Source organism: Polaromonas sp., assembly GCF_039930745.1.
GTDB lineage: Bacteria > Pseudomonadota > Gammaproteobacteria > Burkholderiales > Burkholderiaceae_C > Polaromonas.
In genome coordinates, this window is the sequence record NZ_JBDTTH010000026.1 from 1 (window position 1) to 50,572 (window position 50,572).

A 50,572-nucleotide genomic window follows, 5' to 3' on the forward strand; every position below is an offset into this window, starting at 1 on the left:
CCACAACAGTCTGACTTAACCCAACGGGCCTCCACGAAACCCGGGGCGATTCAGTGAACCCTACGATTGCCTTTCTCTGCGTTCACTCGTCGAACCCACTTGCGTCCCTTGCAACTCAAGGGCCTTTCGACTACTGCCTACTAAAGCGTGGGAATGGAGGAACCGAGTCCGTGCCGCGCTGGGTGCAGGCGGAAGATGGCCAGCTCGTTGACAACATCACCGACTGGGCACTCAAGCAATTCGCTGCCCAGTACGCAGACGAAATCGGCAAGGGCAAGGGTGCACGCAAGATCACCAAGGAAGCCATCTTTCACTACTGCTACGCCGTGCTGCACGACCCGCTGTATCGAGAGAAGTACGCGCAGAACCTCAAACGCGAGTTCCCACGCATTCCCTTCTACGCCGACTTCTGGCAGTGGGCCGCCTGGGGCGAGGCGCTGATGCAACTCCACATCGGCTATGAGCAGGTCGCGCTGTCCCCGCTCACCCGCACCGACACACCCGACGAGAAAGTCCGCGCCGCGGGCTTGTCCCCCAAAGCCATCCTGCGCGCCGATCCCGCCGCGGGCAGCATCATGCTCGACAGCGAAACCACGCTGCGTGGCGTACCACCTGAGGCTTGGATCTACAAACTCGGCAATCGCAGCGCCATTGACTGGGTACTGGATCAGTACAAGGAAAAGAAACCGAAGGACCCCACCATTCGCGAGAAGTTCGACACCTACCGCTTTGCCGACTACAAGGAAAAAGTCATTGACTTGCTCTCGCGGGTGATGACGGTGAGCGTGGAGACAATGAAGGTGGTGGAAGCGATGAAGGCGGCCCGCCGGTAGCTGAATCGTGGCTGAGATCGAAACCAAGCAGGCCTTGGTCAATGCAACCGTGAACTGCTCTGTGCGCGAAAGCCAAGGTCAGGGCTCGATCGACCGGGTGGGGTAAAGCGATTACCCATGGTTAAATATACAGGTATCTTTAAGAAATAACCCCTAAAACAGCTCTAAAATTACCACGATGGTAAATTTTTACGTCATTTCGGAGTACATTTCAACTTCGCCGTCCAAAGGCGGGGGTGAAAAGATTCCGGGCGGTCCGCTATATGACTTGGGGCGAATTCAGGCGATTGCTCGGGACGAAACCGGTGTGAAGTTGTTTACCCGGGACTGCGTTGCAGATGTCGGTAAATATTTTGGCGGTGATGTAGAACAGGTAGCTGGCCTTATTCAGCTCGTCCGTAAGACGGATTACATTGATTCCGAGTGGTGTGACAACGGCAAAGGCGCATGGGCCGCCTGTGACGCTTACTCAGTATGTAGAAAAGAATGGGTGCCAACAGCCCAAAAAGAAATGCTGATGGAGTATTTCCTTAAGTTTGCAATCAACAAGCTTGGCACGCTGGTGTTGACATTTTCTTGTCACGCCTAATATGGAATTGAACATGAACGACAAAGAGCTCTGCCCGATTTGTGGCGAAGGTCACGTGACTGATCACGTGGACCAGGTTGAGAGCGAATACAGGGGCAAAACAGCAATGCTGCCCATGCACTACCAAATATGCGACACCTGCCATTCGGACTTTGCGGGTGCGGCAGAAGGCAAGAAGAACAAGCGGGCCATCATGGCGTTTCGCAAGTCGGTGGATGGTCTGCTGACCGGCACCGAGATTGTTGCCCTGCGCAAAAAATACAAGCTGACGCAAGACCAGGCTGCCAAACTCTTTGGTGGCGGGCCGGTTGCGTTCAGCAAGTACGAGAACGACGATGTTTCCCAATCTGAGTCTATGGACTCGCTGTTACGTCTGGTTCGCCGTAGTGAAGCCGCGTTTTGGGAACTGGTTGATGAAAAAGGCTTGTCGGCTGACTTTACGCAAGACAAGCAAGTGGCGTCTACGACGCGGACGGCGCAAATTCTCGTCATGGCGAACTATCGTGGCGGCACGCCACGTGGACCGGACAAGACAACACTCCGCCCCTATTTGAGCGAGACGAAAAAATGGAACTCGTAGAGAAGCGTCCAAAGCTTGTTTCATTCAGGGCTCTTGCTTTCCACGGTGAAAATAAAGGCCCCGCCAATGGTTCTGAAAGTTGGACGATCCAGCTGACCCAGAATATTGAGGTCGGTTTGGCCGTACCTACGGTGGCAGGCGGCACCCTGCAAGCTGTTGTGAAAATCTCCTTGATTGCCGAAGCCACCAATGACGGCAAGCAGGACAAAAAAGCTACCTTCAGCGCGGAGTACGAGGCTAAGTTTGACTACCCTGCCGAAGTCAAAGAGGCTGAAGCGGTTTCACTGATTGAACCAGAGCCTTATCAATATGTTCTCGTCGCTCAGGCTTTTCCTTTGGCCATGACTCATTTCCGGCGCGAGATGCAGGCGATGGGATTTGACGCACGGCAACTTCCGTTGGGCATTTAAAGGGTGGCGGTTCATACAGCCCTGTGGAAAGTCTCGGCGCAGCCTGAGCAATTGAGGGAAGCAGTCCTGCCCAGCGAAAGGTTGCTGGAAGAGATGATCGTCGCTCAGCCCCAGCTGCTTTCAGACGCATGGATGCTGATTGGGCGCCAGGAACGAACTGGGTTTGGGGGAATCATTGACCTCCTGGCCATCGCGCCGGATGGGTCGCTCATATTGATTGAGCTGAAGCGCGCACGCACGCCTCGTGATGTCGTGGCGCAGGCCGTCGATTACGCGAGTTGGGTTGAGGGTTTGCACGCTGAAGACATTTCCGCGATTTATCGCCGCTTCAAGCCCAACCAAAGTCTGTCGGATGATTTTCGTGCCCGGTTTGGCCAAACGCTGGACGAGGAGACGCTTAACGACTCGCACCAGATCGTCATCGTCGCCTCTCAACTGGATGACAGCACCGAGCGCATCGTTGCCTACCTGAATAAGCGCGACATCTCCATCAATGTGTTGTGCTTTCAGGTATTCGCTCATGGCGTCGATCAACTGCTAAGCCGATCCTGGCTGCTGGACCCGATACACACGCAGGTCAACGTCACTCCGCCTTCCAGTGAGCCTGCTGAACCGTGGAACGGTGAGTTTTATGTATCTTTCGGCGACCCCGGTAGTCGTTCGTGGGAGGAGGCGAGGCAGTACGGATTTGTCAGCGCGGGCGGTGGGGCGTGGTACAGCCGTACTCTGCAATTGCTCAATATTGGTGACCGCATCTGGGTCAATATTCCCCGAACTGGCTACGTTGGTGTGGGGAGTGTGATTGGGCGAGCGCAGCAGGCTGCTGATTTCAAGCTAATCACCCCAAACGGAGAGGCTCCCGCTCTGGACGTGTTGATACTGGGAAATTACCACCGTGAATTGGTCGGCGACCCTGAGCGCTGCGAATGGTTTGTACCGGTGGAGTGGTTGCATACGGTGCCGCTTGAGAAGGCAGTGCAGGAGATTGGTTTCTTCGGCAACCAGAACAGTGTTTGCAAGCCGACCACCCCCAAGTGGCGCACGACGGTCGAGCGATTGAAAGAGCGATTCGGTGTGTCGTTTTCTTGAACGGCCCCATCGAACGCGTTCAAGAAGGAAGTCTGGATGAGCCAACGCGCGCTGTTTGCAATTGCTTATACCCTAGCTTGCCTGGGCCTGTTTTGGTGGCTTTATCCACAAGCCCCTTATTCCGACTTGAAAGTTGTCGAAGGCATACCCTTCGAGTTCAAGAGCTGCGGTCGACACTGCGATACAGGCGTTCAAATTGGAGACGTGATTCTGGCATGTAGTGTCAGCCCTCTCGCTTCAAGCTATGCCTGCGGGAAGTGGTATGTGCCTGATGCACCGGCAAAAGCAACCTATTTTCGGATGCGAACGATGATGTCTCTCGTTTTCGGTGGTCCAGGCACCGCTGTGTTGCTGCGCCTTGAGCAAAATGGAAAAGTTATACCGAACTACACACGGGAGAGCTTCGCGGTGGCATACACGCTAGGTAGCATTCTTGTGATCTTGGTATTTGCGACTCCTTGTTTTCTGTTGATGCAACTCGCCTTATTCATAAAGAAGGTTGCAAGTAAGAGAGGCGCGACAGGCACCCGAGCCAAATAATTGCTGATGGGAAATCCGGCGACGACTTTCATTCGGTGGGGCCAGATGTTGAAAGTTTCATTTTTTGGAGGAGCCAACATGCAACGCAGAACCGTGGTCCTCGCCGCAGCCGCCCTCGCAGCAGGCGCCACCCGCTCCCAACCCCACTCTGGCGCACAGCACACCCTGCCCGTCGCCCCTTCTTCCACCGACCCCCACGCAAACTGCAGGGCGAGTCAGTCATGAGGCGCATGCAATGATCAAACCGAAACCCCAACCCGCCGCACAACCCGCCAAACCCGTCCTCCTCTCCGGCGGCAACCCGCAAATTCCCAAAGGCGAAGGCGAAGCACCGGTGCAGGCCTACATCGCGGCCATGCCGGGCTGGAAGCAGGATATTGGGCGGCGGCTGGACGCGCTCATCGTTGCTGCCGTGCCCGGTGTGCGCAAGGCGGTCAAATGGAACTCGCCCTTTTATCGGGCGCCGGGGCAGGAGGGCTGGTTTATCAGCTTCCATTGCTTCAACAAGTACGTGAAGGTGACCTTCTTCCGCGGCTTATCGCTGTCGCCCGTGCCGCCGGGTGAATCCAAAAGCCAGGACACGCGTTACCTCGACGTCCGTGAAGACGCCGCGTTCGATGAAGCGCAGTTCGTCGCCTGGGTGAAGCAGGCCAGCCGCTTGCCTGGCGAGAAAATGTGATGTCCGCCATCAGCACCGCTTAGGCGTGCATTGATTGAAAGGAAGCAGCCATGGCCAGACTCGTCTTCGGAATGAACCAGTCACTGGACGGCTACATCGACCACACGGCGTTTGCGCCAGGCCCCACGCTCTTCCGCCACTTCATCGAAGAGGTTCAGGGGCAGGCGGGCTGTGTGTACGGCCGCGTCATGTATGAGGTCATGCGTTACTGGGACGACGAGCATCCTGACTGGGGTGCCGATGAACGCGCCTTCGCGGCGGCGTGGCGCAGGCAGCACAAATGGGTGGTCTCGCGCACCTTGAAGTCGGTCGGCCCCAATGCCACGCTGGTTGGCGATGATCTGGAGGGCGCGATCCGCCAGATCAAGGCTGAGCGCGAGGGCGAGATTGAAGTGGCCGGCCCGACGCTGGCGCACAGCCTGACGGCGCTGGGCCTGATCGACGAGTACCGCATCTACCTGCACCCCGTGGTGGTGGGCCAGGGCAAGCGCTATTTCGCCGGGCCCCGGCCGCCGCTGCGCCTTGTGGGCAGCGACCGGATGGCCGAGGACGTGATCAGGTTGACCTATGTGCCTGCTTGATCAACCCGGGGCTGTCACCTCATTTTGGCGGCAACCCGCAAATCCCTGAAGGCGATGGCGACGCATCGGTGCAGGCTTACATCGCGGCCATGTCGGGCTGGAAGCAGGACGTTGGCCGCCGCGTTGACAGGCTCATCGTTGCTGCCGTGCCCGGTGTGCGCAAGGCAGTCAAATGGAACTCGCCGTTTTATGGGGCGCCGGGGCAGGAGGGCTGGTTTATCAGATTCCACTGTTTCAACAAGTACGTAAAGGTGACCTTCTTCCGCGGGTTGTCGCTGTCGCCGGTGCCGCCGGGCGAATCCAAAAGCCAGGACACGCGTTACCTGGATATCCGTGAAGACGCCGAACTCGACGAAGCCCAGCTCATGGCCTGGATCAAGCAGGCCAGCCAGTTGCCCGGTGAGAAGATGTGATGGCTGTCACCACATTCGCGGGCCTAGTCGGGCAAGGAAAGGGATAAGCTGAGCCCATAAGCGTGCCGCACGAAGAAGCGTAACGGTGCCGCCATTTCCATTCAACGTTTACCGGTCCATTACAAACCCTTGAGGAGGTATTTTTGATGGCAAATGTAAAAGGAGTACTCACGCCCGCTGTGGCGATCGTGCACAGGGGGAAAGGGCGCTATGGCGTGGGCGAAGTGATCCAGTTGAGCGTAACGGTGACGCCGCTTGGCGCTCTCGCAGCGGTGTTGGCGGACGGCGTCAAATGGAAACTCAAGTCGGGCGTGGCCGGCAGGTTGAGTCTCGTGAACACTGCGGCAGGTACGGCGACCCTCACGTTGGGAAGCACAGGGGGTGATATGGGTTTGGAGGTCTGGAGTGAAGCCGCACTTCCCGCGAAACTTACGACTGTCAATATCAAGGTAGTGGCACCCAATGGGGTGATTTTCCGAAAGGTTCCAGGGTCAACCATTGCCCATGTCCAATACGCCGCGCATGCAGGATTTATTGCCGAAGCGGACATCGAGCCGATCGGTGTGTCTTTTGCCAACGTGGAGGTGCGCGAAGGCAAATTCAAGGCGGTGGCCGCTGGGGCTTTCGCCCATGAAAACGGTGTGGAGCATCCTTTTGGTCCCTGGCTCGGCATCGCATGCGTGCCGTTGACCGGTGTCAACCATTGGTTGGCCAATGACAGAGTGGAGTCGAGCCACGGTGTTGCCCGTACGGATGCGATGGGAGCGGCGGTGCTTGATGAGCAGGGCCGGCCCATGTTTGGGCCATCATCTTTCGAATGGAATATCCCCTGGCACTACCGCGTCGTAGGCGAAATAGACAACGGCACAATCTTTGTATACATGGTGCACAAACAAACGGTTGAGGTGACCGGTCGTGTGACGATCAAAAAGCATACCTCCGAAAGCTGCGCAGCGAACTACAGTGACCCCACCACTGGCTTTGGACTTCCGCCTAACTACCCCTGATCTTTGCTTGACCTGTTGCTTGCTGTAGCCCTGCGCAGGTGGGTGGCGGCATCGTGGTGGGGGGGGCCGGCCCCGGCGCGCAGCCTCACCGAACTGGGCCTGATCGATGTGTACCGCATCTACCTTCACCCCGTTGTGCTGGGTAGCGGCAAGCCATATTTCGCCGGGCCGCGGGCGCCACTGCGCCTGGTGTCCAGTGACGGGATGGCGCGGAGGTGATCCGGCCTGCCTGATCCTGCGACCGTCTTGCGGCTCGGGGATGGGTGGGCGAGGCAAGCAGGTCCATTGCCGTGACCTCGGAATGTGAATGGAAATCGGCGAGCGCTGTAACGATTGAAAAAGAACGGAGCAACAGCATGACCAAGGGCCCCAGCAAACCGAAGGAAGGCGTGGCGGCTGAGTCTGCCTCCGCGCTGATCGACGACAAGATCGACAGCCTGGACGACTGGCGGGGCAAGACGCTGGCGCATGTCCGGGCGCTGATCAAGCAGGCGGAGCCGGCGGTGGTCGAGGAGTGGAAGTGGAGCCTGCCGGTCTGGTCGCACGACGGCATCATTTGCACCGGCGAAACCTACAAGGCCAAGGTGAAGCTGACCTTTCCCAAAGGCGCTGCGCTCAGGGACCCGGCAGGCCTGTTCAATTCCAGCCAGGACGGCAACACCCGGCGTGCCATTGATCTGGGTGAGGGTGATGTCATCGACGAGGCGGCCTTCAAAGCGCTGATTCACGCGGCGGTGGCGCAGAACAAGCCGCTGGCCCGGTAGGCGGACGCGGCGCCGCACAAGTGGCTGCCTTCTCTCGGGCTGTCAGTTCAGTGCCTTGTCAAAAAACGCAGGAAGCTCACGTTGCAGCCGGCCCAGAAACGCAGCGCGGTCAAAGCCCGGCGGGTTGGCGCCAATGTCGCCGTCTTCGGACGGGATGGGCATGGTGGGCGCGTCTGAAAACGCGAAGTGCCAGGCATTGGGCACCCGGTGCATGTCAACACCGGGCATATTCGCGGCAACCCATTCGGCATGAAAGCGTGGCACCAGAAAACGGTCTTGCTGCGCTTCGTACAGCGCCACGGGGATGCGGATTTGCGCCAGCGAAGCGGCGTTGAACAAGGCCCCCATGGGCGCCATGGCCACAACAGCCCGCACGCGTGGATCGGTCAAAGGTGGAATGGACGGCGCCGTGGCGCCATCGTTCGTTACGGGCGCGAGCGCTTTTCCTGTGCTGCAAAAAATGGGGTCTTCGGCCCGCTTGGCGCTGCAGTGCGTGTCGAAGCGTGCGGGCTCGGCCCGCCCACCCGCCAGGGCCAGCACGGTGTAGCCACCTGCCGAATGCCCCACGGCGCCGACGCGTGGCCCCCTGGCGTCACTGGCGATGCGGTCTTTCCATTCAGGGTCGTTCAGCAAGGCGTCGATCACGCGCGAAGCCTGCCGCGGCCGCTCTGTGACATAACGCGCCAGGCTGCCCTGGCGCAAAGAGAGGTCCTGCCAGTTGTCGCCGGGGTGGCGCAGTGCGGCCACCAGATAGCCGCGCTGCGCCAGCGCCTCGGCCAGGCTGCTGTGTCCGAGTTCACTGCCACCGGTGCCGTGGCTCAGGAGGATCAGGCCCTTGAGCCTGGCCTCTGGCGCGGCGCGCATGGCCACGTTCACATTGAACGGCCCCATGGCGATGGTGCGCGCGGCCGACTGCGTGGGGTAATACAGGGCCGCCACGATGGGCGCGGGATCTGCCGTGGTGCCTGGAATGGTGATCTGGCGCAAGCCGGCTTGCGCAGCCATGGCTTGGGCCGCCGTCAGCAGCAGACTGCAAAAAACGAGAGTGATTCTGCGCGGTGTGAGGTACATGGTGAGCTCCGTGGGTGTTGACGGGGTTGAAACTGGACGCCATGGTAGGAGCGCGCGGGGCGGCGCCGGAGCGCATTGCGACGGAACGGCCGGGCGGCGGCGCGAGATGCTGTTTCAGGCGGATGAAAGGGATGCCGGCAACCCCAACCAACCAGCCAGCCAGGCAGCAAATTAGCCGACTGGTTTTACCGCAGGCTTGCTGGCGAAGTCTGCCGTTTGCTCGTGTTTTGATAGCTGCAGGCGTAATCCCCGCAAGGGCCTGGCCGGTGCCTCATGGTCGCCCGAAGTGGCCGGCTCAGACGAGCCTGGCCCACCACAGGCGCAGCCGCATGCTCAGCTCGGTGGTGTCGGAAGCCCATGCCCTCTAGTACCTGCCCCAGCGCCTGGGGCCGCAGCGTGGCGTATTCGATGAACTCGATGCCGTCCACAGTGTGCTGGGCGCCCGATACCCATCAAATAGGCCTCCAGCCCATATGGAACGGGTGCAAGCAGCTATGAAAACTGTAGCGGAAACGCCCCTGATCTAGGCGTCTGTTTCGTGGCAGGCGTGCCGTGCCAGGAACTCAAGCACGATGCGGTTGAATGCGCCGGGGTTGTCCCGGTGGACGCCGTGGCTGCTGTCGGCAACCTCGGTGAGCTGTGCGTGCGGCAGCAAGCCGGCCAGCCCGGCCGTGGTGGCCCGATGCACATCGAGCGTCCGGTCGCCGTGCAGCAGCAGGATGGGGATGCGCAATGCTTTCAGCGCCAGCTCGTCGAGCGCGGGATACGCATTCGAAGACAGCGAAAGAGCACGCATGGCCTGGGCATTGCGCAGCCGCCGCTCCTGGCCCGCCGGTGTTGCTGCTTCACCGGGGCCGGTGCCGTTGATGCCCTGCGTGAGAAGCCGGACCGCGGCATCGGGCCTGCCTTCGGCGAAGGCCTGGTCGGCCGGGCGGAGCACGTCGCGCTCGAAGCGCAGCCGTGCATCCTTGCCCCCGGGCATGCGGTCCGCGAACGAGAGGATGGGCGGCTCGGTCAGCGCCAGGGCACGCACTTTCTCCGGCCATTGCAAAGCCAGCTGGAGTGCCGTGTAAGCCCCGTAAGAAGTCCCTACCAGAATCGCCGGTTCGGCCTTCCAGTGGGCCAGCAAGTGGGACAAGTCCCGTGCCTCCGCCACCACAGAGTGGTCGGTGTCGGTGATCGCGTTCCGGTTGGGGCTGCTGTAGCGGCGGCTGTAGGTGAAGCAGTCGAAATGGGGAGTGAACGCATCCCACTGCGGCGCCCACGAAGACCAGTCGCCCATGCCGCCATGGATGAACACCAGGGGCAGCCCCTGGCCGGCCCTGGCGTAGTGGATCTCGATGCCTTCAGGGGTGACGGTGCGTTGCAGCGACGCAGGGTCCACCGTCATTCTGTTTTGACTTTGATCAGCAGGGGATGCAAGCGCTTTTCTTCCTGGCGCAGGTACTGCTCGAAGACTTGCGGCCTGGTCCACTCGGCAACGATGCTGCCTGTCTTGAATTCGCCCTCGCGGTAGACCGCATCCGCGAGCACTTCGCGCAGGGCCGAAGAGAGCTTGGTGGTGATGTGCTCGGGGAGGTTGGCGGGCCCGAAGAGGCCGGTCCACAAGTCGGCCGATGCACCCTTGACCAATTTGCCCTCGTTGACCGTGGGGATCTGCGGAGCGGTCGGGTCGCGCTGACCCGAAATCACGCCAATGGCCTTGAGCTTGTCGTCACGGATCATCGGCAGGGCCGAGAGCAGCGCAATGGTGCCCAGCTTCACCTGGCCAGCGGCCAGGTCGTTCAACAGCGGAGCGCCGCCCTTGTACACGACGTGTTCGAGCTTGAAGCCGCCCGCGTCCGCGACCATGCTTCCGCCTATGGTCTGCATCATGGCGACGCCGGTGGCGCCGGCCAGCAGCGGCTCTTTGTCGCGCTTGGCCAGGGCCGCTACCTCGTCCATGGTGTTGGCCGGAAAGCTGGGGTGCGCAACCAGCACGGTGCTGTTGGTCGACAACCTGACGATCGGCGTGAAGTCCTTGAGCGAGTAGCCCGCCTTCATCACCACGGGCGCCACCATCATGTCGTTCACGGTCCCCAGCAGCAGGGTGTAGCCGTCTGCCGGTGCGCGCTGAACCTTCTTCGCGCCTATCGAACCGGAGGCGCCGCTCACGTTCTCGACCAGGACCGGCTTGCCCAGCCGTTTGCCGAGTTCCAGCGCGAGCGTGCGGGCCACCCGGTCTACCGCGGCGCCTGCGGGATAGGGCACCACCACCGTGATCGGTTTGTCCGGATACGCCTGGCTCCAGGCGGGCGGTGCCAACAGGGCAGCCACGGCCAATGCGAGGGCGACGCGGCGAGAGATGTGAGGACGGGGCATGGCTGTCTCCTTTTTGGAATTGCTGCCGAGTTTGATGCACAGGCCTATAGCCGTCTAATAGAAAATACGGGCACCCTATTGAAAAAGCCGATTGAAGCCTTGGGCGCACACACCATGGAAATAACCGCGACAACCCTGCGAAACCGACTGCTCAACCGTGTACGCCTGCGACATCTGCATTTGTTCGTCAAGGTCGCGGACTTGCACACGGTCAAGCGGGCCGCCGAGGCCGTGGGCATCAGCCAGCCCACCGCGACCCAGACCCTGGCGGACCTGGAGCATTTGCTGGAGGTGCCGCTGTTTCTGCGGCATGCGCACGGCATGCGCCTGACAGCCGCAGGTGACCTGTTGCTGCCACTGGCGCGCCGGTCATTGCAATTGATCGACGAAACGGCAACCTATGCCGCGGCGATGGCGCAGGGCTCCAGGACGGTGGTGCGCGTCGCAGCAATTTCGGCGGCGATGGGTGGCGCTTTGGGACGCGCGATCCCGGACTTTGCCCGCGCCTACCCCGATGTGCTGGTGCAGCTCCAGGAGGCCGACGCCGCCAGGCAAGCAGCCCTGGTTGCCAATGGGGACGTGGACTGCGCGATCTGCCGGGCGCCGGCGGTGCTGCCGGAGGGCTGGTCTTTCACGCCGGTCTGGGACGACCGTTTTGTCGTCGTTGCCGGGCCCGCCCACCCGCTGGCCCGCAAGCGTTCGACCAGCATGGCCGAACTCTTGGAAGCGACGTGGCTGGTGACGCCGGCCTCCGTCGCCGCCCGGGAGGCATTCGACGCACTGACGGCGCAGGCTAGTGGAAAGGTGAATACCTGCAACGTCGTCACCGCCTCGGCGACCATGGTCTGGCGCCTGTTGTCCCAACAGCCCCTGGTGGCCTTGGTGCCCCGCAGCATGGTTGAGCGCCTGATCGAGGTCGGACAGCTCGTTGAGTTGCCTTGGCCCCTGCAATTGCCTCTGGGCCCGATTGGAATCCTGGCTCCGGTTGGGGAGGCAGGGCAGGCGCTGAACCTCTTCATCGGCTTCATCACTGGGCCGGGAACGCCGCCCACATAAAAGAAGAAGGGAAGAAAAATGGCCGTCCGAGAGTGCGCAGTGCTGCCTGGCCACTGATGATGGCTGGCTCAGAAGAGCTTGGCCGACCACAGGCGCAAACGCATGCCCGGCTCGGTGGTGTAGCCGGCGCTGGCTTTGCAGCTGGCCTTGCCCGTCGATCACCACAAAAGACGGCACAGACTGAAAGCCGAAGGTACGCGTCAGCTCACTACGCGTATCAACGGCCGTTTGCCAGGGCAACTGGCGCTGCTGTTGTACCTGTCTGACCTTCGGCGAGGCGCTGCCGGCGCCGCTGTGGAAAGCCCTACGGCCGGGCCGCTGGCGTGGTCGCCAGCCGGTGCTTGGGGCATGATTTGCTATGAAAAATATAGCTGCTTGCGCCCGTGTCTATTGGGCAGAAGCCGGATTCTTATAAGAAAACCCGTAAAACAGGCACCTGGGGGGCTTTATGGGGGTTCCCGTGTTTGCGACGAGTTTGAAAACTTGATATCGCAATCTGTGACATCAAGATGATGCCGGCGGCGCAAACTGCCCTGGCCTTTATCGGGCTGGGCGGATCGAGGGCTGTTTTTAACGTCAACTTGCCAGTGGCAGGTAAAGCAGCTACATTCTATATTCGTAATTCAAGAATGTAGAATTTATGCAATTAAAACCTCAGGATTTTGTGGTCGCCCTGAAGCTGGTGGCTTGGGGTAACCAGCGTTGGACATATGCGCAGCTGGCCCAAGAGCTGGGGTTGAGTGCGTCAGAGGCGCACGCGTGCATCAAGCGCGGCTTGCAGGCGGGGTTGCTGGTGCAAAACTACGAAGCGCTTGCGCCAGAGGTGGCCGCGCTGGCGGTGCAAGAGCCCGCCGCCATCTACCGTGTGGCGCGGCGCAAGCGGGTCAGCCACGACGACGCGCCTGCCGATAACCCAGTGCGTCCTCACGCACATCAGCTGGCTGAGTTTGCGCTGCACGGCGCCAAATATGCCTTCGCAGCCGACAAGACACCTTCAGCTATTGGCGTGCCCACAAGCCATAGTGCCCCGGCATTTGCGGGTGTGTTTGCGCCGGGGTCCGAGGATTACGTATGGCCGCACCCCAATGGCACCATGCGTGGCATTGGCATAGAGCCTTTGCACCACAGTGTGCCCTTCGCTGCCATGCGGGACGCCGGTTTGTATGAAATGCTGGCCCTGTTTGACGCCTTGCGCATAGGGCGCGCACGTGAGCGCGGAATGGCCGCGGAGCGGCTGCAGGCGCTGATTGACCCGTCGGCTCCCAAGCGGCTGAAAGGGCCTGTGCGTGGCTAATCCCAATCTTGGCATGTTGGTGGGCATGGCCCAGGCATTGGGGCCGCTGCGCGAGCGCGTGGTGTTTGTGGGTGGATGTGCCACGGGTCTTTTATTGCCTGTGCCCAGCCTGCTGGATGTGCGGCCAACTGAAGATGTCGATGGCATTGTGGAAGTTGCCACTCTGGCGGGGTACCACGCATTGGCTGACGAACTGCTGCAACTGGGCTTCAGGCAGACGATGGAGGACAACACGCCACCGTTTCGCTGGTTCTGGCAGCGCATGCAGCTGGACCTGGTGCCGCTGGACGAAAAGGTACTTGGCTTTGCCAACCGCTGGTACCGCGCAGGTTTTGACGCTGCCGTGCAAACCGAGGTGGCGCCGGGCTTGGTGCTGCGTCATTTGTCTGCGCCGTACTTTTTGGCAACCAAATTTGAGGCCTTTAATGACAGGGGTCGCAATGATGTGTACACCAGCCACGACCTGGAAGACATCCTCACCGTGATTGAAGGGCGTGAAGATATGGCGCAAGAGCTATCAGCGGCTGCGACGGATGTGCGCCAGCATGTGATGGATTGCGTAGCCCAATTGCTGGCTAACCCTGATTTCAACAATGCGTTGGCTGGTTTGCTCAGTCAGCCCGACAGGGAGCCGTTGGTGCGTGCCCGGTTGCAACAATTCACGGTGCGATCCCGGCTCGCTGGACTCGGCGTCACGCAAGCCGATGTGGCAGACGCCGTCGCGTGGGCACGGAATAAGCCTGAACCCTGAACCCTGAGCCCTGAGCCCTGAGCCCTGAGCCCTGAATTTGCTCTCTAATTCATAGCTGCTTGCGCACGTGCGGTATGGGCCAGAGGCCAATTTGATATAAAAAAACCGCCTTTTAAGGCGGTTTTTCTGCGAATGGGGCCGTGCGGTCAGACCGAACCCCAAACCTCCTGCGCCGTCTCAATCACCAGGCGCAGCTTGGCGCGCTGGGCTTCCACCGCAATGTCGTTGCCGTGCACGGTGCTGCTGAAGCCGCACTGCGGCGACAGGGCCAGTTGCTCCAGTGGTGCGTATTTGGCGGCTTGTTCGATGCGGCGCTTCAGTTCGTCTTTGTCTTCCAGCGCGCCGAACTTGGTGGTGACCAGGCCGAGCACTACGGTTTTGCCTTTGGGCAGGTAGCGCAGGGGTTTGAAGTCGCCGCTGCGAATGTCGTCGTACTCCATGAAGTAGGCGTCGAGGTTCATTTCTTTCAGCAGCGCTTCGGCCACCGGCTCGTAGTTGCCGCTGGCGGCGTGGGTGCTTTTGAAGTTGCCGCGGCACAGGTGCATGGCCAGTGTCATGCCGGCGGGTTTTTGCGCAACCACCAGGTTGATGAACTTGGCGTAGCGGTGCGGCAGCTCGTTGGGGTCGTCGCCGCGCTGGCGGGCGGCTTCGCGCATTTTTTCGTCGCACAGGTAGGCCAGGTTGGTGTCGTCCATCTGCACATAGGTGCAGCCAGCGGCGGCCAGGCTGCGCAGCTCGTCGCCATAGGCATTGGCCACGTCCTGGTAGAAGTCAGGGTCAAGCTCGGGGTAGTGCTGTTTGCTGATGCCGGCGCGGCCACCGCGAAAGTGCAGCATGGTGGGCGAGGGGATGGTGACCTTGGGCGTGTTGCCCTTGCTCACCTGGCTCTTGAGGTACTGAAAGTCGGCGAGCTGGATGTCTTTGACGTGGCGAACCTTGTCAATTACGCGCATCACCGGCGGGGCCAGCTCTTGCGAGCCGTCGGGGCGAATCACGGTGACGGGGATGTCGGTTTTCACGCCACCGATCTGCTCCAGAAAGTCAATGTGAAAGTAGGTGCGGCGGAATTCGCCGTCGGTGATGCTTTTCAGGCCCACGTCTTCCTGGAACTTGACGATCTCGGTGATCGCCTTGTCTTCTACCTTGCGCAGCTGCTCGGGGGTGATCTCGCCCTTGGCTTTTTGCTCGCGCGCTTCCAGCAGGTATTTGGGGCGCAAAAAACTGCCGACATGGTCATAACGGGCGGGGAGTTGGGACATGCTTGTTGTACCTTTGGGTAAGTCTTGGAAATGTGAAAGGTGAAGGTGTTGAGTCTGCTTATCTTATGGCATGGACGGCGCTCCAGGGCCGGCACGGGGTCTTCCCCAGCGGGGCTTCCCGTCCGGACAGGCGTGCCGGCCGGCGCCGCACCCGGTGCCACCTGCTCGAGCACCTGCCCTTGCGTGCCCTCGAGGCCCGTCCCGTCCTGCCGCCTGCTCAGGCCCGAAGTTGTCCGTGCGGATCGATCACAAACTTGACTGGCGCCCCCGCATCAAATTGCGCATAGCCCGCAGGTGCTTCATCCAGCGAGATGACCTTGACGCCAACGATGTCGGCGATCTTGATGCGCTCCCATAGAATGGCCTGCATCAGGGCCCGGTTGTACTGCATCACCGGGGTCTGCCCGGTCATGAAGCTGTGCGACTTGGCCCAGCCCAGACCGAGCCGGATGCTCAGCGAACCCGTCTTGGCGGCCTTGTCCACGCCGCCGGGGTCTTCCGTCACGTAGAGTCCGGGGATGCCGATCTTGCCCGCCGCGCGCGTGATTTCCATCAGCGAATTCAGTACGGTGGCCGGCGCTTCGTGCTGCGCGCCTTCGTGGCCATGGCCGCGGGCTTCAAAGCCGACGGCATCAATGGCGCTGTCAACTTCAGGCACACCGAGGATGGCCTGGATCTGGTCACCCAGCGGAACGTCGGTGGACAGGTCGACAATCTCGAAACCCACGCTTTTTGCGTGCTTCAGGCGTGCGGGGTTGACGTCGCCCACGATGACGACGGCTGCACCCAGCAAGCGTGCAGATGCAGCAGCAGCCAAGCCAACAGGGCCCGCGCCTGCGACATACACCGTGCTGCCTGGGCCTACGCCCGCAGTCACTGCGCCGTGGTAGCCGGTGGGCAGGATGTCTGACAGGCAGGTCAGGTCGCGAATCTTCTCGATTGCCTGAGCGCGATCCGGGAATTTCAGCAAGTTGAAATCGGCATACGGAACCATGACGTATTCGGCCTGGCCACCGACCCAGCCGCCCATGTCGACATACCCGTAGGCGCCGCCGGGGCGGGATTCGTTGACGGTCAGGCAGACGCCGGTTTGGCGTTCTTTGCACAGGCGGCAGCGGCCGCAGGCGACGTTGAAGGGCACGGAGACGATGTCGCCTACCGAGAGGGTTTCGACGTCCTTGCCGGCTTCGATGACTTCACCGGTAATTTCATGGCCGAGCACGAGGCCAGCGGGGGCGGTGGTGCGTCCACGCACCATGTGCTGGTCGGAGCCGCAGATGTTGGTGGTCAGCACCTTGAGGATCACACCGTGATTTGCGGTGCGGCCTTTGGGGTTGAGTAGTTTGGGATAGTCGATGGAACGGACTTCGACTTTTCCCTGCTCGACGTAGACGACGCCTCTGTTATTGGCCATGGGTATATCTCCTTTTTGTTAACACGTGAACGAGAGGGAACCGGGTTTACAAGTCCAGCACCAGTGTTTTGCTTTTGGCACGAGAGCAGCAAGGCGTGAACTGGTCGTTCTTCGCCTTTTCCTCGTCGGTAAAGTACATGTCGCGGTGGTCAGGCTGGCCTTCCAGCACGCGGGTAATGCAGGTGCCGCACACGCCTTGCTCGCAAGAGGTCAAAATTTCAACGCCCTGGTCCATCAGCGCCGCCACCACGCTTTGCTGCGCGCCGACGGCATAGGTTTTGCCGGTGCTGGCAATCTTCACTTCAAAAGCGGTGTCGCCCGAGCTGTCTTGCGGCGCGGCGCCAAAGTACTCCAGGTGAATCTGCTCGCTGCTCCAGCCTGCGGCCTTGGCGCTGCTCACCACATGGTCGATAAAACCTGTGGGCCCGCACACATACAACTGGTGGCCGGGGCCGGCCCCTGCCAGGGTGGCGGCGATGTCCAGCTTTTGTTCGGCCGGCCCGGCGTCAAAGTGAAACTGAGTGCGCCCTGCAAAAGCCGATGCCTTGATTTCGTCCAGAAAAGCGGTGCGGTCTGGCGAGCGGGTGCAATAGTGCAGGGTGAAGTCGGCGTTCAGCGTGGCCAATCGCTGCGCCATGCACAGCAGCGGCGTCACGCCTATGCCGCCAGCAAACAGCAGGGTGCGCGCTGCCTGCTGCAATGGGAAGTGGTTTTTGGGGGGGCTGATGCGGATCACATCGCCTTCTTTCACCGTCTCATGCATGCCGACAGAACCACCGCGCGATGCCGCGTCGCGCAGCACGGCAATGCGGTAGCGGTGCTGTTCGCCGGCGTCGTTGCACAGCGAATATTGCCGCGTCAGCCCGCCAGGCACCTGCACGTCCACGTGTGATCCGGCGCTAAAGGCTGGCAGCGGCAGGCCGTCGACGCGGGCCAGCTCAAAGCTGCATATGTCCAGCGCCTCCTGGCGCTTGCGCACGACCCTGACTTCCAGGCTGTCCATGCTCATGCCGCCTGCGTTTGCGGCTGCGCGGCCGCCAGGACCTGCTCTTCAGCAAGCATCCGGTCAATGATGCGGCGCGACTGTACGCCACCCGCGTCGATGTTGAGCAGCAGCAGCTTGCGCTGGGGGAACAGCGCGAGGTTGCGCTGCTGCGCTTCCAGCACTGCGGTGTCTTCGGCAAACACCTTGCCCTGGCCGTCACGGATCTGTGCCGTGAGCGCCTTGTCCTTGGGATTGAAGTTGCGCGCCATGCCCCAGAAATACCACATCGAGGTTTCGGTTTCGGGCGTGATGAAGTCCACCACGATGCTGCTGACCTTGTCTTTCGGGTCGGCGTGGTAGCCCCCCTTGCCGGCGTGGGCGACGCCGACTTCTATTAGGACGTGGCTGGGCGGCGTGAAGCGGCAGACCTGCCAGCGGTCCACCGGCACATCGTCGGCCAGGTTGTTGCCGCGCAGGTTGGCGCGCCAGAAGGGCGGTGCCATCACGTTTTCCATGAAGCGGCTGGTCACCACGCTTTCGCCCTCGGTTTTGGTGCGCACCGGCGTCTCGTCGATTTCCTTTTGGCCGATGCTGGTGGTGTGGACGTAGGTCTCGTGGGTCAGGTCCATCAGGTTGTCGATCATCAGGCGGTAGTCGCAGTTGATGTGGTACAGGCCGCCGCCATAGGCCCACTCGGGGTTGTTGGCCCAGTCGAGGTGGGGGATACTGCTTTCGTCGGCCAGTTTTTCGTCGCCGGTCCAGATCCAGATGAAGCCGTGGCGTTCCACCACCGGGAAGCTGCGGTTCCGCGGGAAACCCTGCACGCGCTGGCCGGGCATGGACGCGACCTTGCCGTCGCACTCCATCACCAGGCCGTGGTAACCGCAGACCAGCTTGCCTTCGCAGACCGTTCCCAGCGACAGGGCCGCGCCGCGGTGCGGGCAGAAATCTTCCATCGCGACGACCTTGCCTTCGGAGCCGCGGTAAAAAACAATCTTCTCGCCGCAGATCTGCCGGCCTAGCGGCTTGTCGTCGATTTCGGAAGGGGTGCAGGCAACATACCAGGTGTTTTTGGGAAACATGACGCTTGTCCGTGGAGGTGTGGGGGTGGTGGGCGGTTTTGGGCGCTACAGGCCGCCTCGAACGGCCAGCGGCTCAGGCGGCGATTATGCAAAAAAACGAGATTGATGTATACATTAAAGTCATTAATTTATCAAAATATACATTTAATCGGTCAAAATTCAACCTGACCAGGTCTTTTCTGTATACATTGAGAGGTCCAGATGAACGACAAAACCACTTCCCTGGCAGTCGCCGAAACGCAGGAGCCGGGCGCCTCCCAGACCGTCAAGGCGCAGCTGCGTCTGCGCGAAATGATTCTGGCCGGCGAGCTGCCTGGCGGCGGGCGTATTGCCGAGCTGGCGATTGTTGAAAAGCTCGGGGTGTCGCGCACGCCGATTCGCGCGGCGCTGATGCGGCTGGAGCAGGAGGGCCTGCTGGAAGGGCTGGTCAATGGCGGTTATGCGGTCCGCACTTTTTCAGAGCGCGATGTGTCCGAGGCGATCGAACTGCGCGGCACGCTCGAGGGGCTGTCGGCCCGGCTGGCGGCCGAACGCGGGGTGGCTGGCGCGGTGCTGGCCGAGGCGCGCGCCTGTCTCGGGCAGATCGACGGCGTGCTGAGCCAGCCGGCCCTCGACGACGAGTCCTTCCTGCGCTACGTCACCCTGAACCAGCGTTTTCACAACCTGCTCAGCGAGATGGCAGGCAGCACGGTGATCGCGCGTGAACTCGAACGCGTGGTGAACCTGCCGTTTGCCTCCCCCTCGGGCTTTGTCGTGTCGCAGGCCAACTCGCCGCAGGCGCGTGACATGCTGATCGTGGCGCAGGACCAGCACCGCCAGGTGCTGGACGCCATCGAGCGGCGCGAAGGCACGCGCGCCGAGGCCATCATGCGCGAGCACTCGCGCATCGCCCAGCAGAACCTGCGCCACGCGCTGGCGGGCCAGACCGGCTCGCAGATGCCTGAATCCATGCGGGCGATAAAACTCATTCGCCGCCGCGGCTGATTAATTATTGAGACTTCATAAATCAAGGCGGGGCAACTGACTCCCGTTCGCCCTGAGTCTGGGGAAGAGCCCATCGTCAAGCTCAGGAAATCCGGCCGCCTCACATCACTTCCTGCCCATCGACTGGATGGTCGGTCAAGGAGCGATATGGCGCGGTCGGGTATTGAGATATCCGGAGATGGGATATATCAAAATCATATAGCTGATAGAGCCCCACCCAGCGTTCCATTGGTGAATTTGCGGGGCGACAATCCGCAATGACCCCATAGGGGATCTGCCATCGCAGCGGTACCCTTTGTTTTCACCACTACCACCGGAGACTGAAATGAAAAAAAGAGCCCTCTTTAAAACCGCTGTGGCGGTTGCCGCCTTGTGCGCTGCAGGCGCTGGTTTTGCACAGCAGGTCACGCTTCGGCTGCACCAGATGCTGCCGCCGCAGGCGACCATTCCAGCCAAGGCGCTGATTCCCTGGGCGCAGAAGGTGGAGAAAGACTCCGGCGGCAAGATCAAGGTGCAGCTGTTCCACGCCATGCAGCTGGGCGGCGCGCCTCCTCAATTGTTCGACCAGGCCAAGGATGGCGTAGTCGACCTGACCTGGACGGTGCTGGGTTACACCCCGGGCCGCTTCAACAAGGCCGAGGCGTTCGAACTGCCCTTCATGACAACAACGGCCGAAGCCAGCTCCAAGGCTTTCCAGGAGTACGTCGAGAAGTACGACGCCGATGAGTTCAAGGACGTCAAGCTCATCTGCGTGCACACCCACGGCCCCGGCCTGTTCCACACCAAGGAACCAGTGACTGGCCTGGAGTCGTTGCGCGGCATGAAGATTCGCGGCGGTTCGCGCGTCATCAACAACATGCTGACCAAGCTCGGCGCCACCCCGGTGGGCATGCCCGTGCCAGCCGTGACGGAAGCGCTGTCCAAGGGCGTAATCGACGGCACCACCATCCCCTGGGAAGTGACGCCGGCGCTCAAGGTGTCGCAGTTGGTGCACAACCACACGACGTTCGCGGGCAAGTACGGCCTGTACACGCAGACCTTTGCCTTTGCCATGAACAAGGCCTCCTACGAGAAGCTGCCGGCCGACCTCAAGAAGGTGATCGACGACAACTCCGGCATGGTGGCTGCCGCCATGTTCGGCAAGGCCATGGACGACGGCGACAAGGTGGGTCACGAGATTGCCGTCAAGGCCGGCAACAAGATTGTCGCGCTCGACATTGCAGAGACCCAGCGCTGGCGCCGTACCGCCAGTGTTGTCGAGTCTGATTGGGTGGCCGAAATGAAAGGCAAGGGCATTGACGGCGCCAAGCTGGCCGCCGAAGCCCGGGCCCTGGTGGACAAATACTCCAAATAAGACCGGCACGGACAACTTAATGCAGCGGGGCACCTAGGTGCCCCGCGCCACATACAACATACGACATGGTCAAATTTATTTATGGCGCGGCTGAGTGGCTGGCCTATATTGGCGGGCTGCTCCTGTCGGCGCTGGCGCTGATGGTGGTTGTCAGCGTCGTGGGGCGCGCGCTCATCAACGTCGGCCTGGGCCCTGTTCCCGGCGACTTTGAAATGGTGGAGATGGCCACCGCTGTGGTTGTTTTCTTTTTCCTGCCCTGGTGTTACTTGAAAAACGGGCACGCCATGGTGGACCTGGTGTACATGCACCTGCCTCGCTGGGCGCAACGCGGCGTCACCATTGGATGCGACCTGCTGATGCTCCTGACCTGGACGGTACTGACCTGGCGCCTCGGCGTCTCATTGTTTGACAAGTACGGGGAAGGCGAAACCACCTTCATCCTGCAAATACCAGTGTGGTGGGCATTGGCGCTTTGCCTGTTCGGTGCCGTGATGGGCTGCCTGACCTACCTGGCCAAGACGCTGGTCGAGCTTGGTGCGGCCCGCGCTCCCGAGGGCTGGTCTTCCGGACCCGCAGGGGGACATATATGAGCAGCGCCGCGCAACACGATATGGCGAGTGCGGGGGGCAGGGTATGAGCGGCATTGAACTCGCGCTGTGGTCGTTCCCCATCCTGCTGGTGCTGATTTTCCTGCGCGTGCCCATCGGGCTGTCCATGCTGCTGTGCGGCTTTGGCGGGGCCTGGCTGGTGTACGGCAGCGTCGCGCCCATTCTCAACCAGCTCAAGCAGGTGACCTATGGCACTTTTTCCAGCTATTCCCTGTCGGTTATTCCGCTGTTTTTGCTGATGGGGCAGTTCGCCTCGATCGGCGGCATGTCAGCGGCGCTCTTCAAGGCGGCCGAAGCCTGGCTGGGCCACCGCCGCGGTGGCGTGGCGCTGGCCGCCATCGGCGCCTGTGCCGGTTTTGGCGCCATCTGCGGTTCGTCGGTGGCCACGGCGGCCACCATGGGCCAGGTGGCCCTGCCCGAGCTGCGCAAGAGCGGTTACTCGGGCGCGCTGGCGACCGGTTGCCTGGCTGCCGGCGGCACGTTGGGTATCCTGATTCCGCCTTCCATCGTGCTGGTGATTTATGCCATCCTGACGGAGCAGAACATTGCCAAGCTGTTTCTTGCCGCGTTTATTCCCGGCATCCTGGCGGTGGTCTGCTACATGACCGTGGTGACTCTCTATGTGCGCATCAGCCCCGACAGCGCCGGCAAGATGGCGCCCATGCCCATGCCCGAGCGCTGGCGTGCCACGCGCAAGGTCTGGCCGGTGCTGACCATCTTTGTCGTGGTGGTGGGGGGCATTTACGGCGGCCTTTTCACGCCTACCGAAGGCGCGGCCATAGGGGCGGCAAGCACCGGCCTGCTGGCATTGCTCAACGGCTCGCTGGGACGCAAGCAATTGCGCGAAGCGCTGGTGGGCACCGCCATGGCCACCGGCATGATCTTCATGATTGTGCTGGGCGCCGGCGTGTACAACACCTTCCTGGCGCTGTCGCAGTTGCCGCAGGAGGCCGCGTCGATGGTGGTTGCATCCGGTATGAGCCCATGGATGGTCATGGCGGCGATTCTTTTGCTGTACCTCGTGATGGGCTGCTTCATGGACTCGCTGTCCATGATCCTGCTGACCATCCCGATCTTTTTCCCCATCGTCACGGCGCTGGACTACGGCTTGAAACCAGAGGAGTTCGCGATCTGGTTCGGCATCCTGGTGCTGATTGCGGTAGAGGTGGGCATGATCACGCCGCCAGTGGGTATGAACCTGTTTGTGATCAATTCGATTGCGCGTGACATCCCCATGAGCCAGACCTTCAAAGGCGCCTTGCCGTTTGTGGCCAGCGACATGGTGCGCATCGTGATCCTGGCGGCCTTTCCCTCCATCACGCTGTTTGCGTTGAGGCTGTGACGGCGGCACTGCGCGGCTTTTTGCCCGCCGCGCGGTTCTTGGGGCGCTATTGAATCAATAGCTGGCGGCGCCCGACTGTTATGGGCTGGGGCCACTTTTGATTCAATATTTGTATCTACTTCGCAATCCTTGGGCCATCACACGAAAATTGGGGAAACTCTCTCCCTGACCCTCTCGCGCAGGGAGAGGGAAAGAGAGAAGAGGCTCGTCTTCGCTCCCTCTCCTTCTGGGAGAGGGCAGGGGAGAGGGCAAGCGCGACGCCAGGAGCTGAGTAGCTGCCATTGGTTTCTGCAAAGCCTGCAGCGCCTGTCATGCTTGTTTGTTCTGGTTGCCAGAAAATGGGGCAGCTTTCGGTGACGCGCTACATGGGCCAAAATGCCCAGACGTCAACGACACGAAACACGAGACATCCACATGATTTTTCAACGTCTTGCCTCCGGCCTGCTGGCCTCCGTGCTGCTGGCTTCGCTGGCTGCGGCACAAACCTTTCCGAGTAAACCCGTCAGGATCGTGGTGCCCTTCGGCGCCGGCGGCGTGGCCGACCTGACGGCACGCACGGTGGCGCAGAAGCTGGGCGAGTCGCTCGGCCAGCCGGTGGTCATCGAGAACAAACCCGGTGCCGGCGGCGTGGTGGCCGGCGACGCGGTGGCCAAGGCCGAGCCCGATGGCCACACACTGCTGCTGATGTCCAACGGCACGGCGGTCAGCGCGGGCCTGTTCAAGTCGTTGCCCTTCGACACCGCGCGCGATTTCGCACCGATCTCCACCCTGGGTTTCTTTGACATTGCCATCGTCACGCCGGCCGATTCGAAATTCAAGACCCTGGGCGAGCTGCTGGCGTTTGCCAAGGCCAACCCGGGCAAGCTCAACATTGGCACCATCAACGTCGGCAGCACGCAAAACCTGACGGCCGAGCTGTTCAAGATCAGTGCGGGCGCAGACCTGCAGATTGTTCCGTTCAATGGCACGCCGGCGGTGATCACAGCCCTGCGCGGCGGGCAGATTGATGCGGCAGTCGAAATCCTGGGGCCGGTGCTGCCGCAGATCAAGGCCAACGCTCTGCGCGCACTGGCCGTCACCGGCGAGAAACGCGCCGCCGTACTGCCCGACGTGCCAACCGCCAAGGAAAGCGGCCTGCCCGCCTTCGTGGCCTCCAGCTGGAACGCACTGGCCGCGCCGGCCAAAACCCCCAAGGACGTGATTGCCCGGCTGAACAGGGAAATCGCCGCTGCGGTCAATTCGCCGGACGTCAAAAAGAAACTGGCCGACCTGAACGTGGAAGCGCGCGCCAGCTCGCCCGAGCAGGCTGCCGAGTTGCTGGCCAGCGAAACCAAACGCTGGGGCGAGGTGATCACTCGCGCGAAAATTCCAACCCAGTAAACACCCAAATAACTGCAACCGCGTCACTGAAGGAGATTTGTTCGTGAAGTTTGAACACATGGGCATGGTGGGTTACGGCGAGGTCGGAAAAATTTTCACCGCCGGCCTCAAGGACAGGTTTTCAGGCAGCAGCGCCTGGGACCTCAAGTTCGAAGTACCAGCGCTGCGTGAGGAGCAGCTCGCACATGCGGCGCAGGCGGGCGTGGCGGCGTGTATCTCCATGGCCGAGCTGTGCGGATGTTCCGACCTGCTTGTTTCTGCCGTCACCGCGTCCAACACGCTGGCGGTGGCGCAGGCGGCCGCGCCCCACATCCGGCGCGGCGCGGTTTTCCTGGACCTCAACTCCGCGTCGCCTGGCACCAAGCAGCAGGCGGCGGCCCTGATCGATGCCGCGGGTGCGCACTATGTTGAAGCGGGTGTGATGACCTCGGTGCCGCCCTACGGCATTCGGGTGCCCATGCTGCTGGGCGGTGCGCGCGCGGCCGAGCTGGCTGCGGTGCTCGCGGCCTGGGGCATGGATGCGAAAGCGGTCAGCGAAAAACTGGGCGTGGCCAGCGCCATCAAGATGTGCCGCAGCGTGATGATCAAGGGCCTGGAGGCGCTGGTGATCGAGAGCTACACCACCGCCCGTGCCTACGGCGTGGAAGCGCATGTGCTGCCGACCCTGGCCGAAACCTTCCCCAGCATTGACTGGGAAAAGCAGGGCGCCTACTTCTTCAGCCGCGTGGTGCAGCACGGCCAGCGCCGCGCCGAGGAAATGCGCGAAGCCGCCCATACCGTGCACGAAGCCGGGCCGGGGTTTGATCCCTTCATGGCTTCGGCCATTGCCGACAAGCAGCAGTGGGTGGCCGACCAGGCCCGGGCTGGTCTCTTCAAGGGGATCGGCAAGGATGCCCGTTGGCAGGACTACGCGGACCGGCTGCTGGCACCTGCGCGCAAGGAGCCCTGATTCATCCGGTGTGTTGCTGTCAGGCGTAAGGCTTGAGAGCTTCCACCACCACCGCCTTGACGATGTCGATGGCCATTTTTTGCGTGTCGGTGCTGGCGCGGCGTGCAGAGCGCACCAGCATGAGCTCGCTCATGATGCGCGGCGAACGGATGCTGCGCAGGGTGAAGGGCGCCGGGTCTTCCACGTTGCTCAGCGTATAGCTTGGCAACACGGCGTGGCCCATGCCTTCCCTGACCAGGCTCAGGATGGCGTTCAGGCCGTCCACCTCCAGCGTGATTTGCGGCTTGCAGCCGATGCTGATCATTTCGCCCTCGACCAGAATGCGAAAGGCATTCGGCCGGCTGGGCAGGATCAGGGGCAGAGCGGCGACTTCGGCCAGGCTGATAGGCTGGCGCTTGCCCGTGCTGCCTTTTTTGGCAGCTGCGGTTTTGATGCTGCCCTTGCGTGAAATCAGTACCAGCTCTTCCGAATGCAGGCTGATGGTTTCCAGCTCGGGAGAACGGTCGGAGTTGTAGAGCACCGCCATGTCGAGGTTGCCCACACGCAGGCCCTCCAGCATCAGGATCGAAAAGCCCTCAGTCAGGGTCAGCTGGGCGTGCGGCAACTGCTGCCTGAAGGCCTGGGTCAGCGGCACGGTGATGAGTTTGGACAGGCTGGGCGGCAGGCCGATGGACACCCGGCCCGCCAGGCCACCGCGCACGGCGCCCAGCTCTTCGCGTGCTACTTCTACCTGGTGCAAAATGCCGCGCCCATGCTTGAGCAGCAGCTTGCCGGCTTCGGTGGGGATGGCGCCGCGCCCGGTGCGGGTCAGCAGGTTTTGCCGCAGCTCCACCTCCAGCAGCCGAACCTGGCGGCTGAGCGCCGGCTGGGCAATGTCGAGCGCGATGGAGGCGCGCGTGAAGCTGCCCAGTTCGGCCACGCGAACGAAGTATTCGAGTTGTTTGAGGTCCATGCTAGGGCCTGTTCACACTATTTATGCGAGTGCGAACATGGTTAAAACAGCGCCAATCTAGGCGCGCGACGACGCTCAGCCTGGGCGGCTGGGCTAGGAGCGCAACGACGAGTGGCGTTGTTTTAACCATATTCCCTTCGGGTTGCGATCAAAAAGGCCATGCGCAGTGTTGCAAAGCCTTGCCGGGCGTCGGCCCGGCTGCATTTTGCGCCTCGCGCATGACCTTTTTGACTCGCAACGCATCTTGCATAAATAGTGTGAACAGGCCCTAATTGAATAACCTTTGGCCTATTATGCCCAAGTGATATACCTGCTAGTCCGGGCTATGCCTTTCCACTGGACGCGGAAGGAATCAGAATCTCTTCATGCAAAGCGCCATTCCCGCCATCAAAGGCATTTCTTCCATGGCCACCCGCCAGGTGCTAGCCGAGTTGGTGGCCGGGTTCCAGCAGCAGGCTGGTTGTGCCGTCACCCTGGAGGCCGTGGGCGGCGTCGATGCCGCGAAGCGTGTGCAGGCCGGTGAGGTTTTTGACGTGGTGGTGTTGGCCTCTGAAGCGATTGACAAGCTCATTGCCGCTGGCCACCTCCAGGCGGGCAGCAAGGTAGACCTGGTCCGCTCCGGCGTCGCCGCCTGCGTGTGTGCTGGCGCGCCGCTGCCCGACATCAGTTCGGAAGACGCCGTGAAGCGCGCCGTGCTGGCCGCGCGCAGCATCAGTTACTCCACCGGGCCCAGCGGGGTTGCGCTGGCCAAACTGTTCGAACGCTGGGGCATTGCAGACGACATTGCGGGCCGCATGGTGCAGGCGCCGCCGGGTGTGCCCGTCGGCACCTTGGTGGCACGCGGCGAGGTTGAGCTGGGCTTCCAGCAACTGAGCGAGCTGCTGCATGTAGAGGGCATCACCGTGCTGGGCCCGCTGCCGCCGGCCATCCAGATCACCACCATCTTTTCCGCCGGCATTCATGCCAGCGTGCCGGCCGCCTCGCCGCAGTGGGAGCGAGTCCGCGCGATGCTGAACTACATGCACTCGCCACAAGCCGCTGAAGCGAAGCAGCGCCAGGGCATGGAGCCGGCCTGAACCGAACGCGACCACAACACGAACACAGGAGAAAACATGAGCCTCATCATTGACTGCCATGGTCACTACACCACGGCGCCCAAGGCGCTGGAGAACTGGCGCAACCAGCAGATCGCCGGCATCAAGGACCCGGCTGTCATGCCCAGGGTGGCCGATCTGAAGATCAGCGACGACGAACTGCGCGAGAGCATCGAGACCAACCAGCTCAAGCTGATGAAAGAGCGCGGCAGCGACATCACGCTGTTTTCGCCGCGCGCCAGTTTCATGGCACACCACATCGGCGACTTCAATGTCTCCAGCACCTGGGCCGCTATCTGCAATGAACTGTGCTTTCGCGTGAGCCAGCTCTTTCCCGACCACTTCGTGCCCGTCGCGATGTTGCCGCAGTCGCCGGGCGTTGATCCGAAAACCTGCATTCCTGAACTGGAGAAGTGCGTCAAGGAATACGGCAATGTCGGCATCAACCTCAACCCTGACCCGTCCGGCGGCCACTGGACCAGCCCGCCGCTGACCGACAAGCTCTGGTACCCGATCTACGAAAAGATGGTGGAGTACGACCTGCCGGCGATGATCCACGTCTCGACCTCCTGCAACCCGGCCTTTCACACCACCGGCGCGCATTACCTGAACGCCGACACCACGGCCTTCATGCAGCTGATTCAGGGCGATCTGTTCAAGGACTTCCCGACGCTGCGCTTTTTGATCCCGCATGGCGGCGGTGCGGTGCCTTACCACTGGGGCCGGTTTCGCGGCCTGGCGCAGGAGATGAAACGCCCACTGCTGAAAGACCATCTGCTGAACAACGTGTTCTTCGACACCTGCGTCTACCACCAGCCGGGCATCAACCTGCTCAACACGGTCATCCCGGTGAAAAACGTGCTGTTTGCCTCGGAGATGATTGGCGCGGTGCGCGGCATCGATCCGGAGACCGGCAACTACTACGACGACACCAAGCGCTACATCGAGGCTTCCACCATCCTGAGCGCCGACGACAAGCACCAAATTTACGAAGCCAACACGCGCCGCGTGTTCCCGCGCCTTGACGCGCTGCTCACCTCCAAAGGACTCTGACATGTTTGAACTTGGCGTTGTGTATCGCAACATCCAGCGCGCTGAGCGCGCAGCCACCGACCGCATGGCCAGCCTGGGTTCGGCCACCGTGCACGAGGCCATGGGCCGCGTCGGCCTGATGAAAACCTATATGCGGCCGATCTACCCCGGCGCGCAGATTTCCGGCACGGCCGTTACCGTCTTGCTGCAACCCGGCGACAACTGGATGATGCATGTGGCGGCTGAGCAGATTCAGCCCGGCGACATCGTGGTGGCAGCCTGCACCACCGACAACACCGACGGTTTTTTCGGCGACCTGCTGGCCAGCAGCTTCATGGCGCGTGGCGCGCGCGGCCTCATCATCGACGGCGGCTGCCGCGATGTGAAGACGCTGCAGGAGATGGGCTTCCCGGTGTGGAGCCGCGCCATCAGTTCCAAGGGCACGGTCAAGGCCACGCTGGGCTCGGTCAATATCCCGGTGGTTTGCGCGGGCATGAGTGTCAACCCGGGTGATGTCATCGTCGCCGATGACGATGGTGTGGTGGTGGTGCCGGCCGCGCTGGCGGCGAAGACTGCAGATGCCGCCGCTGCCCGCGAAGCCAACGAGGGCGAGAAGCGCGCCAAGCTGGCCTCCGGCATTCTGGGCCTGGACATGTACAACATGCGCGATCCGCTGGCCAAGCTGGGCCTGAAATATATTGACTAACCCCCCGAAGCGCCTTCGGCGCCTCCCCCAAGGGGGCAACACCAGCGGCCCGGCGAAGCCGGTTCCGCGGTGTTCCTGGCCAAGGCACCTCGTTGATAAGGTAATAAAGATGTCTCTTTCCAAGCCGGCAACCGGCGAATTCACCAAGACCCCTGGCTGGCTGGACTGGTACGACGGCCCGGCCAAACCCCGCTTTCAGCTGCCGCCCGGCAGCGTGGACGCGCACTGCCATGTTTTCGGTCCAGGCGCGCAGTTTCCCTATGCGCCCGAACGCAAATACACACCGTGTGATGCCTCCAAAGAGCAGTTGTTCGCACTGCGCGATCATCTGGGTTTTGACAAAAATGTGATCGTTCAGGCTACCTGCCACGGCAGCGACAACCGCGCACTGGTCGATGCCCTCCAACACTCGAACAACAAGGCACGCGGCGTGGCAACCGTCAAGCGCGACGTGTCCGATGCCGAGTTGCAGGACATGCATGCCGCCGGTGTGCGCGGCACGCGTTTCAACTTCGTCAAGCGGCTGGCCGATTTCACGCCGCGCGAGGTGCTGCTTGAAATTGCCAACCGCATTGCGCCGATGGGCTGGCATGTGGTGGTTTATTTCGAGGCGCAGGACCTGCCCGAGCTGTACGACTTTTTCACCGCTTTGCCGACAACGGTGGTGGTGGACCACATGGGCCGCCCGGACGTGAGCAAGCCGGTGGACGGCCCCGAGTTCGGGCTGTTTGTGAAGATGATGCGTGAGCACACCAACATCTGGAGCAAGGTCAGCTGCCCGGAACGCCTGAGCGTGTCCGGCCCGCCGGCCTTGAATGGCGAGCAGAACGCCTATCGCGACGTGGTGCCTTTTGCCCGGCGCCTGGTCGAGACTTTTCCGGACCGTGTGCTCTGGGGCACCGACTGGCCGCACCCCAACCTGAAAGACCACATGCCCGATGACGGCCTGCTGGTGGACTACATTCCGCACATTGCGAGGACCGCCGACTTGCAACGCAAGCTGCTGGTGGATAACCCCACCAGGCTGTACTGGGGCTGAGCCCGGCTATAAAAAACAGGAGACAAACCATGAACGTGTATATGCCTATTTTTCGATGGACACTGGCTGCCGCGGCCACCGCCGCGCTGCTTTCTGCCTGCAGCACCACGGGGCCAATGACCGGGTCAGTGAGCCTGGGAGCAGACCCCGCCGCTGCGTGCGCGCGCCTGGGTACCACCATTCCCGCCAGCGCCATCGGCCTGCCCAGCGGTGCAGCCAGCATCGACTCGGCCAGCCTGGCGCAGCCGGTAGCCCTGAGCGTGGCCGCTCGCGGCGCCACCCCTGCGGGGCGCATCACGCCGGCAACGCCCGCACATTGCCAGGTGCTGGGCCGCATTGCACCGCTGGACCCCAAAGCCCCGCCCATCCTGTTCCAGGTCAATTTGCCGCTGCAGTGGAACGGCCGCAGCGTGCAGTACGGTGGCGGCGGTTTCAACGGCACATTGATCAGCGGCCTGGGATTGATTCCCGCTGCGCGCTTTGACCAGCCCACGCCGCTGGCCCAGGGCTATGTCACTTACGGCACCGACTCCGGCCACCAGAATGCGCCGGGTGTGCTGCCGCAGGCCTTCGCGGCGAATGACGAGGCGCTGGTCAACTTCGCCCATGCCTCCTACAAGAAGGTGCGTGATGTGGCTGTGGCCCTGATGCAGCAGGCCTATGGCCGTGCACCGGCGAAGCTGTACTTCGTCGGCAGCTCGGAGGGTGGGCGCGAAGGCCTGACCATGGCCCAGCGTTATCCCAACGATTTCGACGGTATCTTCAGCCGCGTGCCGGTGATCAACTGGACGGCGCTGCAGTTCGCGGGCACGCGCAACGGCCTGGCCACCTTTGGCGAAGGCTGGATGCGGCCCGCCCAGGTCAAGCTGGTGCACGATGCTGTGCTGGCTTCGTGCGACGCGGCAGACGGCCTGGCCGATGGTGTGGTGTCCGACTTCGCGGGTTGCCGCACGCGCTTCGATGTGACGAAGCTGCGCTGCGCCGCCGGGCAGGGTGGTGATGGCTGCCTCAACGATGCCCAGGTGCGCGCTGTGCAGACGCTGCATTCGCCTTACCGCATGCCGTTTGCGCTGGCCCATGGTGTGGTGGAATATCCCGGCTGGGGTGTCTCCGGCGAGGCAACGCCAGCTTTCGGTCCCACCGGCGGCTGGAATGCCTGGTGGCTGGGCACCAGCCCCCCGGCGCAGCCGCCGCAGCCGACCAACGGCATTGCGTGGTTCTACGGCAGCGGCGCCGTCCAGCATTTTTACGCGCGTGATCCTGCCTTCGACGTGCGCAACTTCAGGCCCGAGAACTTCGCCGCACGCATAGCGCAGATCTCCGAATTGATGGACTCGACCAACCCCGACCTGACCGCCTTCAGCGCCCGCGGCGGCAAGCTGATGCTGCTGGAGAACATGGCTGACTACGCACAGAGCCCCTACGTCGGCGTTCGTTACTATGAATCGGTGGTCGCGCGCATGGGGCAGGGCAGTGTGGACCGCTTCTTCAAGTTCTACACTGCACCGGGTGTAGACCACGTGGGCAGCGGTGGGCCGGCCCATGCGGACATCCTGCCGGCACTGGTCGCATGGGTTGAGCGTGGCCAGGCGCCGGCCGGGCTGCAGCTGCTTGAGCAGCCGGTGGTGCAACCGTTCACGGTGGCCCGTGCCCGTCCGCTCTGCGAATGGCCGCTGTGGCCGCGCTACCGCGGTGGCGATGCGGCCCAGGCCGCGAGTTTCGTATGCAGCAAATGACAGGAGGCAGTTATGCCACTCGATAAACCTTATCTCGATGTTCCCGGTACCACCATTTTTGACGCCGAGCAGTCGCGCCTGGGTTATCACCTGAACCAGTTCTGCATGTCGCTCATGAAGGCGGACAACCGCGCGCGCTTCAAGGCCGATGAACGCGCCTACCTTGATGAATGGCCGATGAGCGAAGAGCAGAAGCAGGCGGTGTTGGCACGCGACCTGAACCGCTGCATCAAGGCCGGCGGCAACATTTATTTTCTGGCCAAGATAGGCGCGACCGACGGAAAAAGCTTTCAGCAAATGGCAGGCAGCATGACCGGGATGACCGAAGAGGAATACCGCGACATGATGATTGGCGGCGGACGCTCCGCCGAAGGCAACCGCGTGGTCGGCGAAGACGGGACCGCGCAGGCCCACCGCCAGCCGCAAGGCAAAGCCGGCGCAACACGGAACTCATGAACATGGCAAAAATTACCGCATCCGTTTACACCTCGCACGTGCCCGCCATTGGCGCCGCACTGGACCTCGGAAAAAGCGGCGAGCCCTATTGGCAGCCCGTGTTCAAGGGTTATGACTTCTCCAAAAAATGGCTGGCAGAGAACAGGCCCGACGTGATTTTCCTGGTCTACAACGACCACGCCACGGCCTTCAGCCTGGAGATGATTCCGACCTTTGCGATTGGTTGCGCCGAGTCTTTCACGCCGGCCGACGAGGGCTGGGGCCCACGGCCCGTGCCCGTGGTGCAGGGGCACCCTGAGCTGGCCGCCCACATCGCACAGTCGGTGATCCAGCAGGACTTTGACCTGACCATCGTCAACAAGATGGATGTGGACCACGGCCTGACCGTCCCGTTGTCGCTGATGTGCGGCCAGCCGCAAGCCTGGCCTTGCCCGGTGATTCCGTTTGCCGTCAACGTGGTGCAGTACCCGGTGCCGTCCGGACGGCGCTGCTTCGAGCTGGGCAAGGCCATCCGCAAGGCGGTGGAGAGTTTTGACAAGCCGCTGAAGGTGCAGATCTGGGGCACGGGCGGCATGAGCCACCAGCTGCAGGGACCGCGCGCCGGCCTGATCAACAAGGAGTTTGACAACGCCTTCCTCGACCAGCTGATCGCCGACCCGGAAGGCCTGGCTGGCAAGCCGCACATCGACTATGTGCGCGAAGCCGGTTCTGAAGGCATTGAACTTGTGATGTGGCTGATCGCCCGCGGCGCCATGGCTGACCTGGCCGGCGGCCTCGCGCCCAAGGTCGCCCACCGCTTTTACCATGTGCCCGCCAGCAATACGGCGGTGGGCCATCTGATTCTGGAAAACCAGTAACACCCCCGTTCGGGCTGAGCTTGTTGAACCCTGACCCTTCGACGGGCTCAGGGCGAACGGACCTCAAGGAGAGTACCCATGACCAAAACCATCAAAGTTGCCCTGGCAGGTGCCGGCGCTTTCGGCATCAAGCACCTCGATGGCATCAAGAACATCGAAGGTGTTGAAGTTGTTTCACTGGTCAGCCGCGAGCTGGAAAAGACGAAAGAAGTTGCCGCCAAATATGGCATCGCCCATGTCAGCACCGAGCTGGCCGACAGCCTGGCGCTCAAGGAAGTCGATGCCGTCATCTTGTGCACGCCGACGCAGATGCATGCCGAGCAAAGTATTGCCTGCATGAAAGCCGGCAAACATGTGCAGGTGGAAATCCCTCTGGCCGATACGCTGAAGGGCGCTCAAGAAGTGGTCGCCCTGCAAAAGCAGACCGGCCTGGTCGCCATGTGTGGCCACACGCGCCGCTTCAACCCCAGCCACCAGTACGTGCACAAGGAAATTTCGGCGGGCAGATTCAACATCCAGCAGATGGATGTGCAGACCTACTTCTTTCGCCGCAGCAACATGAACGCGCTGGGCCAGCCGCGCAGCTGGACCGACCACCTGCTGTGGCACCACGCCGCGCACACGGTGGACCTGTTTGCCTACCAGTGCGGCAGCCCCATTGTGAAAGCCAATGCCATCCAGGGGCCGATTCACCCGGCGCTGGGCATCGCCATGGACATGAGCATCCAGCTCAAGGCGGCCAATGGCGCGATCTGCACCTTGAGCCTGTCCTTCAACAACGACGGCCCACTGGGTACCTTCTTCCGCTACATCGGTGACAGCGCTACTTACCTCGCGCGTTACGACGATCTGTTCAACGGCAAGGAAGAAAAAATCGACGTCAGCAAGGTCGATGTGTCCATGAACGGCATCGAGCTGCAGGACCGCGAATTTTTCGCTGCCATTCGCGAAGGCCGCGAGCCGAACAGCAGCGTGGCCAAGGTGTTGCCGTGTTACGAGGTGCTGCATCAGCTGGAACAGCAGCTCAAGTAGGGCGTTTATAATTGCGGCTCAGGCGCTGAGGGGCGCCTGCCCGCACAAGAGGCTCTCACCCTCCTTCAATTTTTTTTAAACCTGACAGATCACGGGTTCGTTGGCCAAGCGCGGGATTGGCCTACAACGCACCCAGGAGTCTTGTCATGGCATCTATCCCTTCCTTTTCCCATGTTTGCGCGCCGGCTCCTGCCGGCCGCACCCGCAGTGAGCTGAAAAAGCACTACCGGGAAACCCCGCCGTCCATGGGCGTCTACGCCATCCGCAGCCTGTCCAGTGGCCGCGTGATCGTGGAGGCCAGCATGAATGTGCACGCGGCGATGAACCGTACCCGCTTCGAGCTGGATCACAAGTCACACCGCGACAAACAACTGCAACAGGACTGGCTGGCATTCGGCTCAGACAACTGCCGCTTTGAAGTCATCGACCTCGTCAAGCGGCGAGAGGATCCGGCTTTCGACTACAAGGCGGAATTGGCCAGTTTGCTAACGATGTGGCGCGAGGAGCTGGGCGTATGAAATCCAGTGCACTTGACGATTGTTTGCGGGTCAGCCTGGCTCACGCCAGCCTCACACTGAAACTGGACGATATTCTGGGCACCTTTCATGGCATGAGCCTGGGCGATTTCATTCTGCTGCGCTTGTTGTCAGAGGCCGAAGGCGGGCGTTTGTCGCTGGCCGGCCTGGTACGGCCCCTGGGCGTGCGTATGTCGGCCGTGCTCCGGCAGCTTGCGCCTCTGGAGAAGACCGGCTATCTCCAGCGGGAGCCCGGGCGTATGGTGGTTCTGCGGCCAGCCGGACGGGCACAGGTGACTGAGGCTGCAGTTACCGCCGAGGATATTTGCCTGGGCGCGCTCGCGGGTGTGGATGCCGCGGCACGGGAGAGTTTGAAGACCGTGTTGTCGCACCTGTGCCGTAGCAGCGCGCTGGAGCTCACGTGACCGCGCTGCTCGACGAATTGAAGACACGTGCGCGGCTTAGGCTCAATGCAGCCCGGCGGGAGGAAGCGGGCGCTGCCGACGTGCGCCTGCGCCACTGCCTGAACCAGGTCGCGCGCGAGGTGGGCTTTGTCCACTGGGAACACGCGCGGGCCGTGCTGGGAGGCGCGGCGGTGCGGGAGGATGACATGGGAACGTTCTGGCACGCGCCGCGGACCGGTATTTTGCTGAATCTGTGGCTGGCAAAGTACGAAGAAGCGCAGGCAGCTTTGGAGGCAGACCCACGGGCGTTCCTGCTGCCGTACCGCCGCCAGTTCATGGTCGTTCAGGCAGATTTCATCCAGGAGCTGGGTGTGGATGCCAGCCATCCCGCATGGGCTGAAACCGCACATGACCTTGTGGCCGCTTATGGTGGCAGTGCCTGGCTGGCACTGGCGGGCCAGCGGCTGAAAGCGCCCCGGGACAGCTTTATTTCCAGTTAAGCTTGCGTGATGCAAGAGCGAACCATAGGCCCTTTTCACGTTTCAGCCATTGGCCTGGGCTGCATGAACCTGAGCCATGCCTATGGCACACCGCCATCGGCAGAACAGGGCGAGCGCGTGTTGCTTGCCGCGCTTGATGCCGGCGTCACCTTGTTCGACACGGCCGCGCTCTACGGCTTCGGCGCCAACGAAACCCTGGTCGGCAAGGTCCTGTCCGGGCACCGCAGCCGCTTCACGCTGGCCAGCAAGGGCGGCATGGCGGGGGTGCAGTTTGAGGATGGCGTCAAACGTGTCATCGATGGCCGGCCTGAGGCCATTCGCAAAAACTGCGAAGACAGTCTCAAGCGCTTGCAGACCGATGTGATCGACCTGTATTACCTGCATCGCTGGGACAAGAAGGTGCCGATTGAAGACAGCGTGGGCGCGATGGCCGAGCTGGTGCGCGCGGGCAAGGTGCGCAGCATCGGCCTGTCCGAGGTGTCGGCCACAACCTTGCGCAAGGCCCATGCAGTGCATCCGATTGCAGCGGTGCAGACGGAGTATTCGCTGTGGACACGCAACCCTGAGATTGCCGTGCTCGAAGCCTGCCGTGAACTGGGCACGGCCTTTGTGGCCTTCAGTCCGGTCGCGCGCGGGTTTTTGTGCGACGCCATTCATGACGTGAGCACGCTCCAGCCCAAGGACATCCGCAGCACCATGCCGCGTTTTTCGCTCGACAACTATGCGGCCAACCTGAAGCTGCTGCCGCCCTACAAGGCGCTCGCCGAAGAAGCGGGTTGCACGCCCGCTCAGCTGGCATTGGCCTGGCTGCTGCACAAGGCGCCGCACATCATTCCGATCCCCGGTACCGGCAGTGTGGACCACCTGCAGGACGACTTGGGTGCGGCGAATGTGCGGCTGGATGCCGGTTTGATCGCACAGGTGGAGGCACTCATCAACCAGCGCACCGTCACCGGCCACCGCTACAGCGCCCAGAGCGCCAGCGAAGTCGACACCGAGGAATTTTCCGCCTGATTTGGCCGGGCGTCTCGATCGCTATATTATTAATAGCTGAAAGCCCCCGCCAGATAAGGGCTAGAGGCCTAAAAGACTTGTAATTTCATGAAAAAAACCGCAACCCGTCAAACGGGATGCGGCTTTTTTGTGACTGGGCCCTTGTGGCCCTGAGTCTTACAGCGTGTCGATGAAGCTGCGCAGCTTGTCCGAACGCGAAGGGTGCTTGAGTTTGCGCAGCGCCTTGGCTTCGATCTGGCGGATGCGCTCACGCGTCACGTCGAACTGCTTGCCGACTTCTTCCAGCGTGTGGTCGGTGGACATCTCGATACCGAAACGCATGCGCAGCACTTTCGCTTCGCGTGGCGTCAGGCTGTCGAGGATGTCTTTCACCACATCGCGCAGGCCGGCCTGCATCGCTGCTTCCAGCGGTGCGGTGTTGGCGCTGTCCTCGATGAAGTCGCCGAGGTGGGAATCGTCGTCGTCGCCGATTGGTGTTTCCATCGAGATCGGCTCTTTGGCGATCTTCATGATCTTGCGGATCTTGTCCTCGGGAATCTCCATCTTCTCGGCCAGGATGCTGGCGTCGGGCTCGAAGCCGAACTCCTGCAAGTGCTGGCGCGACAGGCGGTTCATTTTGTTGATGGTTTCGATCATGTGCACCGGGATACGGATGGTGCGCGCCTGGTCGGCGATAGAACGCGTGATGGCTTGGCGGATCCACCACGTGGCATAGGTCGAGAATTTGTAGCCGCGGCGGTATTCGAACTTGTCCACGGCCTTCATCAAACCGATGTTGCCTTCCTGGATCAAATCCAGGAACTGCAGGCCGCGGTTGGTGTATTTCTTCGCGATCGAGATCACCAGGCGCAAGTTGGCCTCGATCATTTCTTTCTTGGCGTCGCGCGAGTTGGTCTCGCCTTCGTTCATGCGCTTGTTGATGTCTTTCAACTGGCCGAGCGGAACCACCACGCGGGCCTGCACTTCACCGAGCTTGGTCTGCAGTTCCTGGATGGGCGGAATGTTGCGCGCCATGATGACGGACCAGGGCTTGCCGGACGCGACCTGTTTCTCGACCCATTTCAGGTTCAGCAGGTTGGGCGGGAAGTCCTTGATGAAGACTTCCTGCGGCATGCCGCATTTCTCGACGATGATGCGGCGCAGCTCGCGCTCTTTCTTGCGTACGTCCAGCACCTGGCCGCGCAACAGGTCGCACAGCTTTTCAATCGTCTTGGCGGTGAAACGCACGGTCATGAGCTCGTCGCTCAGGGCCTTCTGCGCTTTCGTGTAAGCCGGTGTGCCCCAGCCTTCCTTGTCGTAGGTCTTGTGGACTTTTTCGAACAGGGAGGCGATGGTGTCGAAGCGGCTCAGCGCTTCCTTTTTCAGTTCTTCGAGTTTTTTGGTCAGCGCCTTGGAGCCGCCCTTGCCGTCGTCGTCGTCTTCCTCGTCAAACTCGTCAAAGTCTTCCTCGGCCACGTAATCGTCGGCTTCGTTGGGGTTGGAAAAGCCGTCGACCACGGTGGAGATGACGATCTTGCCTTCGCGGATGTCTTCACCCAGGCGCAGGATTTCGGCAATGGTGGCCGGGCTTTCAGAGATGGCTTCCATCATCTTCATCAAGCCGCCTTCGATACGCTTGGCGATTTCAATTTCGCCTTCGCGCGTCAGCAGCTCGACCGTGCCCATTTCGCGCATGTACATGCGGACCGGGTCGGTGGTGCGGCCGAACTCGCTGTCCACGGTGGACAGCGCCGCTTCGGCGGCTTCTTCGGCTTCTTCTTCGCTGGAGCCGGCCGGCGCATTGGCGGTGATCAGCAGGGTTTCGGCGTCAGGCGTCTGTTCGTAAACGGCAACGCCCAGATCGTTCAGGGTAACAATGACGGCCTCAAGCGTTTCCGCGTCAATCAGCTTGTCGGGCAGGTGATCGGAAATTTCGCCGTGGGTCAGGTAACCGCGGGTCTTGCCGAGCTTGATCAAAGCCTTCAGGCGTGCGCGGCGCTTGGCCATGTCTTCTTCGGACAGCACGGTTTCGTCCAGGCCGAACTCTTTCATCAAGGCGCGTTCCTTGGCCTTGCTGATTTTCATGCGCAGTGGTTTGACCTTCTCGGTCGTTTCCGCTACCGGTTCGCCAACCAGGTCGTCTTCGATGTCGGACATGTCCTCGTCAACATCGCCCTTGATGGCGACTTTCGGCTTGCGGCCGCGCTTGGCGCCGCCGGCTTCCACAGCTGCGGCCGGGTTTTTCGGCGGGCGGCCGGGTTTCTTTTTCACGGGCACATCGGTGCCGGCTGTGGTCGGGGTGACCTTCAGCTCGGCTTCTTTTTTGGCAGCGGGTTTGGCGGTGGAGGCGGGGGACTTTGTCGGCACGGATGACACTTTCTTGGCTGGCTTTTCGGATTTCGGGGGAGCTTTGGGGACTGCGGTCTTTTTGCCGGGAACTGCTGTGGATATGGCGGTTTTTCGGGGTTTTTCAAGCTTGCTGGCAGCCTTCTTGACGGGCGGTCGGGCTGCAGGTTTGGCTGCGGCTTTGGACTTGGGCACGGCTTTGGCGGACTTGCTGGGCTTTTGAGCAGGCATGGCGAACTCCCGATGTAAAACTTCCTTCAACAGACTGGGTCCTGGGCACCTGACGGGGGTCAGGACGCAGGCACAAAAAATGCCCGCGCCGGATGGCTGGGCATTTACAGGCAAGTTGTTTGGGCGAACATTTGGTGTGCAGTCCTTGCGGGGAAGTTGCCCTTCAACCTGTGAGGTCCCGTTCTTGCGGGGGGCTGGTGCCGGAGGTGCTGCTGTCGCGCTTGCCGTAGCGGAAAATCGGATTATACCCTGTTGCCTCATTTTTGGGCAGAAAAAACAAGAGAAATTCAGCTTGTTTTCAGGAGGGCGGAAAGCTCTTCGTAACGCTGTCTGGCGGAAGGGTCGGTCATGACGCGGGGCAGCAAATCAACCATTTCCTGCTGGCGTTTGAGCTTGAGGAGCTGGTCCAGGATGCTGCGGACCTCGTTCCAGTCGCATTCGATACCTTCGGGAAGCTGGGCGATCTGGTCAATCGCGTGTTTCTCGTGCGGGTGCTCGCGCAGGCCCTCGCGCAGGGCTGCCCAGGGCTGCGGGCCGTGTTCATGCAGCTGGCTCTCCAGCCAGACAAACAGCGGGCCGTGCGGGGCCGGCAGTTCGCACAGCAGCACGTGTTCCTCGCCGCTGAGCTTGTCCCAGCTTTGCGGGTCGGTCAGCATCAGGCGCAGCACGCGGTCCTCGCGGCTGGCGGGCAGCACCCGGCCGGCAATCCGCCGCGCCGGGCGGCTGCGGCTAGTGCTGGCCGGTCCGGCCAGCGCGGGCAGTGAAGCGGCATAGGCCCCCTCGTCGTGCAGGTCGGCAAAGTTGCCGGAAAAGTCCTCGAAATGCGGGGCGCCGCCCGACATTTCAGGTGTTTTTGGCCGCTGGCCCTTGCTGGACGGGCGCGAGCCGCTATTGTTTTTGTAGCCTCCGGCGCTTGCGGCCGGCTGCCAGATCTGCAGCAGTTCGCGGCTGTCGATCAGCACCTGGTCGGCGATCTCGGCCAGCAATTGACGCTTGAGCGTGCCGTCGGGCAGCAGGCTCCATAGCGGGCGCGCATTGCTGGCCATGTGGGCCCGGCCTTCGGCGGTGTCCAGGTCGCAGCCTTCGGCGGCGGCTTCGAGCATGAATTTGCTCAGCGGCACAGCCTTGGCGACATAGGCGGCAAAACCTTCCTGGCCATGTTCCCGTATGTAGCTGTCGGGGTCGTGTTCCTGGGGCAGGAACAGGAACTTGACGGTGCGCACATCGGTGGCAAAGGGCAGGGCGGCGTCCAGCGCCTTGCGGGCGGCGCGGCGGCCGGCGCTGTCGCCGTCGAAGCTGAACACCACGGACTCGGTGAAGCGGAACAGCTTTTGCACATGGTCGGGCGTACAGGCGGTGCCCAAGGTGGCCACCGCATTGGCAAAACCGAGCTGGGCCAGCGCCACCACGTCCATGTAGCCTTCGGTGACCAGCGCGTAGCCGTGTTCGCGCAGGGCGGTGCGCGCCTCGAACAGGCCGTAGAGCTCGCGACCCTTGCTGAACACCGGGGTTTCAGGTGAGTTCAGGTACTTGGGTTTTTCGTCGCCCAGCACGCGCCCGCCAAAGCCGATGCATTCGCCCTTGACGTTGCGGATGGGAAACATGATGCGGTCGCGGAAGCGGTCGTAACGCTTGGCTTCGCCCTGTGCATTTTCCTCGCCCGGCTCGCCGGTGATGACCAGGCCGCTTTCCACCAACAGCGCGTCGTTGTAGTCGGGGAACACACTGGCCAAGGCGCGCCAACCTTCGGGCGCATAACCCAGGCCGAAGGTTTTGGCGATCTCACCCGACAGGCCGCGTCCCTTGAGGTAGTCGATGGCACGCGGTGCGCTGCGCAGATGCTTGATGTAAGCGATGCCGGCTTTTTCCAGCACGCTGGTCAGGGTGGCCTGCTGCTCACGCGCCTGGGCGGCACGGGCGCGTTCCTGCGGCGAGACGTCGTCTTCGGGCACCTGCAGGCCGTATTGCTGGGCCAGATCTTTCACGGCTTCGACAAAGGTCATGCCGCCGTGCTCCATCAGGAAGCTGATGGCATTGCCGTTTTTTCCGCAGCCGAAGCAGTGGTAGAACTGCTTGGACGGACTGACGCTGAAGGATGGGGATTTTTCGCCGTGGAAGGGGCAAAGCCCCATGAAATTGGCCCCGCCTTTTTTGAGCTGCACATAACGCCCGACGATGTCCACCACGTCGGCGCGCGCTAAAAGCTCCTGGATAAACGATTGGGGAATGGCCACGGTTGTATTGTGCCTTCCCGTCCCTGCGGGCGTCCCGCTCCGGGCTGCAGGCGCCACTTTCTGCGGCTACCATGGCTCATGCAGATTCTCAGCCACCAGGCCGCCCATGTGATGGCCAACCCGGCGGCCTTCGCCTGGCGGGTACTCAAGGGCTTTCGTGCCAACCAGGGCCTGTTGCTGGCCGGCGCGGTCGCCTACTACGCGCTGCTGTCGATTGTTCCGCTGCTGATCCTGGCCGTGATCGCGCTGTCGCATGTGATCGACCAGGCCGAGCTGCTGCAGACCTTGGGCCGCTACCTGGAGTGGCTGATGCCGATGCAGTCGCGTGCGGTGGTTGCCGAGCTTGCGACCTTTCTTGAACACCGTGACGTCGTCGGCTGGGTGCTGCTTGCCACCATGCTGTTTTTCAGCTCGCTCGCCTTCACGGTACTGGAAAACGCCATGTCTGTGATCTTTTTGCACCGCATTGCCGTGCGGCGCCGGCGCTTCATTGTCTCGGCGCTGCTGCCTTACTGTTACATCGTCAGCCTGGGCGCCGGGCTGCTGGTCGTGACGCTGGTTTCGGGCGGGTTGCGTGCCATGGGCGAAGAAAGCGTGGACGTGCTGGGCCGCGAATGGTCGCTCAGCGGCGTGTCGGGACTGCTGCTGTACCTGCTGGGGCTCGCCGGTGAGATATTCCTGCTGACTTCGGTCTACATGGTGATGCCGGTCGGCAAGCTGTCCTGGCGGCACGCGCTGTTGGGCGGCGTCACGGCAGCGCTGCTGTGGGAAATCACACGCCACCTGCTGGTCTGGTACTTCAACACGCTGTCGCAGGTCAATGTGGTTTACGGCTCCCTGACCACCGCCATCGTGGTGCTGCTCAGCCTGGAGATCGCGGCGACCCTGCTGCTGCTGGGCGCGCAGGTGATCTCGGAGTACGAGCGCATCGACAAGCCGCCGGAAGAAGGGCCGGCCAATCCGCTGCGTGTGGAGGGCATCGAGCCCGGCAAATCATTGCTATCTGATTGATAGCTGCCTGCGCCCGGTGGATAAGGGATACAGCCCGATTTTATGCATTAACGGCGGCTCAGTCGCCCATCACCACGCCTTCACGACGCGGCGCCGCCCAGCAGCGAGTCTCCTGCCTAATTAAAAAGTTGACACATGTAGTTACTTATTGTGTCATATTGTTACCGCCGGTGAATTGATCTAAACGCGCTTTAATACCGACGTACTACCTAATCAAGGAGACTTCATGAAAAAGTTATTCCTCATTTGCATCCTTGCCCTGCAGGTGCCGCCTGTGCTGGCTGGTGACGAAGGTGTCACCGCAACCGAAATCAAGCTGGGCGCCTCGGTGGTTCTCAGTGGCCCACTCGGAGCGCAAACTCGGGAATTTGGAGCAGGATCGCGGCTTTACTTTGATGCGGTGAATGAGCAAGGCGGCGTCTACGGCCGCAAGATCAGCTACCTCACGATTGATGACGCCTTTGATGTGCCCCGATCGGTCGAAAATACTAAAAAGCTGATTGCGGAAGAAAAGGTATTTCTCATCTACAACAACTCTGGCACTGGCCATACGGCCGCGATTCTTCCGCTGTTGGAGGCGTCCCGGACGATTGTTTTCGGCCCCATCACGGGGGCGTCGATGTTTCGAGACAAGTTCAACCGATATCTTTTTCACGTCCGCGCGAGTTACGCGAACGAGGCCCGCCGTATCGTCAGCCAGTTAAAGCAGATAGGAATCACGAAGGTGGTGGCCTTCTACCAGGACGACACTTTCGGCAAGACATTGCTTAGTGAAATTCGCAAGGCCGCCACTCAGGAGAGCCTGCAATTGGCCGGCGAGGTCAAGGTTGATCCGAAGCAACCCGACTTCAAAGCAGCGGCCTTGGAGACTGAGAAATGGCAACCCCAGGCTGTGATCATGGGCACCGGCGGCGCCACTTTCCCGGCATTCGTCAAAGCCGTCCGGCAGACATCGGCGCGGCCAATTTATTATGGCTTTTCCACGTCAAGCCTGGATGTGATCAACAAGGAGTTAGGTTCTGAAGCCAGGGGGATCGTATTGGCGCAAATCATGCCGTCGCTCAAGAGCGAGTCCGTTCCGGTGGTGACCGAGTACATGGCGTTGCTGCGCAAGAAGTCGCCGGGCGCGCAGCCATCCACATTCCGGTTCGAGGGCTTCGTGCATGCAAAACTTTTAGTCGAAGGTCTCCAGCGCGGGGGGCGCAACCTGACTACAGAATCCTTTATCAAGGGAATGGAAGCAGCTGGCGAAATCAATTACGGCCGATTTACTGCTCGGTATACCCCTGAGGCGCACAACGGTTCGTCGTATGTGGAATTGGCCATCATCGATGCAGAAGGTCAATTGCGTTACTAGACGGCATGCCACGCGAGACTCACGCGCTGCGCTACCGCGTGCAGGTGTGCTCGTCAATGAGGTGAGGGGGCACGTCCGGCGTTACGCCATATAAAAAGTGGCGAGCTTGGCTCTTGCTTGCCTACAGCATCCATCCCGCCCTGCGCCTGCTCAGACGCGGGTCGAATTGCATCTTCTGCATGTGCGGCAACCGCGCGATGCCGATGGTCAGCTGCGACAGCGTGTAGCCGTCGGGACGGGCCTGCATCAGCTCGTTGGGGCCCAGCATGCCGCTGGCGCCGGCCTTGTTCTCCACCACCATCGAGCCGCCCAGTACCTTGCCGGCGCTCTCGGCCAGCGAGCACATCCCCGCATCGGTGGTGGCACCGACCGGCCACGGGCGGATGAGCTTGATGGGGCGGGTCGGGTAGGCCGCGCCTGGACCAGCGAGGGCAGGTCAATGGCCGCCGAGAGTGCGGGGGCGGTGTGCTGAATGCGGATTAACCATGGCGCGCGCCTGTATCGCGGAACAACCCCACTCGGCGCGCGGGCGGCGGCATACTCGCCGCATGTCTGTCCTCGGTCCCCAGGGCGCCCATGTTCTGGCCAACCCGGGCGCCTTCGCCTGGCGCGTCCTCAAGGGTTTCAAGGCCAACCAGGGCCTGCTGCTGGCAGGAGCCGTGGCCTGTACGCCTTGCTTTCCATCGTTCCGCTGCTGATCCTGATGGCGATTGCGCTGTCGCACGTGATTGACCAGTCGGCTCTTCTGGAAGCACTGGGCCGCTACATCGGCTGGCTGGCGCCGGGGCAATCTGATTTCATTGTTGCCGAACTGGCGACCTTCCTGGAGCACCGCGACGTCGTCGGCTGGGTGCTGCTGGCCACCATGCTGTTTTTCAGCTTGCTGGCTTTCACGGTGCTCGAAAACGCCATGTCGGTGATCTTTCTGCACCGTGTGGCCATACGGCGCCGCCACTTTCTGGTTTCGGCCGTGCTGCCGTATTGCTACATCCTGTGTCTCAGCGTGGGCCTTCTGCTGGTCACGCTGGTGTCGGGCAGCTTCGAGGCGCTGGGCGACCACAGCCTGGAGTTCCCGGGCCACAGCTGGTCGCTCAGCGGTTTTCAGGCGTGCTCCTTTACCTGCTGGGCCTGGCCGGTGAAATTTTGCTGCTGACTTCGATGTACATGGTGATGCCCGTCGGCAAGCTCTCGATGCGCCACGCGCTGATAGGCGGCATCACCGCCGCGCTGCTCTGGGAGGTGATGCGCCATCTGCTGGTCTGGTACTTTGGCACGCTGTCACAGTTGGGCCTGGTGTACGGCTCCCTGACGACGGCGATAGTGGTGCTGCTGAGCCTGGAGCTTGCCGCCACGCTGCTGTTGCTGGGCGCGCAGGTGATCTCGGAGTACGAGCGCATCGGTACGGCAAAACAGGACGCGCCGGCCGCGCCGATGCGGACGGACTAGCCGACGCTGATATGCCGGCCAACCAGGTATGCTATTAAAAAAGTAGCTGCTTGCGCCCGTGGAATAAGGGCGCAGACCACTTTTTACTCTCAGTCTCCCATCACCACGCCTTCACGGCGTGGATCTGCGCCGCCCAGCCACAGGAGCTGGCCGTGCGCCTGACCGCGCGTGATGGCCTGCAGGCCGCTGGTCATGTTCATCTCGCGCACTTCGGCGCCGCGCGCTTTCAATGCTTCCACCGTGGCGGGGGCAAAGCGTTTTTCTTCGAGCAGGCTGGGGCCGTTGAGCGAGCCGAAGTTGGGCAGGTTGATGGCTTGCTGCGGCATCAGGCCCCAGTTGAGCACGCCGTACAGGGTTTTGGCGGTGTAGTGGATGATCAGCGCACCACCGGGGCTGCCGCCGCTCATCACCAACTGGCCGGTGGCCTTGTCAAACACCAGCGTGGGCGCCATGGATGAGCGCGGCCGCTTGCCGGGCTGCACGCGGTTGGCCACCGGGGCGCCGCTGGCGTCCGTCGGCGCGAAGCTGAAGTCGGTCAGCTCGTTATTGAGCAGGAAACCGTTGACCATCTGGCGCGCGCCGAAGGCGTCTTCGATCGTGGTGGTCATCGCAATCGCGTTGCCATAAGCGTCCACGATGCTGATGTGCGAGGTGCCGTACTCGGGCTGGTCCGCCATGGGCGCGTAGGCGCTTTTCACTCCGCCCGGTGTGCCGGGTTTGGCGACTTTCATGCTCTGGCCGCCCGGCTGGTGCGTGATCAGTTTTGCGCGGTCGGCGAGGTAGGCGGGCGCCAGCAGGCTCATCCAGTCGCCGCCGGGTGCCTGCACAAAGTCCGGGTCGCCCAGGTATTGCGCACGGTCGGCAAAGGCCAGGCGTGAGGCTTCGGTGTAAAGGTGCAACCAGTCGGCCGATGGGGTGGGTGCGGGGGTAGTTCCGTCGCCGCCGGTGCCGGTGACCAGGCCCAGAGTTGATGCGGACGTGTAGTTGAGCATCCCCAGAATCTGCCCGACCGCAATCGCGCCCGAGCTGGGCGGCGGCATGCCGCAGATGCGGTAATCGCGTGCCTGAGCCCGGTAGTCGTGGCAGATCGGCTCGCGCTTTTTGGCCTGGTAGCCGGCCAGGTCGGCCAGGCTGAGTTTGCCGGGGTTGGTGGGGTGGCCTTGCACCTTGGTCACGATGGCCTGGGCGACCTCGCCTTCCAGCAGGGCTTTGGAGCCGCCAGCCGCTATTTTTTTCAGCACATCAGCCAGCGGCTGGTTGCGCAGCGTGCTGCCCACGTCCAGCGGTTCACCGTTGGGCTTGTAGAAGTAGGCAAGGGCGACAGGGTCTTTTTTCAGATGCTGCTCGGTCTTGAGCAAGGTCGCCAGGCGTGCGCTGACCTTGAAGCCGCCTTCGGCCAGTGTGATCGCCGGCACGAAGAGTTGTGCCCAGGGGAGTTTGCCGTACTCTTTGTGCGCCATCTCCAGCATGCGCACCGTGCCCGGCACGCCGACCGAGCGGCCACCGACCACGCCGTCGATGAAGACCATGGGTTTGCCGTCAGCGCCGACAAAGAGTTTTTCATCCGCGGCCGCGGGGGCCGTTTCCCGGCCGTCAAAGGCCTCGACCTTGCTGCCGCTGGAGTGCAGCAGGAAAGCGCCGCCGCCTATGCCGCTGGATTGGGGTTCCACCAGCGTGAGCACCATCTGCACGGCAATCGCCGCATCAATCGCCGAACCGCCGGCTTTGAGCACCTGGTAGCCCGCGTCGGTGGCCAGCGGATTGGCGGCAGCCACGGCAAATTTTGTCGCCGCCCAGCCCGGCTTTTCGGTGTAGCCCGATCCGCCTTCGGGTTGTGACGGCACCGTGTAGGCAAAGGGGGGCGCCGTGGCGCAACCGGCTGCCAGCAGGGCAGCGGTCAGTGCGGCTGCAAGAAACGGGGATCTGAAAGCGGGGCGGGTGCGAGCGGCGGCGTTGTTTTTCATGGCTTCTCCAGTGGGTGAGAGGCCATGGTAAACCCAAGCCCACGGCGGCGCTGTGCGGTCGCGTCCGGTGCCGCCCATGATTTTGTAAGCAGCTGAAAAAAACCGACTTGACGTGCTCTTGCAGTCAAATCGGCCTTTTGTCCTTATTGGATGGGCGCCACCAGCTATCAATAAAGTAGCGGACGGCGCGTCTGTGGGCCTAACGCGGCGCCAAGCGGATCGCGCCGTCCAGGCGAATCACTTCACCATTGAGCATGTCATTCTCAAAAATATGCTGCGCCAGTTTGGCGTAGTCCTGCGGCGTGCCCAGGCGGCTGGGGAAGGGCACGGAAGCCGCCAGCGAGTCCTGTACTTCTTTTGGCATGCCGAACATCATGGGTGTGCCGAAAATGCCGGGAGCAATCGTCATGTTGCGGATGCCGTTGCGTGCCAGGTCGCGCGCGATCGGCAAGGTCATACCGACGACGCCGCCCTTGGAGGCGCTGTAGGCGGCCTGGCCGATCTGGCCGTCATAGGCCGCGACGGAAGCGGTGGAGATCATCACGCCGCGCTCGCCGGTGGTTTCGGGCTCGTTCTTGCACATCGCGTCGGCGGCCAGGCGGATCATGTTGAAGCTGCCGACCAGGTTGACGGTGATGGTCTTGCTGAACACACCGAGGTTGTGCGCGCCGTTTTTGCCGACGGTTTTTTCCGCCGGCGCAATGCCGGCGCAGTTGACCAGACCCATGAGCTTGCCCATGGAGACAGCCTTGGCAACCACGGCCTGGCCGTCAGCTTCCTGGCTCACGTCGCACTTGACGAAGGCGCCGCCTATATCTTTCGCGATAGCTTCGCCTTTTTCTACCTGCATGTCGGCAATCACGACCTTGCCGCCGTTGGCCGCCAGCATGCGTGCCGTGCCTTCGCCGAGACCCGATGCGCCGCCAGTGACGATAAATACTTTGCCTGCGATGTCCATGAGAGCTTCCTTGGGGAAATGATGAGGGGAGAGGTGTTCCGGAGTTGACGTTAACGTCAACGTAAGAGGCAATTATCACGCATAAAAAAAGCCCGGAGAACCGGGCTTTTTCTTTGCTGAAGGCGGGCCAGCTTATTTGTAGCCCACCCGGTCCAGCATCTGCTGCACCTTCACCTGGTTGGCGCCGACGGCGCTGATCGGGATGGTCTCGGACTTGAAGCTGCCGCCCGTCATGGCCTGCAGGGCCGCGTTGCTGACCTTCACGCTGGCGACGGCGGGCCATTCGTTGTTGCCGTTGGCAAAGTAGTTTTGCGCTTCGGGGCTGGCCAGGTACTCCATGAATTTCACGGCGTTGGCGGTGTTCTTGGCATTTTTGGCGACAGCCGCACCGGCGATGTTCACATGGGTGCCCCAGGACTGCTGGTTGGGAAATACCACGCCGACCTTGTCTGCGATGGCTTTGTCTTCCGGTGCGGACGACCGCATGATGCGGGCGAGGTAGTAGGTATTGGTGATGGCAATGCCGCATTCACCGCTGGCCACGCCCTTGATCTGGTCGGTGTCGCCGCCCTTGGGTGGGCGGGCCATGTTGGCCACCAGGCCCTTGAGCCACTCTTCGGCTTTGGACGGCCCCATGTGTTCGGTGACTGCGCCGAACAGCGAGAGGTTGTAGGGGTGCGAGCCCGAGCGCGTGCAGAGCAAGCCCTTGTTTTTAGGATCGGCGAGCTCTTCGTAGGTGTCCACATCGGCCTTCTTGACCTTGAGCTTGTCATAAACGATGACGCGGGCGCGGGTGGAAAAACCAAACCAGGTCGTTCCCTCAGGGGTGGCCTGGGCGCGCAGATGGGCCGGGATCGCGGCTTCAAGCACGGGGGATTTGATGGGCTGGAACAGGCCTTCGCTGTCGCCTTTAGCCAGGCGCGCGGCATCAACCAGCAAAATCACGTCGGCGGGGGAGGCCGCGCCTTCGGCTTTCAGCCGCGCCAGGATGCCGGCATCATCGGCGTCCACGCGGTTGATCTTGATGCCGGTGGTCTTGGTGAAATTGCTGTAAAGCGCCTCGTCGGTCTGGTAGTGGCGGGCAGAATAGAGGTTGACCACCTGCTCCTGCGCGCTGGCGGTGCCAGCGACGCCGAGAAGGGCCGCAGCCATCGTCAGGCAGACCAGGGACGGAGTTTTTTTATACATGGACAGGTTTGTGAAGGTTGGAATGCCAGTAAGTTTAATACAAACGAGAATTGTTCTCAATAGCTTTGCCATTTCGGTAATTTCGGCGATGTCGTTCGACATGCGGGGGAGTTTCGCTGTGCGGCAGGCCCGGTTGGGCCTGGCCGCCGCCGGGCTGGCCCTGCTGGCGGGTTGTGCCGGGGTCAACCTGCCTGGCGGCCCGCCAGTCACGCCGGCACCCGCAGTGGACGCCGGCGTAAAACGCCCCCCGCGCATCGGGCTGGCGCTGGGGGGCGGCGCGGCACGCGGATTCGCCCATGTGGGCGTGATTGCGGTGCTCGAAGAAGCCGGCCTCAAGCCCTCCGTGGTGGTGGGAACCTCGGTCGGTAGCCTGGTGGCGGCACTTTACGCCAGTGGTAAAAGCAGCGCGCAGTTGCAACAGACCGCGCTGAACATGGAGGAGGTGGCCATCACCGACTGGATGCTGCCGATTTTCGGCCGCGGCATGTTTCGCGGCGAGGCGCTGGGCCGTTATGTGAACGGTCTGGTGGCGGGGCGGCTGATTGAGAACATGGCCATCCCGCTCGGTATTGTGGCCACCGACCTGAACAGTGGCCGGGCCGTGCTGTTCCAGCGCGGCGACACCGGTACCGCCGTGCGCGCGTCGAGCGCCGTGCCGGCGGTGTTTGTGCCGGTCAAGATCGGCGGGCGCGAGTATGTGGACGGCGGCCTGGTGTCGCCGGTGCCGGTGCGTTTTGCGCGGCAGATGGGTGCCGAACTGGTGATTGCGGTGGACATTTCCAGCCCACCCGAGGCCAACCCTTCAGACGGCACGCTGCAGATCCTGCTGCAGACCTTTGCCATCATGGGAAAAAGCATCAACCAGTACGAGCTCAAGGACGCCGACGTGGTGGTGCAGCCTTCCCAGATTGGCCTGAAAAGCGCCGACTTCTCGGCCAGACAGCGCGCCATGGACGCGGGGCGGGCCGCGATGCTGGCGGCCTTGCCGGCTCTTCGGGCGAAGCTGGAAACCATGCAGGCCGCAGCGCACTGACGCTCCTCTTTTGATAGCTGCTTGCGCATGACTGGCAAGGGATGAAGGCAATTTCAAGCGGCGGATTCAAGTACAAAGTGCAACAAATGGAAGTGTAATCGGCTGCATTTTCA

General features: G+C 61.9%; 49 protein-coding genes and 1 pseudogene. 36 read left to right on the forward strand and 14 right to left on the reverse strand.

From position 1 onward, the window contains the following. The first annotated feature begins 53 nt into the window (after positions 1–53). The 11 genes from ABI660_RS10480 (at position 54) to ABI660_RS10530 (ending at position 7,485) form a co-directional block, all read left to right on the forward strand. Positions 54–833: a type ISP restriction/modification enzyme gene (locus tag ABI660_RS10480; RefSeq protein ID WP_348067641.1), complete on the forward strand. Its 780-nt coding sequence runs from the start codon at positions 54–56 to the stop codon at positions 831–833. 178 nt (positions 834–1,011) lie between these two features. Next, complete coding sequence (locus ABI660_RS10485; RefSeq protein WP_348067643.1) at positions 1,012–1,422, forward strand: hypothetical protein; 411 nt, start codon at positions 1,012–1,014, stop codon at positions 1,420–1,422. A 13-nt stretch (positions 1,423–1,435) separates the two neighbouring features. Further along, the gene (locus ABI660_RS10490) at positions 1,436–2,002 is read left to right on the forward strand and encodes a type II toxin-antitoxin system MqsA family antitoxin (RefSeq protein ID WP_348067645.1); all 567 of its coding nucleotides are present in this window, start codon (positions 1,436–1,438) and stop codon (positions 2,000–2,002) included. Next, positions 1,990–2,412, forward strand: a complete 423-nt coding sequence (locus ABI660_RS10495) for a hypothetical protein (protein ID WP_348067647.1) — start codon at positions 1,990–1,992, stop codon at positions 2,410–2,412. Before ABI660_RS10490 ends, ABI660_RS10495 begins: the two co-directional genes overlap by 13 nt. 3 nt (positions 2,413–2,415) lie before the next feature. Beyond that, the gene (locus ABI660_RS10500; protein WP_348067649.1) at positions 2,416–3,501 is read left to right on the forward strand and encodes an endonuclease NucS domain-containing protein; all 1,086 of its coding nucleotides are present in this window, start codon (positions 2,416–2,418) and stop codon (positions 3,499–3,501) included. A 36-nt stretch (positions 3,502–3,537) separates the two neighbouring features. Then, entirely contained in the window at positions 3,538–4,041 is a 504-nt protein-coding gene (locus ABI660_RS10505; protein ID WP_348067651.1) for a hypothetical protein, read from the forward strand. Between the two features lie 235 nt (positions 4,042–4,276). Further along, positions 4,277–4,720: a DUF1801 domain-containing protein gene (locus ABI660_RS10510; RefSeq protein WP_348067653.1), complete on the forward strand. Its 444-nt coding sequence runs from the start codon at positions 4,277–4,279 to the stop codon at positions 4,718–4,720. A gap of 50 nt (positions 4,721–4,770) precedes the next feature. Beyond that, entirely contained in the window at positions 4,771–5,301 is a 531-nt protein-coding gene (locus ABI660_RS10515; protein ID WP_348067655.1) for a dihydrofolate reductase family protein, read from the forward strand. Beyond that, the gene (locus ABI660_RS10520; protein WP_348067657.1) at positions 5,298–5,714 is read left to right on the forward strand and encodes a DUF1801 domain-containing protein; all 417 of its coding nucleotides are present in this window, start codon (positions 5,298–5,300) and stop codon (positions 5,712–5,714) included. The genes ABI660_RS10515 and ABI660_RS10520 overlap by 4 nt, the downstream gene beginning before the upstream one ends. A gap of 146 nt (positions 5,715–5,860) precedes the next feature. Beyond that, positions 5,861–6,721 (forward strand): hypothetical protein, encoded by an 861-nt coding sequence (locus ABI660_RS10525; RefSeq protein ID WP_348067659.1) that lies wholly within the window; start codon positions 5,861–5,863, stop codon positions 6,719–6,721. Between the two features lie 356 nt (positions 6,722–7,077). Next, positions 7,078–7,485, forward strand: coding sequence for a DUF1801 domain-containing protein (locus ABI660_RS10530; protein ID WP_348067661.1), 408 nt, complete (start codon positions 7,078–7,080; stop codon positions 7,483–7,485). A gap of 42 nt (positions 7,486–7,527) precedes the next feature. Here ABI660_RS10530 and ABI660_RS10535 read toward each other — a convergent pair whose 3' ends face one another. From ABI660_RS10535 to ABI660_RS10545, 3 genes are all read right to left on the reverse strand, one after another. After that, a complete protein-coding gene (locus ABI660_RS10535) occupies positions 7,528–8,556 on the reverse strand; it encodes a dienelactone hydrolase (protein WP_348067663.1) in 1,029 nt (342 codons plus the stop codon). 523 nt (positions 8,557–9,079) lie between these two features. Then, positions 9,080–9,946 carry an alpha/beta hydrolase gene (locus ABI660_RS10540; RefSeq protein WP_348067665.1) on the reverse strand — a complete coding sequence of 289 codons (867 nt, stop codon included), beginning with the start codon at positions 9,944–9,946 and terminating at the stop codon, positions 9,080–9,082. After that, the gene (locus tag ABI660_RS10545; protein WP_348067667.1) at positions 9,943–10,917 is read right to left on the reverse strand and encodes a tripartite tricarboxylate transporter substrate binding protein; all 975 of its coding nucleotides are present in this window, start codon (positions 10,915–10,917) and stop codon (positions 9,943–9,945) included. Before ABI660_RS10545 ends, ABI660_RS10540 begins: the two co-directional genes overlap by 4 nt. Before the next feature lie 78 nt (positions 10,918–10,995). Here ABI660_RS10545 and ABI660_RS10550 point away from each other — a divergent pair, with 78 nt between their 5' ends. The 3 genes from ABI660_RS10550 to ABI660_RS10560 all read left to right on the forward strand — a co-directional run bounded on the left by ABI660_RS10550 (position 10,996) and on the right by ABI660_RS10560 (position 14,018). Beyond that, on the forward strand, positions 10,996–11,973 hold the full coding sequence (locus tag ABI660_RS10550) for a LysR family transcriptional regulator (RefSeq protein ID WP_348067669.1): 978 nt from the start codon (positions 10,996–10,998) through the stop codon (positions 11,971–11,973). A 640-nt stretch (positions 11,974–12,613) separates the two neighbouring features. After that, positions 12,614–13,267 (forward strand): hypothetical protein, encoded by a 654-nt coding sequence (locus ABI660_RS10555; protein WP_348067671.1) that lies wholly within the window; start codon positions 12,614–12,616, stop codon positions 13,265–13,267. After that, positions 13,260–14,018: a hypothetical protein gene (locus ABI660_RS10560; RefSeq protein WP_348067673.1), complete on the forward strand. Its 759-nt coding sequence runs from the start codon at positions 13,260–13,262 to the stop codon at positions 14,016–14,018. Before ABI660_RS10555 ends, ABI660_RS10560 begins: the two co-directional genes overlap by 8 nt. A 146-nt stretch (positions 14,019–14,164) precedes the next feature. On the opposite strand, the gene ABI660_RS10565 is transcribed toward ABI660_RS10560, so the two are convergent. From ABI660_RS10565 to ABI660_RS10580, 4 genes are all read right to left on the reverse strand, one after another. After that, positions 14,165–15,277, reverse strand: coding sequence for a 5-methyltetrahydropteroyltriglutamate--homocysteine S-methyltransferase (locus ABI660_RS10565; protein WP_348067675.1), 1,113 nt, complete (start codon positions 15,275–15,277; stop codon positions 14,165–14,167). 217 nt (positions 15,278–15,494) lie between these two features. After that, the gene (gene fdhA / locus ABI660_RS10570; RefSeq protein ID WP_348067677.1) at positions 15,495–16,691 is read right to left on the reverse strand and encodes a formaldehyde dehydrogenase, glutathione-independent; all 1,197 of its coding nucleotides are present in this window, start codon (positions 16,689–16,691) and stop codon (positions 15,495–15,497) included. A 46-nt stretch (positions 16,692–16,737) separates the two neighbouring features. After that, positions 16,738–17,700 (reverse strand): PDR/VanB family oxidoreductase, encoded by a 963-nt coding sequence (locus tag ABI660_RS10575; protein ID WP_348067679.1) that lies wholly within the window; start codon positions 17,698–17,700, stop codon positions 16,738–16,740. After that, entirely contained in the window at positions 17,697–18,758 is a 1,062-nt protein-coding gene (locus ABI660_RS10580) for an aromatic ring-hydroxylating dioxygenase subunit alpha (protein ID WP_348067681.1), read from the reverse strand. The genes ABI660_RS10575 and ABI660_RS10580 overlap by 4 nt, the downstream gene beginning before the upstream one ends. A gap of 201 nt (positions 18,759–18,959) precedes the next feature. Between ABI660_RS10580 and ABI660_RS10585 the strand changes: the two genes are divergently transcribed. The 6 genes from ABI660_RS10585 to ABI660_RS10610 all read left to right on the forward strand — a co-directional run bounded on the left by ABI660_RS10585 (position 18,960) and on the right by ABI660_RS10610 (position 25,375). Continuing rightward, a complete protein-coding gene (locus ABI660_RS10585) occupies positions 18,960–19,742 on the forward strand; it encodes a GntR family transcriptional regulator (protein WP_348067683.1) in 783 nt (260 codons plus the stop codon). Between the two features lie 325 nt (positions 19,743–20,067). Next, a complete protein-coding gene (locus ABI660_RS10590; protein ID WP_348067685.1) occupies positions 20,068–21,096 on the forward strand; it encodes a TRAP transporter substrate-binding protein in 1,029 nt (342 codons plus the stop codon). Between the two features lie 65 nt (positions 21,097–21,161). Beyond that, complete coding sequence (locus ABI660_RS10595; protein WP_348067687.1) at positions 21,162–21,686, forward strand: TRAP transporter small permease; 525 nt, start codon at positions 21,162–21,164, stop codon at positions 21,684–21,686. A gap of 43 nt (positions 21,687–21,729) precedes the next feature. Continuing rightward, a complete protein-coding gene (locus ABI660_RS10600; protein ID WP_348067690.1) occupies positions 21,730–23,046 on the forward strand; it encodes a TRAP transporter large permease in 1,317 nt (438 codons plus the stop codon). Between the two features lie 414 nt (positions 23,047–23,460). Then, positions 23,461–24,426 carry a tripartite tricarboxylate transporter substrate binding protein gene (locus ABI660_RS10605; RefSeq protein WP_348067692.1) on the forward strand — a complete coding sequence of 322 codons (966 nt, stop codon included), beginning with the start codon at positions 23,461–23,463 and terminating at the stop codon, positions 24,424–24,426. 43 nt (positions 24,427–24,469) lie between these two features. Further along, entirely contained in the window at positions 24,470–25,375 is a 906-nt protein-coding gene (locus ABI660_RS10610) for a DUF1932 domain-containing protein (protein ID WP_348067694.1), read from the forward strand. A 19-nt stretch (positions 25,376–25,394) separates the two neighbouring features. Here the strand turns inward: ABI660_RS10610 and ABI660_RS10615 are convergent, their stop codons facing one another. Then, positions 25,395–26,327, reverse strand: coding sequence for a LysR substrate-binding domain-containing protein (locus ABI660_RS10615; RefSeq protein ID WP_348067696.1), 933 nt, complete (start codon positions 26,325–26,327; stop codon positions 25,395–25,397). 365 nt (positions 26,328–26,692) lie between these two features. Between ABI660_RS10615 and ABI660_RS10620 the strand changes: the two genes are divergently transcribed. From ABI660_RS10620 to ABI660_RS10675, 12 genes are all read left to right on the forward strand, one after another. Continuing rightward, positions 26,693–27,403 carry a substrate-binding domain-containing protein gene (locus tag ABI660_RS10620; protein ID WP_348067698.1) on the forward strand — a complete coding sequence of 237 codons (711 nt, stop codon included), beginning with the start codon at positions 26,693–26,695 and terminating at the stop codon, positions 27,401–27,403. A 36-nt stretch (positions 27,404–27,439) separates the two neighbouring features. Further along, on the forward strand, positions 27,440–28,474 hold the full coding sequence (locus ABI660_RS10625) for an amidohydrolase family protein (protein WP_348067700.1): 1,035 nt from the start codon (positions 27,440–27,442) through the stop codon (positions 28,472–28,474). A 1-nt stretch (position 28,475) separates the two neighbouring features. Continuing rightward, on the forward strand, positions 28,476–29,159 hold the full coding sequence (gene ligK, locus ABI660_RS10630; RefSeq protein WP_348067702.1) for a 4-carboxy-4-hydroxy-2-oxoadipate aldolase/oxaloacetate decarboxylase: 684 nt from the start codon (positions 28,476–28,478) through the stop codon (positions 29,157–29,159). 109 nt (positions 29,160–29,268) lie between these two features. Continuing rightward, positions 29,269–30,198, forward strand: coding sequence for an amidohydrolase family protein (locus tag ABI660_RS10635; RefSeq protein ID WP_348067704.1), 930 nt, complete (start codon positions 29,269–29,271; stop codon positions 30,196–30,198). Between the two features lie 29 nt (positions 30,199–30,227). Next, positions 30,228–31,934, forward strand: coding sequence for a tannase/feruloyl esterase family alpha/beta hydrolase (locus ABI660_RS10640; RefSeq protein WP_348067706.1), 1,707 nt, complete (start codon positions 30,228–30,230; stop codon positions 31,932–31,934). A 12-nt stretch (positions 31,935–31,946) separates the two neighbouring features. Next, complete coding sequence (ligA, locus tag ABI660_RS10645) at positions 31,947–32,390, forward strand: protocatechuate 4,5-dioxygenase subunit alpha (RefSeq protein WP_348067708.1); 444 nt, start codon at positions 31,947–31,949, stop codon at positions 32,388–32,390. 2 nt (positions 32,391–32,392) lie between these two features. Then, a complete protein-coding gene (locus ABI660_RS10650) occupies positions 32,393–33,247 on the forward strand; it encodes a class III extradiol dioxygenase subunit beta (RefSeq protein ID WP_348067710.1) in 855 nt (284 codons plus the stop codon). Positions 33,248–33,325: 78 nt separating this feature from the next. Further along, entirely contained in the window at positions 33,326–34,279 is a 954-nt protein-coding gene (locus tag ABI660_RS10655; RefSeq protein WP_348067712.1) for a Gfo/Idh/MocA family oxidoreductase, read from the forward strand. A 146-nt stretch (positions 34,280–34,425) separates the two neighbouring features. Next, positions 34,426–34,797 (forward strand): GIY-YIG nuclease family protein, encoded by a 372-nt coding sequence (locus ABI660_RS10660; protein WP_348067714.1) that lies wholly within the window; start codon positions 34,426–34,428, stop codon positions 34,795–34,797. Then, on the forward strand, positions 34,794–35,219 hold the full coding sequence (locus tag ABI660_RS10665; protein WP_348067716.1) for an AsnC family transcriptional regulator: 426 nt from the start codon (positions 34,794–34,796) through the stop codon (positions 35,217–35,219). Before ABI660_RS10660 ends, ABI660_RS10665 begins: the two co-directional genes overlap by 4 nt. After that, positions 35,216–35,698: a hypothetical protein gene (locus ABI660_RS10670; RefSeq protein ID WP_348067718.1), complete on the forward strand. Its 483-nt coding sequence runs from the start codon at positions 35,216–35,218 to the stop codon at positions 35,696–35,698. Before ABI660_RS10665 ends, ABI660_RS10670 begins: the two co-directional genes overlap by 4 nt. A 9-nt stretch (positions 35,699–35,707) precedes the next feature. Then, on the forward strand, positions 35,708–36,712 hold the full coding sequence (locus ABI660_RS10675) for an aldo/keto reductase (protein WP_348067720.1): 1,005 nt from the start codon (positions 35,708–35,710) through the stop codon (positions 36,710–36,712). A 156-nt stretch (positions 36,713–36,868) separates the two neighbouring features. Here the strand turns inward: ABI660_RS10675 and rpoD are convergent, their stop codons facing one another. After that, entirely contained in the window at positions 36,869–39,268 is a 2,400-nt protein-coding gene (rpoD, locus tag ABI660_RS10680; protein WP_348067722.1) for an RNA polymerase sigma factor RpoD, read from the reverse strand. A 287-nt stretch (positions 39,269–39,555) separates the two neighbouring features. Continuing rightward, the gene (gene dnaG, locus ABI660_RS10685; protein WP_348067724.1) at positions 39,556–41,502 is read right to left on the reverse strand and encodes a DNA primase; all 1,947 of its coding nucleotides are present in this window, start codon (positions 41,500–41,502) and stop codon (positions 39,556–39,558) included. Between the two features lie 111 nt (positions 41,503–41,613). Between dnaG and ABI660_RS10690 the strand changes: the two genes are divergently transcribed. Then, on the forward strand, positions 41,614–42,513 hold the full coding sequence (locus tag ABI660_RS10690) for a YihY/virulence factor BrkB family protein (RefSeq protein WP_348067736.1): 900 nt from the start codon (positions 41,614–41,616) through the stop codon (positions 42,511–42,513). A gap of 226 nt (positions 42,514–42,739) precedes the next feature. Then, positions 42,740–43,870: an ABC transporter substrate-binding protein gene (locus tag ABI660_RS10695; protein ID WP_348067726.1), complete on the forward strand. Its 1,131-nt coding sequence runs from the start codon at positions 42,740–42,742 to the stop codon at positions 43,868–43,870. 121 nt (positions 43,871–43,991) lie between these two features. On the opposite strand, the gene ABI660_RS10700 is transcribed toward ABI660_RS10695, so the two are convergent. After that, complete coding sequence (locus ABI660_RS10700) at positions 43,992–44,216, reverse strand: tripartite tricarboxylate transporter substrate-binding protein (protein WP_348067728.1); 225 nt, start codon at positions 44,214–44,216, stop codon at positions 43,992–43,994. Positions 44,217–44,418: 202 nt separating this feature from the next. Between ABI660_RS10700 and ABI660_RS10705 the strand changes: the two are divergent. Further along, positions 44,419–45,316: pseudogene (locus ABI660_RS10705) on the forward strand (YihY/virulence factor BrkB family protein). 89 nt (positions 45,317–45,405) lie between these two features. Here the strand turns inward: ABI660_RS10705 and ABI660_RS10710 are convergent. The 3 genes from ABI660_RS10710 to ABI660_RS10720 all read right to left on the reverse strand — a co-directional run bounded on the left by ABI660_RS10710 (position 45,406) and on the right by ABI660_RS10720 (position 49,390). Further along, a complete protein-coding gene (locus ABI660_RS10710; protein WP_348067730.1) occupies positions 45,406–47,280 on the reverse strand; it encodes a gamma-glutamyltransferase family protein in 1,875 nt (624 codons plus the stop codon). A gap of 199 nt (positions 47,281–47,479) precedes the next feature. Continuing rightward, positions 47,480–48,238 (reverse strand): 3-hydroxyacyl-CoA dehydrogenase, encoded by a 759-nt coding sequence (locus tag ABI660_RS10715; RefSeq protein WP_348067732.1) that lies wholly within the window; start codon positions 48,236–48,238, stop codon positions 47,480–47,482. A 132-nt stretch (positions 48,239–48,370) separates the two neighbouring features. Beyond that, positions 48,371–49,390 (reverse strand): extracellular solute-binding protein, encoded by a 1,020-nt coding sequence (locus ABI660_RS10720; protein ID WP_348067738.1) that lies wholly within the window; start codon positions 49,388–49,390, stop codon positions 48,371–48,373. A gap of 124 nt (positions 49,391–49,514) precedes the next feature. Here ABI660_RS10720 and ABI660_RS10725 point away from each other — a divergent pair, with 124 nt between their 5' ends. Beyond that, positions 49,515–50,459 carry a patatin-like phospholipase family protein gene (locus ABI660_RS10725; protein WP_348067734.1) on the forward strand — a complete coding sequence of 315 codons (945 nt, stop codon included), beginning with the start codon at positions 49,515–49,517 and terminating at the stop codon, positions 50,457–50,459. Positions 50,460–50,572: the final 113 nt, after the last annotated feature.

Excerpts from the sequence above, each read along its gene's own strand:
- ABI660_RS10485 (WP_348067643.1), top strand. The coding sequence starts at position 1,012 with ATGGTAAATTTTTACGTCATTTCGGAGTACATTTCAACTTCGCCGTCC.
- ABI660_RS10490 (WP_348067645.1), top strand. The coding sequence starts at position 1,436 with ATGAACGACAAAGAGCTCTGCCCGATTTGTGGCGAAGGTCACGTGACT.
- ABI660_RS10495 (WP_348067647.1), top strand. The coding sequence starts at position 1,990 with ATGGAACTCGTAGAGAAGCGTCCAAAGCTTGTTTCATTCAGGGCTCTT.
- ABI660_RS10505 (WP_348067651.1), top strand. The coding sequence starts at position 3,538 with ATGAGCCAACGCGCGCTGTTTGCAATTGCTTATACCCTAGCTTGCCTG.
- ABI660_RS10510 (WP_348067653.1), top strand. The coding sequence starts at position 4,277 with ATGATCAAACCGAAACCCCAACCCGCCGCACAACCCGCCAAACCCGTC.
- ABI660_RS10515 (WP_348067655.1), top strand. The coding sequence starts at position 4,771 with ATGGCCAGACTCGTCTTCGGAATGAACCAGTCACTGGACGGCTACATC.
- ABI660_RS10525 (WP_348067659.1), top strand. The coding sequence starts at position 5,861 with ATGGCAAATGTAAAAGGAGTACTCACGCCCGCTGTGGCGATCGTGCAC.
- ABI660_RS10530 (WP_348067661.1), top strand. The coding sequence starts at position 7,078 with ATGACCAAGGGCCCCAGCAAACCGAAGGAAGGCGTGGCGGCTGAGTCT.
- ABI660_RS10535 (WP_348067663.1), bottom strand. The coding sequence starts at position 8,556 with ATGTACCTCACACCGCGCAGAATCACTCTCGTTTTTTGCAGTCTGCTG.
- ABI660_RS10540 (WP_348067665.1), bottom strand. The coding sequence starts at position 9,946 with ATGACGGTGGACCCTGCGTCGCTGCAACGCACCGTCACCCCTGAAGGC.
- ABI660_RS10545 (WP_348067667.1), bottom strand. The coding sequence starts at position 10,917 with ATGCCCCGTCCTCACATCTCTCGCCGCGTCGCCCTCGCATTGGCCGTG.
- ABI660_RS10555 (WP_348067671.1), top strand. The coding sequence starts at position 12,614 with ATGCAATTAAAACCTCAGGATTTTGTGGTCGCCCTGAAGCTGGTGGCT.
- ABI660_RS10565 (WP_348067675.1), bottom strand. The coding sequence starts at position 15,277 with ATGTCCCAACTCCCCGCCCGTTATGACCATGTCGGCAGTTTTTTGCGC.
- fdhA (WP_348067677.1), bottom strand. The coding sequence starts at position 16,691 with ATGGCCAATAACAGAGGCGTCGTCTACGTCGAGCAGGGAAAAGTCGAA.
- ABI660_RS10575 (WP_348067679.1), bottom strand. The coding sequence starts at position 17,700 with ATGAGCATGGACAGCCTGGAAGTCAGGGTCGTGCGCAAGCGCCAGGAG.
- ABI660_RS10580 (WP_348067681.1), bottom strand. The coding sequence starts at position 18,758 with ATGTTTCCCAAAAACACCTGGTATGTTGCCTGCACCCCTTCCGAAATC.
- ABI660_RS10585 (WP_348067683.1), top strand. The coding sequence starts at position 18,960 with ATGAACGACAAAACCACTTCCCTGGCAGTCGCCGAAACGCAGGAGCCG.
- ABI660_RS10590 (WP_348067685.1), top strand. The coding sequence starts at position 20,068 with ATGAAAAAAAGAGCCCTCTTTAAAACCGCTGTGGCGGTTGCCGCCTTG.
- ABI660_RS10595 (WP_348067687.1), top strand. The coding sequence starts at position 21,162 with ATGGTCAAATTTATTTATGGCGCGGCTGAGTGGCTGGCCTATATTGGC.
- ABI660_RS10600 (WP_348067690.1), top strand. The coding sequence starts at position 21,730 with ATGAGCGGCATTGAACTCGCGCTGTGGTCGTTCCCCATCCTGCTGGTG.
- ABI660_RS10605 (WP_348067692.1), top strand. The coding sequence starts at position 23,461 with ATGATTTTTCAACGTCTTGCCTCCGGCCTGCTGGCCTCCGTGCTGCTG.
- ABI660_RS10615 (WP_348067696.1), bottom strand. The coding sequence starts at position 26,327 with ATGGACCTCAAACAACTCGAATACTTCGTTCGCGTGGCCGAACTGGGC.
- ABI660_RS10620 (WP_348067698.1), top strand. The coding sequence starts at position 26,693 with ATGCAAAGCGCCATTCCCGCCATCAAAGGCATTTCTTCCATGGCCACC.
- ABI660_RS10625 (WP_348067700.1), top strand. The coding sequence starts at position 27,440 with ATGAGCCTCATCATTGACTGCCATGGTCACTACACCACGGCGCCCAAG.
- ligK (WP_348067702.1), top strand. The coding sequence starts at position 28,476 with ATGTTTGAACTTGGCGTTGTGTATCGCAACATCCAGCGCGCTGAGCGC.
- ABI660_RS10635 (WP_348067704.1), top strand. The coding sequence starts at position 29,269 with ATGTCTCTTTCCAAGCCGGCAACCGGCGAATTCACCAAGACCCCTGGC.
- ABI660_RS10640 (WP_348067706.1), top strand. The coding sequence starts at position 30,228 with ATGAACGTGTATATGCCTATTTTTCGATGGACACTGGCTGCCGCGGCC.
- ligA (WP_348067708.1), top strand. The coding sequence starts at position 31,947 with ATGCCACTCGATAAACCTTATCTCGATGTTCCCGGTACCACCATTTTT.
- ABI660_RS10650 (WP_348067710.1), top strand. The coding sequence starts at position 32,393 with ATGGCAAAAATTACCGCATCCGTTTACACCTCGCACGTGCCCGCCATT.
- ABI660_RS10655 (WP_348067712.1), top strand. The coding sequence starts at position 33,326 with ATGACCAAAACCATCAAAGTTGCCCTGGCAGGTGCCGGCGCTTTCGGC.
- ABI660_RS10660 (WP_348067714.1), top strand. The coding sequence starts at position 34,426 with ATGGCATCTATCCCTTCCTTTTCCCATGTTTGCGCGCCGGCTCCTGCC.
- ABI660_RS10665 (WP_348067716.1), top strand. The coding sequence starts at position 34,794 with ATGAAATCCAGTGCACTTGACGATTGTTTGCGGGTCAGCCTGGCTCAC.
- ABI660_RS10675 (WP_348067720.1), top strand. The coding sequence starts at position 35,708 with ATGCAAGAGCGAACCATAGGCCCTTTTCACGTTTCAGCCATTGGCCTG.
- rpoD (WP_348067722.1), bottom strand. The coding sequence starts at position 39,268 with ATGCCTGCTCAAAAGCCCAGCAAGTCCGCCAAAGCCGTGCCCAAGTCC.
- ABI660_RS10690 (WP_348067736.1), top strand. The coding sequence starts at position 41,614 with ATGGCCAACCCGGCGGCCTTCGCCTGGCGGGTACTCAAGGGCTTTCGT.
- ABI660_RS10695 (WP_348067726.1), top strand. The coding sequence starts at position 42,740 with ATGAAAAAGTTATTCCTCATTTGCATCCTTGCCCTGCAGGTGCCGCCT.
- ABI660_RS10700 (WP_348067728.1), bottom strand. The coding sequence starts at position 44,216 with ATGTGCTCGCTGGCCGAGAGCGCCGGCAAGGTACTGGGCGGCTCGATG.
- ABI660_RS10710 (WP_348067730.1), bottom strand. The coding sequence starts at position 47,280 with ATGAAAAACAACGCCGCCGCTCGCACCCGCCCCGCTTTCAGATCCCCG.
- ABI660_RS10715 (WP_348067732.1), bottom strand. The coding sequence starts at position 48,238 with ATGGACATCGCAGGCAAAGTATTTATCGTCACTGGCGGCGCATCGGGT.
- ABI660_RS10720 (WP_348067738.1), bottom strand. The coding sequence starts at position 49,390 with ATGGCTGCGGCCCTTCTCGGCGTCGCTGGCACCGCCAGCGCGCAGGAG.
- ABI660_RS10725 (WP_348067734.1), top strand. The coding sequence starts at position 49,515 with ATGTCGTTCGACATGCGGGGGAGTTTCGCTGTGCGGCAGGCCCGGTTG.